The organism is Scandinavium lactucae (assembly GCF_033843265.1).
GTDB lineage: Bacteria > Pseudomonadota > Gammaproteobacteria > Enterobacterales > Enterobacteriaceae > Scandinavium > Scandinavium lactucae.
In genome coordinates, this window is sequence record NZ_JAWXRD010000040.1 from 912,849 (window position 1) to 970,519 (window position 57,671).

51 protein-coding genes and 1 pseudogene (3 of these 52 running past the window's edge) are annotated in these 57,671 nt (G+C 53.7%); 18 read left to right on the plus strand and 34 right to left on the minus strand.

Annotated features, from left to right (window positions below):
* A protein-coding gene (lysC, locus tag SIK69_RS22125) for an Rz1-like lysis system protein LysC (protein ID WP_319787236.1) crosses the window boundary here: on the minus strand, nt 1–37 show its beginning. It extends 221 nt beyond the left edge of the window; only the first 37 of its 258 coding nucleotides appear in the window; the start codon lies at nt 35–37; the stop codon falls past the left edge of the window.
* Nucleotides 1–338, minus strand: partial view of an Rz-like lysis system protein LysB gene (gene lysB, locus SIK69_RS22130; protein ID WP_319787131.1) — the 5' portion only. It extends 76 nt beyond the left edge of the window; only the first 338 of its 414 coding nucleotides appear in the window; its start codon is at nt 336–338; the stop codon falls past the left edge of the window. The genes lysC and lysB overlap by 113 nt, the downstream gene beginning before the upstream one ends.
* The gene (locus tag SIK69_RS22135; protein ID WP_319787132.1) at nt 335–844 is read right to left on the minus strand and encodes a lysozyme; all 510 of its coding nucleotides are present in this window, start codon (nt 842–844) and stop codon (nt 335–337) included. Before SIK69_RS22135 ends, lysB begins: the two co-directional genes overlap by 4 nt.
* Nucleotides 828–1,049, minus strand: a complete 222-nt coding sequence (locus SIK69_RS22140) for a hypothetical protein (RefSeq protein WP_032634204.1) — start codon at nt 1,047–1,049, stop codon at nt 828–830. Before SIK69_RS22140 ends, SIK69_RS22135 begins: the two co-directional genes overlap by 17 nt.
* The gene (locus SIK69_RS22145; RefSeq protein WP_159757871.1) at nt 1,040–1,243 is read right to left on the minus strand and encodes a tail protein X; all 204 of its coding nucleotides are present in this window, start codon (nt 1,241–1,243) and stop codon (nt 1,040–1,042) included. The genes SIK69_RS22140 and SIK69_RS22145 overlap by 10 nt, the downstream gene beginning before the upstream one ends.
* On the minus strand, nt 1,243–1,743 hold the full coding sequence (locus SIK69_RS22150; RefSeq protein WP_159757868.1) for a head completion/stabilization protein: 501 nt from the start codon (nt 1,741–1,743) through the stop codon (nt 1,243–1,245). The genes SIK69_RS22145 and SIK69_RS22150 overlap by 1 nt, the downstream gene beginning before the upstream one ends.
* A 96-nt stretch (nt 1,744–1,839) precedes the next feature.
* Nucleotides 1,840–2,601 (minus strand): phage terminase small subunit, encoded by a 762-nt coding sequence (locus SIK69_RS22155; RefSeq protein ID WP_159757865.1) that lies wholly within the window; start codon nt 2,599–2,601, stop codon nt 1,840–1,842.
* Nucleotides 2,602–2,604: 3 nt separating this feature from the next.
* The gene (locus SIK69_RS22160) at nt 2,605–3,786 is read right to left on the minus strand and encodes a phage major capsid protein, P2 family (protein WP_159757862.1); all 1,182 of its coding nucleotides are present in this window, start codon (nt 3,784–3,786) and stop codon (nt 2,605–2,607) included.
* A 29-nt stretch (nt 3,787–3,815) separates the two neighbouring features.
* Nucleotides 3,816–4,682 (minus strand): GPO family capsid scaffolding protein, encoded by an 867-nt coding sequence (locus SIK69_RS22165; RefSeq protein WP_319787133.1) that lies wholly within the window; start codon nt 4,680–4,682, stop codon nt 3,816–3,818.
* A gap of 166 nt (nt 4,683–4,848) precedes the next feature.
* Between SIK69_RS22165 and SIK69_RS22170 the strand changes: the two genes are divergently transcribed.
* From SIK69_RS22170 to wcaA, 4 genes and pseudogenes are all read left to right on the plus strand, one after another.
* Complete coding sequence (locus SIK69_RS22170; RefSeq protein ID WP_319787134.1) at nt 4,849–6,618, plus strand: terminase ATPase subunit family protein; 1,770 nt, start codon at nt 4,849–4,851, stop codon at nt 6,616–6,618.
* Entirely contained in the window at nt 6,618–7,658 is a 1,041-nt protein-coding gene (locus tag SIK69_RS22175) for a phage portal protein (RefSeq protein ID WP_319787135.1), read from the plus strand. Before SIK69_RS22170 ends, SIK69_RS22175 begins: the two co-directional genes overlap by 1 nt.
* Before the next feature lie 622 nt (nt 7,659–8,280).
* Nucleotides 8,281–8,505 (plus strand): annotated as a pseudogene (locus SIK69_RS22180) (pentapeptide repeat-containing protein); the annotation flags it as partial.
* 45 nt (nt 8,506–8,550) lie between these two features.
* Entirely contained in the window at nt 8,551–9,405 is an 855-nt protein-coding gene (gene wcaA / locus SIK69_RS22185) for a colanic acid biosynthesis glycosyltransferase WcaA (RefSeq protein WP_258966383.1), read from the plus strand.
* Nucleotides 9,406–10,031: 626 nt separating this feature from the next.
* On the opposite strand, the gene SIK69_RS22190 is transcribed toward wcaA, so the two are convergent.
* The 10 genes from SIK69_RS22190 to SIK69_RS22235 form a co-directional block, all read right to left on the minus strand.
* Nucleotides 10,032–11,843 carry an ATP-binding protein gene (locus tag SIK69_RS22190; RefSeq protein WP_319787136.1) on the minus strand — a complete coding sequence of 604 codons (1,812 nt, stop codon included), beginning with the start codon at nt 11,841–11,843 and terminating at the stop codon, nt 10,032–10,034.
* Nucleotides 11,830–13,077, minus strand: a complete 1,248-nt coding sequence (locus SIK69_RS22195; RefSeq protein ID WP_319787137.1) for an SIR2 family anti-phage-associated protein — start codon at nt 13,075–13,077, stop codon at nt 11,830–11,832. The genes SIK69_RS22190 and SIK69_RS22195 overlap by 14 nt, the downstream gene beginning before the upstream one ends.
* 71 nt (nt 13,078–13,148) lie before the next feature.
* Nucleotides 13,149–15,452, minus strand: coding sequence for a replication endonuclease (locus SIK69_RS22200; protein WP_319787138.1), 2,304 nt, complete (start codon nt 15,450–15,452; stop codon nt 13,149–13,151).
* Nucleotides 15,442–15,717 carry a DUF5405 family protein gene (locus tag SIK69_RS22205; protein ID WP_258966330.1) on the minus strand — a complete coding sequence of 92 codons (276 nt, stop codon included), beginning with the start codon at nt 15,715–15,717 and terminating at the stop codon, nt 15,442–15,444. Before SIK69_RS22205 ends, SIK69_RS22200 begins: the two co-directional genes overlap by 11 nt.
* Nucleotides 15,714–15,938, minus strand: a complete 225-nt coding sequence (locus tag SIK69_RS22210) for a TraR/DksA C4-type zinc finger protein (RefSeq protein WP_258966329.1) — start codon at nt 15,936–15,938, stop codon at nt 15,714–15,716. Before SIK69_RS22210 ends, SIK69_RS22205 begins: the two co-directional genes overlap by 4 nt.
* Before the next feature lie 13 nt (nt 15,939–15,951).
* On the minus strand, nt 15,952–16,239 hold the full coding sequence (locus SIK69_RS22215; protein ID WP_258966328.1) for a DUF5405 family protein: 288 nt from the start codon (nt 16,237–16,239) through the stop codon (nt 15,952–15,954).
* Entirely contained in the window at nt 16,239–16,460 is a 222-nt protein-coding gene (locus SIK69_RS22220) for a DUF2732 family protein (protein ID WP_258964597.1), read from the minus strand. The genes SIK69_RS22215 and SIK69_RS22220 overlap by 1 nt, the downstream gene beginning before the upstream one ends.
* 66 nt (nt 16,461–16,526) lie before the next feature.
* Nucleotides 16,527–17,027, minus strand: coding sequence for a phage replication protein B (repB, locus tag SIK69_RS22225; protein WP_319787139.1), 501 nt, complete (start codon nt 17,025–17,027; stop codon nt 16,527–16,529).
* The gene (locus SIK69_RS22230; RefSeq protein WP_258966326.1) at nt 17,018–17,197 is read right to left on the minus strand and encodes a hypothetical protein; all 180 of its coding nucleotides are present in this window, start codon (nt 17,195–17,197) and stop codon (nt 17,018–17,020) included. Before SIK69_RS22230 ends, repB begins: the two co-directional genes overlap by 10 nt.
* A gap of 11 nt (nt 17,198–17,208) precedes the next feature.
* Nucleotides 17,209–17,568 carry a Cox family DNA-binding protein gene (locus SIK69_RS22235; protein WP_258966325.1) on the minus strand — a complete coding sequence of 120 codons (360 nt, stop codon included), beginning with the start codon at nt 17,566–17,568 and terminating at the stop codon, nt 17,209–17,211.
* A gap of 103 nt (nt 17,569–17,671) precedes the next feature.
* On the opposite strand from SIK69_RS22235, the gene SIK69_RS22240 reads away from it, so the two are divergent.
* The 3 genes from SIK69_RS22240 to pflA all read left to right on the plus strand — a co-directional run bounded on the left by SIK69_RS22240 (nt 17,672) and on the right by pflA (nt 19,892).
* Nucleotides 17,672–17,971, plus strand: a complete 300-nt coding sequence (locus SIK69_RS22240; RefSeq protein WP_258966324.1) for a helix-turn-helix domain-containing protein — start codon at nt 17,672–17,674, stop codon at nt 17,969–17,971.
* A 96-nt stretch (nt 17,972–18,067) separates the two neighbouring features.
* Nucleotides 18,068–19,078 carry a phage integrase gene (locus tag SIK69_RS22245; protein ID WP_258966323.1) on the plus strand — a complete coding sequence of 337 codons (1,011 nt, stop codon included), beginning with the start codon at nt 18,068–18,070 and terminating at the stop codon, nt 19,076–19,078.
* Nucleotides 19,079–19,094: 16 nt separating this feature from the next.
* Nucleotides 19,095–19,892, plus strand: a complete 798-nt coding sequence (gene pflA / locus SIK69_RS22250) for a pyruvate formate lyase 1-activating protein (RefSeq protein ID WP_319787140.1) — start codon at nt 19,095–19,097, stop codon at nt 19,890–19,892.
* Between the two features lie 27 nt (nt 19,893–19,919).
* On the opposite strand, the gene SIK69_RS22255 is transcribed toward pflA, so the two are convergent.
* From SIK69_RS22255 to lrp, 10 genes are all read right to left on the minus strand, one after another.
* Nucleotides 19,920–20,792 (minus strand): LysR family transcriptional regulator, encoded by an 873-nt coding sequence (locus SIK69_RS22255; RefSeq protein WP_319787141.1) that lies wholly within the window; start codon nt 20,790–20,792, stop codon nt 19,920–19,922.
* An 84-nt stretch (nt 20,793–20,876) separates the two neighbouring features.
* Nucleotides 20,877–22,025, minus strand: coding sequence for an MFS transporter (locus SIK69_RS22260; protein ID WP_319629822.1), 1,149 nt, complete (start codon nt 22,023–22,025; stop codon nt 20,877–20,879).
* 274 nt (nt 22,026–22,299) lie between these two features.
* Nucleotides 22,300–23,163, minus strand: a complete 864-nt coding sequence (locus tag SIK69_RS22265) for a dimethyl sulfoxide reductase anchor subunit family protein (RefSeq protein WP_319629821.1) — start codon at nt 23,161–23,163, stop codon at nt 22,300–22,302.
* A 1-nt stretch (nt 23,164) separates the two neighbouring features.
* Nucleotides 23,165–23,782 carry a DMSO/selenate family reductase complex B subunit gene (locus SIK69_RS22270; RefSeq protein ID WP_319787142.1) on the minus strand — a complete coding sequence of 206 codons (618 nt, stop codon included), beginning with the start codon at nt 23,780–23,782 and terminating at the stop codon, nt 23,165–23,167.
* A gap of 10 nt (nt 23,783–23,792) precedes the next feature.
* Nucleotides 23,793–26,237: a dimethylsulfoxide reductase subunit A gene (dmsA, locus tag SIK69_RS22275; RefSeq protein ID WP_319629819.1), complete on the minus strand. Its 2,445-nt coding sequence runs from the start codon at nt 26,235–26,237 to the stop codon at nt 23,793–23,795.
* A gap of 209 nt (nt 26,238–26,446) precedes the next feature.
* Nucleotides 26,447–27,739: a serine--tRNA ligase gene (gene serS, locus SIK69_RS22280; RefSeq protein ID WP_319787143.1), complete on the minus strand. Its 1,293-nt coding sequence runs from the start codon at nt 27,737–27,739 to the stop codon at nt 26,447–26,449.
* Between the two features lie 94 nt (nt 27,740–27,833).
* On the minus strand, nt 27,834–29,177 hold the full coding sequence (rarA, locus tag SIK69_RS22285) for a replication-associated recombination protein RarA (protein WP_319629817.1): 1,344 nt from the start codon (nt 29,175–29,177) through the stop codon (nt 27,834–27,836).
* A gap of 9 nt (nt 29,178–29,186) precedes the next feature.
* Nucleotides 29,187–29,798, minus strand: a complete 612-nt coding sequence (lolA, locus tag SIK69_RS22290) for an outer membrane lipoprotein periplasmic chaperone LolA (RefSeq protein ID WP_319629816.1) — start codon at nt 29,796–29,798, stop codon at nt 29,187–29,189.
* 129 nt (nt 29,799–29,927) lie between these two features.
* Nucleotides 29,928–33,767, minus strand: a complete 3,840-nt coding sequence (locus tag SIK69_RS22295; protein ID WP_319787144.1) for a DNA translocase FtsK 4TM domain-containing protein — start codon at nt 33,765–33,767, stop codon at nt 29,928–29,930.
* A gap of 120 nt (nt 33,768–33,887) precedes the next feature.
* On the minus strand, nt 33,888–34,382 hold the full coding sequence (lrp, locus tag SIK69_RS22300; RefSeq protein ID WP_002439523.1) for a leucine-responsive transcriptional regulator Lrp: 495 nt from the start codon (nt 34,380–34,382) through the stop codon (nt 33,888–33,890).
* Nucleotides 34,383–34,932: 550 nt separating this feature from the next.
* Between lrp and trxB the strand changes: the two genes are divergently transcribed.
* The 7 genes from trxB to SIK69_RS22335 all read left to right on the plus strand — a co-directional run bounded on the left by trxB (nt 34,933) and on the right by SIK69_RS22335 (nt 47,021).
* Nucleotides 34,933–35,901, plus strand: coding sequence for a thioredoxin-disulfide reductase (trxB, locus tag SIK69_RS22305; RefSeq protein ID WP_319629814.1), 969 nt, complete (start codon nt 34,933–34,935; stop codon nt 35,899–35,901).
* Between the two features lie 115 nt (nt 35,902–36,016).
* Nucleotides 36,017–37,783 (plus strand): heme ABC transporter permease/ATP-binding protein CydD, encoded by a 1,767-nt coding sequence (cydD, locus tag SIK69_RS22310; RefSeq protein WP_319629813.1) that lies wholly within the window; start codon nt 36,017–36,019, stop codon nt 37,781–37,783.
* Entirely contained in the window at nt 37,784–39,505 is a 1,722-nt protein-coding gene (cydC, locus tag SIK69_RS22315; protein ID WP_319629812.1) for a heme ABC transporter ATP-binding protein/permease CydC, read from the plus strand.
* Nucleotides 39,506–39,543: 38 nt separating this feature from the next.
* Nucleotides 39,544–40,248, plus strand: a complete 705-nt coding sequence (gene aat, locus SIK69_RS22320; protein WP_319629811.1) for a leucyl/phenylalanyl-tRNA--protein transferase — start codon at nt 39,544–39,546, stop codon at nt 40,246–40,248.
* Nucleotides 40,249–40,525: 277 nt separating this feature from the next.
* Complete coding sequence (gene infA, locus SIK69_RS22325; protein ID WP_001040187.1) at nt 40,526–40,744, plus strand: translation initiation factor IF-1; 219 nt, start codon at nt 40,526–40,528, stop codon at nt 40,742–40,744.
* Between the two features lie 269 nt (nt 40,745–41,013).
* Complete coding sequence (locus SIK69_RS22330) at nt 41,014–42,927, plus strand: tyrosine-protein phosphatase (protein ID WP_319787145.1); 1,914 nt, start codon at nt 41,014–41,016, stop codon at nt 42,925–42,927.
* A 263-nt stretch (nt 42,928–43,190) separates the two neighbouring features.
* Nucleotides 43,191–47,021 carry a S6 family peptidase gene (locus tag SIK69_RS22335; protein WP_319787146.1) on the plus strand — a complete coding sequence of 1,277 codons (3,831 nt, stop codon included), beginning with the start codon at nt 43,191–43,193 and terminating at the stop codon, nt 47,019–47,021.
* Between the two features lie 185 nt (nt 47,022–47,206).
* Here SIK69_RS22335 and clpA read toward each other — a convergent pair whose 3' ends face one another.
* Both clpA and clpS read right to left on the minus strand, forming a co-directional pair.
* A complete protein-coding gene (gene clpA / locus SIK69_RS22340) occupies nt 47,207–49,483 on the minus strand; it encodes an ATP-dependent Clp protease ATP-binding subunit ClpA (RefSeq protein WP_319629808.1) in 2,277 nt (758 codons plus the stop codon).
* Nucleotides 49,484–49,513: 30 nt separating this feature from the next.
* Nucleotides 49,514–49,834 carry an ATP-dependent Clp protease adapter ClpS gene (clpS, locus tag SIK69_RS22345; protein WP_319629807.1) on the minus strand — a complete coding sequence of 107 codons (321 nt, stop codon included), beginning with the start codon at nt 49,832–49,834 and terminating at the stop codon, nt 49,514–49,516.
* Between the two features lie 337 nt (nt 49,835–50,171).
* On the opposite strand from clpS, the gene cspD reads away from it, so the two are divergent.
* Nucleotides 50,172–50,399, plus strand: a complete 228-nt coding sequence (gene cspD, locus SIK69_RS22350) for a cold shock-like protein CspD (RefSeq protein ID WP_319629806.1) — start codon at nt 50,172–50,174, stop codon at nt 50,397–50,399.
* A 59-nt stretch (nt 50,400–50,458) separates the two neighbouring features.
* On the opposite strand, the gene macB is transcribed toward cspD, so the two are convergent.
* Both macB and macA read right to left on the minus strand, forming a co-directional pair.
* Nucleotides 50,459–52,402, minus strand: a complete 1,944-nt coding sequence (macB, locus tag SIK69_RS22355) for a macrolide ABC transporter ATP-binding protein/permease MacB (protein ID WP_319629805.1) — start codon at nt 52,400–52,402, stop codon at nt 50,459–50,461.
* Complete coding sequence (gene macA, locus SIK69_RS22360) at nt 52,399–53,514, minus strand: macrolide transporter subunit MacA (RefSeq protein ID WP_319787147.1); 1,116 nt, start codon at nt 53,512–53,514, stop codon at nt 52,399–52,401. Before macA ends, macB begins: the two co-directional genes overlap by 4 nt.
* 150 nt (nt 53,515–53,664) lie before the next feature.
* Here macA and SIK69_RS22365 point away from each other — a divergent pair, with 150 nt between their 5' ends.
* Nucleotides 53,665–54,621, plus strand: coding sequence for a VirK/YbjX family protein (locus SIK69_RS22365; RefSeq protein ID WP_319787148.1), 957 nt, complete (start codon nt 53,665–53,667; stop codon nt 54,619–54,621).
* On the opposite strand, the gene SIK69_RS22370 is transcribed toward SIK69_RS22365, so the two are convergent.
* Nucleotides 54,618–56,276 (minus strand): ATP-dependent endonuclease, encoded by a 1,659-nt coding sequence (locus tag SIK69_RS22370; protein WP_319629802.1) that lies wholly within the window; start codon nt 56,274–56,276, stop codon nt 54,618–54,620. The two genes, SIK69_RS22365 and SIK69_RS22370, sit on opposite strands and share 4 nt — an antisense overlap.
* Nucleotides 56,277–56,674: 398 nt before the next feature.
* Here SIK69_RS22370 and aqpZ point away from each other — a divergent pair, with 398 nt between their 5' ends.
* Both aqpZ and SIK69_RS22380 read left to right on the plus strand, forming a co-directional pair.
* Complete coding sequence (gene aqpZ / locus SIK69_RS22375) at nt 56,675–57,370, plus strand: aquaporin Z (protein WP_319629801.1); 696 nt, start codon at nt 56,675–56,677, stop codon at nt 57,368–57,370.
* A gap of 125 nt (nt 57,371–57,495) precedes the next feature.
* Nucleotides 57,496–57,671, plus strand: the start of a protein-coding gene (locus tag SIK69_RS22380) for a LysO family transporter (RefSeq protein ID WP_319629800.1). Its footprint extends 724 nt past the window's final position; 176 of the gene's 900 nt are visible here — the first part of the coding sequence; it begins with the start codon at nt 57,496–57,498; the stop codon falls past the right edge of the window.

A 57,671-nucleotide genomic window follows, 5' to 3' on the forward strand; every position in this document is an offset into this window, starting at 1 on the left:
CGTCGGTGCAGGCTGCGCACAGCAGCAGGCAGCTCAGCGCTGTACCAGCGGCGTAAATCCTCGTTTTCATTGAGTAGCCTCGTCATGGTTCGCTCCCGACGCGCGGCCCGCGTTCCGGCTGCGGCGAGTTTCTGGCGCAGTTGCACCTGCGCCCGGTCATTGTCCGCACTCAGGCGCTGCGCGGTGAGGAGCTGGTCTTTCAGCATGGTGATAGTGCGTTTCTGGGCGCTGGCGACGTCATTCGCGCGGGTAAACGCGCGGCTGAGCTTGCTGTTTTCATGCTTCAGCCAGACCAGCGCCAGCCCGGCCACAGCCAGTAAAATCATCAGTGTTTTCATTTTGCCCCCTGTATACAGCGCGACCATTCGCGGGCGCGACGGTTTTCAAGTCCGGTATTCCTGACGCCGTTCACGTACACCCAGCGGGTGAGCTGGTTGCACGCCTGCGCCCACTTCTGACGCTTAATTAACGAGACCAGCGTCGAGCGACAGGCCGCACCCGTGCCAACGTTAAAGGCGAAACTGACGAGCGAGTCATAGACCGGCTGCGGCATCTTCCCCGGCACGCACACCGCCAGCCGTCGCTCAGTATTGAGCACGTCGGCGACCAGATTCACCGCGGCGTCGTGTTCGGTGATAATGCGTTTGGGTACCACCCCGGCAGTGTGGCCAATGCCTGATGTCCACACGCCCGCGCTGCACTGGTAGGGGCGCAGACGGCACCCCTCAAGGTCTGCAATCAGGGCGAGACCGTCCGGCGAGGTATTCAGCAGACGAAAATCAGGCACCAGTGCCGCCAGCGCCAGCACGACGGCCACACTGCAACGTTTAACGACTGAGGCCACGGATCACCCCCTTGTCGATTCCGGCCGCAACGAGATAGCGGTAGGTCTGGCGGCGGTACCAGAAATTCACCAGCGCGGTGAAAATGGCACACCCACCGCCGACATACAGCGCGAGTTTTTCCGGGGTCTGCGTGCCGAAATAGGCCAGCGCCACGGAAAACCAGTACGTCAGAAACGTTGTGATTTTTTCCATCGTTAATCCCACAGGTTAAGGGTCTCCGTGACGGCCGCGGTGTCGACGACCGGCAGGCTGATGCACGTGCCGTGCGGCAGAATGGCCCCAAGCTCAGCCAGACCCGGATTAGCGGCGAGCACCGCCTCGACAACGCCCTCAGTGCGGCCGTAATGGCGATGACACAGGGCGTCGAGGGTGTCGCCCTGCTGCGCGATGACATTCATCAGATTTGCCCCACGATGCAGCGGGCTTTGTCCTGAATACGCGCCACTGACCAGCGCATATCCCGCCACAGCTCATCGATGGTGCTGTCGATGCTGTCGGCCTTTTTGTCACCTTTGGCGCTCGCATCCACCCCACGATAGCGCTCATAGAGCGTGGCGGTGGTCATCGCACACACGGCGTTGAAATAGTGGAAAACGCGCACGCTTTCACCGTCGAGCTCATCGGTCGGCACCTCCGCGAGCGTGGCATGACCAGCCCCGAGCTGAAGGTCGCGCCAGTCGCGCAGCTCGGCGTTGGTTTCGGCCATTCCGGCCTTAATCGCCCGGCGCAGACGCACAGGGGAAACCGTCTGCTCGAGGCGCATTTCTTCCCGCACGCGCTTCGGGTCAACGTCCGGGAAAAAGCCGGTGTTTTTTATCACCGGTTCATCGTCCGGCACCGGCGGAATGACCAGCGGCTCGCGCGGTCGTGCCGGGTTACTGACTACAAGCGTCGTCATGACTACCTCTGAAATAGGTGGGCGGTGGACGCTGGCCTCTGCTCAGGTGAAACACCTGCCTCGGCCAGCGTGCCGCCCGGCGCGGGGCGCATTCTGTTAACCGGCGACTTTCCTCGGGCGACCACGCCCCCGTTTCGCCGGTGAATCGGTTGTTTTTTTGGTGGCCTTTTTCGCGGGCTTCGGCGGGGTTTTCTTCACCGGGGCGACAGGTTTCGGCTTCAGCTCCCGGCCGAGGCGCTCGATGTCTTTTTTCACCCCGCAACTGTCATCGAGCTGAATGGCGCGTTGCAGGTGCGTCATCGCCTCATTCAGCAGCCCGGCGTCCCGCTGGATAAGACCGGCGACCTTATGCAGGCGGGCGCGAACCTCGTCAGGCATATCGGCGGAGCGGGTCATCTCGATAACGGTCAGGAGCGGCTGCACGTCCACCGGCTGACTGGCCGCGCGGGCGCGAAGTGCGGCCAGCGCCACTTCTTCGGCCAGCATGTACGGCGCGGTACGCGCATGACCGTCGGGCATCGACAGGCCAAAACGCAGCGCGTAGCGGGCAATCTCAATCGCGCCGGGAATATCTCCGGCATCGAGACGCCACAGCAGCACGGTCATCAGGATGTCATCCTGCGCCCCGGTGCCGGTCTCGAGCACGCCGGTCACCCACGGCAGGTAAAACGGCAGCAGCTCGCGCTTTTTCTCTGCCTTGCGTTCCCGGGAATGGATTTGTGAAAGCGTCCTGCGGTCTGCGGCCAGCTTCACGAGCATTTGCTCGTAAGCCGTGGCATGGCGCAGCGGGTGCTGTTCCCGCTGCGATGCCTGTTCGGCCGAGACCCGCATCGCGTGACGCCGTGCGGGGCTCGCCATCGGTTACGCCTCCCCGCCGTCGGTATGCGCGTCAGCCTTTGGGGCGTCTGCATGTTGAGTGACAACCCCGGCTGTCAGCGCCTGCATGGCTTTCACCATTTCGGTCGCAAACACTTTCGCGCTCGCCGCTTCCGGGGTGGCCTCTTCGTCCTGCTCGAGGATTTCGATGTTTTCAATCAGGCAGCCGGCCGCGTAATCCTCGATAACGAAATCGACTTTTACCTGCTCGTAGTTTTCCACCTGGTCGAGTTTCGGGTTTTCGACGATGTGGCGGCGGTGGCCGTCTTCGTACAGGTAGATGGAAATGTTATCCAGCGTGGTGATAAAGACGCTGTTCGCCGGGAAGAACGGCGCACGCACCGCCTGAAGCTGGCCGATGGTTTTCTGGCTGACAATCAGCTCTGCGGCGAGCTGTTCGCTGTTGGCCTGAAACTTGTTAATCATCGGGAAATATTTGTCGGTCAGGATGCGACGGCCGCAGATGACCACCATTTCCGGGTTTTCGCGGTGGATCTCTTCAATCAGGGATTCGTGCGCATCCATCACCAGCGCGTCGAGGTTGGCGTAATGCCCGCCCTTGCCGACTTTAATCGTGTCGGAAATGACCGTACCGTCATCATCGACGACGTGTGACATCACGCGCTCTGGCGCATCGTTGCGGTACTTTTGCAGCCAGCCGACCGCCACGTCCTGAAGCAACGGGTTTTTCGTGCGGTCGGAGGTGGGGGCGCGGCTCGTGCCGTTAAAGCCGATGGTGATGTAGTCCAGTGCCTGACGCTTGATGATGGCGTTGCGAATACGGATCTGAAAATCTTCAAATCGCGCCCACAGGTCGAGCTTGTTGTACTTCAGGTTGTAATCGAAGTTGACCGGTTTGCAGAAGTAGCGGAATGCGTCCAGCTTCGAGAAGTCCGCCGTTTTACGCTCGGTACCGCCGTCGGTGTCGGTGGTGCTGGCGATAGTGCCGGTGACATCGATGCCGACTTTTTCCTCGGTCAGCTCGCCCACGGTCACCATGTTGATGAGTTGCAGGAACGAGGACGACTGCTGGATTTTGTCGAAGAGTTTCTGCGTGACGGACGGCTCGACGTTGAATTTTTTATCGAGGTCCGGCACCTCCACGCCGTTCAGCTCGGCAAGGCGGCTCAGGTATTTATTGAATTTAAAACGGGTCTCTTTACGCATTGATTTTTATCCTGTTTGAAATGGGTAAATCAGCAGTCGGTCAGCGTCACATCCGCCGCATCACCGCCGGTGCTCAGCAGGCGACGCGGCTGTTTGATGCTTTCGGTTTTGTCCAGGGTGGTTTTGATGGTGCTGAACTGCTGCGCCGTTTCATTCCCCTGCGCGGCGACGTCCTGCTTCAGGATCTCGAGTTCTGTTTGCAGCGCAGCAAAACGGGCTTCAGTCGCGTCGTCGCCGGTCTGTACACGTTCGGCGATGGACGTCACCGCTTCATGCACGTCGGCGAAACGGGCGTCATCGCTCTGTTGCTTGCGGCTGAAAATGGTTTTGACGGTGTCGGTCAGCTTGTTGAGCAGGGTTTCGGGCTGGTCTTCAAACTCCAGCTCGGCGAGGGTCGCCACCGAAAACAGGTCGCCCGGCTGCTCTTTCTTGCCGTTCAGCGGGTTTGCCGTGGCACGGCTGCAAAATTCGAGGTACTCAGTGCCGAGGCTCGCCGGGTCATCGGTGACAGCCAGCCCGGTGAGGTAGCACTTGCCGGAGTTGGCGAAGTTCGGGCGAATTTCCATCGAGGTGTAAACCTTCTGGCCTTTCGCCACCATGTCGATGAGGTTATCGAGCGGGGTGATTCTGCCAAACAACGCCAGTTTGCCTTTCAGCGCTGAGTCATCATCGATGACTTCGGCTTTCACCTCGGCAACGTCGCCATAGCGGCCGTACTGACCGTCGGGGTTGATGCTGCGGATATGTTCGAGATTAATGCGGCAACCGTAGACACGCGGGTCAAAGGTGTCGGCCATTTCCTGAATGTCGGAGGCGCTGATGACGCGACCGTCGCAGGTGTCACCCTCGACGCCGATGCGAAACCATTTCGAGATTTTGGAGGCTTTTTTTGCCATGAGTCAGGTGTCCTGAGGTTGGGTTTTCGGGTCAGGCTTAGTTTCCCGACTCACCCCCGCAGCGGCTATCGATTGCGGATGGCGTACCCCTGACACAACAGGGCTTTAGCGATTCACCGCCCCTGTTTCTTTAGCCTTGCCCTGTATCAACCACGGCGAGGCAAACATGACCATCACCACTGAGACCACACTCCTGAGCGACCCGCGACGACAGGCGGCGCTGCTGTTCTGGCAGGGCTTTTCCGTGCCGCAAATCTCGGAGATGTTGCAGACCAAACGCCCCACGGTGCAGAGCTGGAAACAGCGCGACCAGTGGGAAGCGACCGCGCCCCTGACACGCGTCGAAACCACACTCGAAGCACGACTTATCCAGCTGTATGCAAAGCCCGACCTGACGGCACATGATTTCAAGGTCGCTGATTTTCTGGCGCGACAGATGGAGCGTCTGGCGCGGGTGAACCGCTACGGCCAGACCGGCAACGAGGCGGATTTAAACCCCAACGTCGCCAACCGCAACAAAGGCGAGAAGAAGAAGCCGAAAAAGAACTTTTTCAGCGATGAAGCCATCGAAAAACTGGAGGACATTTTCCTCAACCAGTCATTCGACTATCAGCTCGACTGGTACCGCGCCGGACTGGCGCACCGTATTCGCCATATCCTCAAATCCCGCCAGATTGGCGCGACGTTTTATTTTGCCCGCGAGGCGCTGATGCGGGCGCTGAAGACCGGCAATAACCAGATTTTCCTGTCGGCCAGTAAAACGCAGGCTTACGTGTTCCGCGAGTACATCATCCAGTTTGCGAAGCTGGCCGAGGTTGAGCTCACCGGCGACCCGATTGTCATCGGCAACAACGGCGCGAAGCTGATTTTTCTCGGCACCAACTCCAACACTGCGCAAAGCCATAACGGTGATTTGTACGTCGATGAAATTTTCTGGATCCCCAACTTCCAGCAACTGAAAAAAGTCTCCTCCGGGATGTCATCGCAGGAGCACCTGCGCACCACCTATTTTTCGACACCGTCTTCACTGGCGCACGGGGCTTATCCGTTCTGGTCAGGGGAACAATTCAACCGTGGCCGGTCCAACGCCAGCGAGCGCGTCGACATCGATATCACGCACGCCGCACTGGCGAAGGGCGTCGCCTGCCCGGACGGCCAGTGGCGGCAGATTGTCACCCTTGAGGATGCCCTCGCCAAAGGCTGTACCCTGTTTAATATCGACACCCTGCGCCGCGAAAACAGCGTCGATGACTTCCGTAATCTGTTTATGTGCGAGTTCGTCGACGATAAAGCGTCGGTCTTCCCGTTCGAGGAATTGCAGCGCTGCATGGTCGACAGTCTGGAGAAATGGGAGGACGTCGCGCCGTTCGCCGACCGGCCATTCGGTCACCGCCCTGTATGGGTCGGCTATGACCCGTCATTACGCGGCGACAGTGCCGGGTGCGTGGTTATCGCGCCGCCGGTGGTCGCCGGGGGCAAATTCCGCATCCTTGAGCGTCACCAGTGGAAAGGCATGGACTTCGCGCAGCAGGCCGAATCCATCCGCGAGCTGACGCTGAAATATAACGTCGAGTATATCGGCATCGATGCGACCGGGCTCGGTCAGGGGGTCTTCCAGCTCGTGCGCTCGTTCTACCCGGCCGCGCGTGAAATCCGCTACACCCCGGAAATGAAGACCGCGATGGTGCTGAAAGCCAAAGACACCATCACGCGCGGCTGTCTCGAATATGACGTCGGCGCAACCGACCTCACGCAGTCGTTTATGTCTATCCGAAAAACCATGACCAGCAGCGGGCGCAGCGCCACCTATGAGGCCAGCCGCACCGAGGAAGCGAGTCATGCCGATCTGGCATGGGCAACCATGCACGTCTTAATTAACGAGCCCCTGACCGCCGCCAGCGGTCAGCCGTCATCCTCGATTATGGAGTTTTATTAATGAGCAAACGCAGCAAGAAAAACCCGTACACCGCGAAGCCACGCCAGCACACCGCCGCGCCCGCTCAGAGCATGGAAGCGTTCACCTTCGGCGAGCCGACGGCGGTGCTCGACCGGCGCGATATTCTCGATTACGTGGAATGCGTCGATAACGGCCAGTGGTACGAGCCGCCGGTGAGTTTCTCGGGGCTGGCGAAAAGTATGCGAGCCGCCGTGCACCACAGCTCACCGATTTACGTGAAGCGTAATATTCTGGTGTCGACCTACATTCCGCACCCGAAATTATCCCGGCAGGACTTTAGCCGCTTCGTGCTCGATTTTCTGGTCTTCGGTAACGCCTTTCTCGAAATGCGCCGCAGCCTGAGCGGCAAGGCCGTCAAATTTGAGACCTCACCGGCCAAATACACCCGGCGCGGCGTCGAGGATGATGCTTACTGGTACATTCAGTCATTCGCGCAGGCGCATCAGTTCGCCCCCGGCTCGGTGTTTCACCTGCTGGAGCCGGACATAAATCAGGAACTCTACGGCCTGCCGGAATACCTGAGCGCACTCAATTCCGCCTGGCTGAATGAATCCGCGACGCTGTTCCGCCGCAAGTATTATCAGAACGGGGCGCACGCCGGGTACATCATGTATGTGACCGACGCCGCGCAAAGCAGCACTGACGTCGAAGCGCTGCGCAAGGCGATGCGTGATTCGAAGGGGCTCGGGAATTTTAAGAACCTGTTTTTTTACGCGCCGAACGGCAAAGCTGACGGGATTAAAATCGTGCCGCTGAGCGAAGTTGCCACAAAGGATGATTTTTTTAACATCAAGAAAGTGAGCGCCGCCGATATGCTCGATGCACATCGCATCCCGTTCCAGCTCATGGGAGGCAAGCCCGAGAATGTCGGCTCACTCGGCGACGTTGAGAAGGTCGCGAAGGTCTTTGTGCGTAACGAACTCAGCCCGTTACAGTCGCGCTTCATGGAGCTGAACGAATGGGCAGGTGAAGAGATTATCCGCTTTAAAAAATACTCTCTGGAGCCTGAGGACGAGTAACATTCGCAGCCGCCGGAAGGCGGCTTTAAGTACAAAAGACATCGAAGTGGATTGAACAAGATTACTTAAGTGAGGACTCCCAATCGAATGGCCTGCCAAAAACACGACGAACTACATAATTCTTTGATAAATATAAATAAGAAAGCGATCTTCTGTAGATGCCGACTGGTAAAAGGAGAGTAAAGCATGGCGAATTTGTATTAGCTCAGATTTGAACTGACACAATTATGGCAAAAAGCCATACCTAATCTGACTGTTTGCTCCGTTTCAGGAGCGGACGTTGCGCATAAAAATCTCTTTAGGAAACATAATCAGTATGTCGAAAGATCATTAAAAGTGAATGATTCATTTGCGGTGATACTTACAAAGGGAGTAGTTATCAAGGGCAAACACCGCCTGGATGAGGGTGTGAGAAAGTGTTAATGAACGTCAATTTATCTTTGGGTACATTTCCGAAAATGAATGAGATCGATTGCAGGAAGATAAGGAGAGTGCTTAACTGCACTCCTGAATTTTCATCGGTACTCGCCGTAAGCTGAACATGAACAGCAAAAAAACAATTCAAAAAAAACTTCTGAAATATCAAAAAAATATCTTTTTAAATCCACGCCATCAATCGGATATGTCAGGTGCCGACTTGCGGTTTATGGATCTGCGGAGACTCAACTTGCGCAATATTAATTTAGCCGGTAGCGATCTGTCGTTCAGCGATCTCCGAGAGACCGATTTCTCTTATTCCTCACTGAATGGAGCAAACCTTAGCCACTGTCAAATCGAAGGGGCAATCTTCAGTCATGCAGACTGTACCGGTGCGGACTTTTCTGCGAGTAACATCCGCGCAGCCAGTTTTACCGGGGCAATGACGGAACAGGAAAACTTCGCGGATGACACACTGTCATCGAGGCCGCTCATCTCTGTCTATATGCCCACATGGAACCGAGAAGCTCTGACGATTCGGGCTATTCAGTCAGTCCTTAAACAAGACTATACGCACTGGGAACTGATCATCATCGATGATTTCTCTTCATCATTTCAGCAACTACAGGCGTACATCACCGATCTGAACGACCCGCGTATTACGTATATCCGCAATGAATTTAATTCCGGTGCCTGTGCGGTGCGGAATCAGGCGATACGGCTGGCAAAGGGGTATCTGATAACGGGTCTGGACGATGATGATGAATGGTTGCCAACACGTCTGTCCTCATTTCTTGCCTGTCAGCATAAACTCCAGCAGCATGGATTTTTGTATGCCAATGATTACCTCTGCGACAGTACCGGGTATCACCACCCTGATGAATTGCAGGTTTACCCGAAACCAGCCTATAAAAAGAGCCTGTTTGATAAGCGGAATATTATCGGCAACCAGATGCTGACTTTAACCAACCGGATGCAGCAGGTTCTTTTCGATGAGAGTCTGACTGCCGCCCAGGATTATGATGCCTTTTATCGGCTGGCAGAAACCTATGGCGATCCTTTCAAACTGGAGGTGATCACTCAGGTGCTTTATGTCAATCATGGCGAGGTTCGCATCACCTGCTCAGGACGCAAGTTTGCAGGCTATCTGGATTTTTACCGGAAGCACAAAGGTAAGCTCGACGCGTCGAGTAAAAAATATCAGCTGTTCACCCTCTACTATATCCGTAATAAAAAGATGAGCCCGCAGACACTGATGAAATTGATGACACTGCGCAACCTTAAACGCTACCTGATGATGTATTCCAGCTTCCGCCACAGAAAATTCTAGGTAATGGCTGCTCATAGCTCACTGAGGACTGTTAAATTTAATTGCATGCTGCCTGAGGAAACTCTCAGCTCTGGTTTGAGCTAATACAACCTATTCGTTAAAACCGAGGCTTGAGTCTTCCATGCCTCGTTTACGCGATTCGTCTTCGAAGTGTTCAGTCGTAATCTCATAATTAAACACGTCGGCAGTCCTACGATGAACAACTTTGTTTTAGCATTCAGCTTCATGCCACTGCTTACTCTAAGTGACTAGATTTTCTATCAACGATGATTGAAGATAATCTCATTCTGATATGCCTGCACCGCATCTCCAGCGTTTTTAAGGCTTCCTAAGGGCCACCAAATGCAGACGAGGCTCTTGGTCGTTTGTAGTACCCATTTTCTCGTTCAAACACTCAGGGAAGCGCTGAGATGCGAGATAATAATTATTGGCACTGCGTCGAGCGCGCAATGCTTTCCCCGCCACGCCTGCCCGCTTTAGGGGTCGGTTTTAATGCACTGCACGAGCCCTAAAGAATCGCGTCTTTCATAGGAAGAGATAGAGTAATTTTGCCATATTGATGTATGCAAACTCATGCACCAGATGTTTGCAAGGTTCTTCCTAATCTATTTTTTATTTATCCCAGTTTATTTCCACTCTTCCGAATAAATGGCATCGGACGATTTCGGGCCAGGAACCGCCTGATGAATTGAGATTCTGACTGGAAGGTTAAAAGCTGAACCAAACGCGACAGCGTCCCCTCTTGGCAACCCCGATATTTGTCTTAACATTTGCTCATTTCCACTTTCCATAGCATACCGGAGCGCTTGCAAATCTCTTTCGTTAGTCAAACGTAATGAGAACCAGTTCGAACACATAGCCAAGACAGTCGAAGACAGTTCTGAAGGCCGTTGAGTGCTAACAATTAACGAGCATTTGAACTTTCTTCCCTCTTTCGCTAGCCGTTCATAAGCTTTAATCTGGGAATCCACTTCAGCATAGGGATCACGTAAGTAGTGATGGGCCTCTTCAAGAAGAAGAACTGTTGGATAGGATTTATCTTGCCCTCGAATAAATAATATCTCAGCAAACATTTCTAACAAAGCACTAAGCAACATCGGGGCATGATCTTGTGCTAGATTTTTCATGTTTACTATATGGACATTCCACCCATTACCCTCGCCTTTTTCCTTGCCAAAAAAGTAGTCAACCTCATCCCTCATTGCTTTTCCCCAGTGAATACCCCCATCTGCCAACTCACCCCCACCATCCAAATCAACCACAGATTTAAAACGCATATCCTCAGATAATTGTTGTATGATTTTCACAAGAGGTAATACATTACTAAATCCGAAGGCATCACGCTTGCTTCCACCTTGACGTTCAGCGGCAACACAACCAAACTCCGCAACCAAGTTAGCTAGACTATTAAAAGGCGGCCACACATTTGTCCGAACCAATCGCCTTCTCCTTAATAGCATAAGCCATTCCGCAAGTTTATTTTGATCGGTATCACGGCAGTCATCATACAAATTAAAAATGCCACCTTCATTGTTTTGCAAATAAATATTACCGCGTCTAAAATGCGTTCTATTTATTGCACTTAACGCATTTCTCAATGCTGGTAACTGAGTTTTATCGCTCGGTCTTAAAAGCTTAATCAAGCCAGCAAAACCTAATGCCTGGTAGGGTATTTTTTTGTAGCAGAAATATTCTTCTGAAAAAGGCTCCCCTTGCTTCTGAGGATCTTTAACATGTTCTCCCTCTCCCTTTTCACCTAAAATAGTATGCTTAACATTTGGTAGACCCACAAAAGCTTGCGCATACTCACCATTAATATCAAAAATAACGACTCTCGAATTAGGGTACTTTTCTACGACCTTCCGAGTTAATAACGCATTAAAATTCGATTTCCCATACCCTGTACTACCTAAGACAGCTAAATGACGCGTTAATAATTTATCTACACTAGCTAATATTTTTACGGATTTTGTTCGTGAATCTAAACCAAGCTCGATAGCGTTCTCCAAATCATCCTTATCAATACTATAAATAGTATTTAAAAAATCTGAAGTTAAAGGAACTGCCGAAGACCCCAAAGCAGGTAAGCGCCAATCTTCTGAAATGAAAATATAACCATCGGAATCCCTCCGAACAAAACCGATTGCATAGGCAATAATCTGTCGTAAAGGCATATCTGTTAAATCAGACGTTCCAACGTTGGCCTTATGTGCCTTGTCAGCCTCAACAAATGCCATATCAGTGACCCTTGCAATCACTAATATGTTTCCAGCATCAAATCCAATAAGATCCCCAGGTTGAGTAACTGAGCTCACACCTTCCCTATGGGATGCTAGCCTTCCTTGAAGACCTTCGTGGAGATTCACCCTAATTTTCTCCCCTTCCAATCCTACAACGTAACCAATAGCCGAAAGCTCTGATAGTTTAAAATGGGACATTCCCTTCTCCTTTTGATAGTTTCGTTATTGCATCAACCAGATCATCAACAGTATTATCTCTTGGGAAAAGAACTGGGTACGGTAAGTGTTTTACGAAACTATCAAAATAAGCATCACCACCACCACCAACTACAGTTACCTGATTAAATGTCAAATTCTTCAAAGTGACAATTGCTTTTTCCCCTTCCGATGCCACATTATTTTCCACATTCAACAAGGCATTATGCAATTCGGGATAATATATAACAACATGGAATGAAGGGTTCAACAATGCACCTAGAATAATTCTGTTTATGTGGTAATCACCAAATCCAAATCCATTTATAAAAAGTGCTGTTTGAGGTTTTGACAAGAATTCACCAAATCGCCTAAACATCTCTCCATAGACAAATCCAATGGTATGGCTGTACTTATTTGCACCAGGATAAATCAAATGCTGCCCTCGATAATAATCCTGTTCATTTATAATACTTTGAATATAATTATCATAAGCTTGAGAGGCACTGACTTCATTAACTGTTAAACTATCATCTTGATACCAAGTAAGAGAACCATGTAATTTATAAAGATATGCATGGTAATGACCAAACCTTGCTTCCCCTTTTGCATTGACATTCCTGAAGGCCAAGTCAAAGTTTTGAGGATAAAACTGTCTTGTGTGCAAACCAGAGAATCCATTGAACAACTGAATACCTAAATCTTCAGCGGCCCACTCTAAAGCCAAATCATAATTCGTTGTGAAAAGTGCTGGAGCTGACTGACCTGGCTGCCGATTTGAGATTAATTTTGATATTAATTCTTTATGATATTTAAACTGAATTTTTTTCCCCTGATTTTTCTCTCTGAACTCATCTCCTGTAAGTAATGCTGCTCTAGTTACCCCCTTGTATAATGCACTTAATATTGTTCTGAACTCCTGCTCTTCAGCTGCGCTACCCCTAGTTTTTGCTACAGATAAAAACTTTGTCGCCTCATCAATTAGAAGCTCGACGTTTACCAGATCATTATCTGAATCAGACTGTGAAACTAGTAAATACCGCTCAATAAGCAAAGATAAAAGATCTGGATGGTCTTGCTTAAAGGACTGCCACACTTCCTTCATGGTTTTCCCACCGCAACCAACTGAAGCACCAGCACCTAAGAGCACACCTACATTGTCCAACTGACATAAGGAATAAACATGAGAACGAAAATCATCCTCATCAATTTCTTTACCACCTTGATAAATAAGCATAAACATCCCTTTTAAACCGAATTAGGTCTGAGTTTAGTATCTGCATTAATAATGAATTATGATTGAATTTTTCACGAACTAACAGCCCAGTGATTCAATGAATTATCATCATCACAAAAACCATTTGTGCTTAGGAAGGAATACCTTACACCACCATAAATAACCGTTGAGCCTCGAGATAAAGCATTGAGCTCCCACCGTTGCAGCGTGATGCCCTTCTGAGCTAGCTCGAAGCGAATGCGAGGTATCTGCTCCCGTTCTGCTTTAGTCATCCGCCCCGATGGCGCAATCTGATTCGGTTTCAGCGGTTCACCGCATCTTTGCTGTCGCATTGGTTTCGGTGCATCGTGCTTTAATGCTCCCCTGAGCACCGTCACGACTTCCGGGTCATCCCATCCGATAACGCCACTATCAACCAGATTTAACACCGCTGCGGCATGCTCAGACGGCGTAGGCGTCATAACTGGATCATCACCGACTTTCAGCTTCCCACAGTTATTGACAGGACTCCGAGGCGCGGTAATACCGCTTTTTAAAGTCAAAGGCTCAACGGCCAAAAGCTTTGGAACAATGCGCCAGTATGCCGACCGGGTAACGTGAATGTGATTAGCGCCTATATGCGGGGCATAAATCCCGACGATGCGCTCGATGTCTTCTTCGTAGTCGTTGACCTCATCAGTCACATTGCGGGCCACCCTGACGGTCTGGCTGTCGCGTGGCACATTCGCCCCACCCTGCGCAGCGATGTATAAATCAAACTCTCCTTCATCGGCCGCAGCTCGAGCCGCTTCGACGCGCTCGTCAAATTCCGAAGCGATACTGACGCCACGAGGCAGTTTGCGCAGCTCGCGATAAGCGCCCATTGTAGGCAAGCCAATCGGTTTAAATTGAGGTATGCGCCACGTCGACGCCCACGCCGTTACAGCCGCAGCGGTATCCTGTAGTGGTTTGCCGGTGTCATGATCGAGCTGGCCATCGAGGGCGTAACCGTCGATATTTTTCGCGATGTATTTTGCGATATAACCTGCCGCGCCCCCCTGATTGAGATGCTTTGCCTGAAACCGCTGTTTCGCAGCGCCCCGCTCATCACCATCTTCTTTCAGGGCATAGCGCCGCATGATGTCGGTAATTTCTTTGCGCTGGCCGGGTTTGCAAAACAGCATCATGTGCCAGTGTGGCGTGCCGTCATGATGCGGCTCAACCACGCGCATTCCGTAAACCTGTAAATCGTTATCCTTAAACGCCGTGCGCATCAGGCTCCAGATATGGCACAGATAGCGCTGCGTATCTTTCGGGGTGTACCCCTCATCATTCCAGCCATGATTAAGCTGAACGGTTTTACTTTGCCCTTTGCCGACCTGACGAGTCGGGTGATATTTCGACGGCGCGGTCAGCGTGATAAACATCCCGACATCACCCTCACTGGCCGCATAACGCTCAATACCGGCGATGGTATTCATCAACTCCATACGGCGGATCTCAGGGTTGGAAATACTCCCCATCACCTTAGTGATGAGATCGATACGCTCACCGGTGACTTTATTTTCGAGCTCGCAGGATTTCAGGTATTCGAGGTTAGCCAGACGGCGAGAATGCACATCACGGATGGCGCTTTTGCTGGCATACGGGGAACGGTCTTTATTCACTTCACCGGCGGCGATAAGCAGTGATTCGTGCCAGCGCATGCGCTGCGCCTTAAACTGGTTAACCCACCACTCATCATTGATGAGACGCGCCACGGCGGAAAATGCCTGGCGGATTGTCATCTGACCTTTGCGGTATTTCTTCCAGAAAAGTGGTGTGATATTGAATGCACGCGCCGCGCCAGCCACATGACCATAAAGGTGAGCCTGCGCCTCATCAGTAAATAGCGATTCTTTGCCGTCGTGCGCTTCCGCCCACGCATCGCTTAATTCCTCATACATGATGAAAAGCTGCGCGGCGATGCGGGCCGCGAATTTCTTCAGCTCTTTGTCATTCATTCCCGGCAGTCGGGCGTAGTTCTCGCGCTCGGTCAGGAACAGCAGCGAAGCATCAGCATTCATTTCGTTACGCTGATTGACGCGCTCGATGCGCGGCCATAACCGGCGCAGGAATGTCGACTTGAGGAAATACAGCCCATGCACCGGGCTTTTGTTCCGGCGTATGTAGTCATAGCGCGAGGTAAAGAGCGAGCTCAGGAAATATGGCAGGTAGTCAATCTTTGATAAAACACCTTGCACCTGACGCAGTTCGTCACGTGTAAGAGGTCTCTCGCGCCCGATGGCCTCACGGGGTGCGTTGAACGGGTAAGCACCGACAAATGGTTTGTCGGTGCTTTTGGAAAATGGCGGTGGAGGTGTAGGGGCAATGCGCCCCATTCTTTCAGCGGTCATTAACGCCAAACGCCTCCGCACACGCCTGACCGACTCGCTCAATCTGCGCTGCTAGCTCAGCGAAAGCGCGGGCTTCGCCCGTTAATGCATCATGCAACATCAGAGTCTTAACGAGCTGATCCAACTTAGTGTAATAGCCGACAACATCCAGCCATTCATTACCGGCATTTTTCCCGGTTTTGGCTGTTTTCTTCTCATGCAAAATAAACTGAAACTGATCACTAGTGACGACATAGCGGTCGCCAATTTCGATGCGAATGCTCATGCCTGCCCCCGGTAGTGTCTGGCGTTGGCTTCCAGCAGCGACTGACAATGAACACAACGTAAAGCTGTTGGATGGGCGGCGCGACGTTCAGCCGGAATTGGCCGGTCACAATCAACGCAAACCAAAACAGCAGCGCCACCCGATTTCAGCCGTGCGGCATCGACATGACGGGCCAGTGATTCGGCCTGTAGCTCCTGAACGTGATCCATATAATCTGGCATTGCCCTGACTCCTTTATGCATTCAGCTTGTTGAGCTCAGCCCGACAGGCGGCGCTCAACTCTTCGGTTAATTTGGCAAACTCATCAAAACTGGTTATCTGCTTTAAATAGATGGCGCGTTTAAGAAGCAAATTGACCATGTCCGACAAGAGATTTAATTGGCTCGCGTAAATAGCAATAACAGCTTCGATTTTTTCGCCGGTGCCTTTATCGCGTTTAATATCCTTCAGTGCTAAATCACCGTTATCCATTACAGTGACCTTTAGCCAGTTATTCAGTAATACGGACTTGTGCGTAGCCATTAGCAGCACTCTCCACGCAACAGCCCCGCATTATGAAACTGTGTTGATTCCTGACTGAGTAACTCGACAATCTCAACCTTGTTCAGTTCACGCTCGGCGATGTGGCGAATCAGCCCGTCAAGATGAGATGAGAATTTCGTCGCAGCATCCGCCTGCGCCTCAGCCCTGGCCTGCTGTAACAACAAAGAGAACTTAGCGCACTGCTTTCCTGTTTTAGTCATAACGACTTTCTCCAGATAAAAGGAAGCCCCGCACAATCAAGTGCGTTAAAAATCACGGGTAATTAATTAATGCAGATATTGCTCGGGCTTAACCGATGTCAAAATTGTTGGAGCATGTTCAAACAAGCTGAATAATTCACGCAATGCGCGGAATAGTTTCTCACGCCAATAACATGAATCCTCATCAATTCGCCAGTAAGGTTGATTAAATTCTTTCTCGGTTAAACCGGCATGCATGAATAAACTGCGGCGCTGGCTGACAGTTAAATAACTGATATAGGCAATTTCACTCGCCCCAACCTGACGACGTTTTGAAAATGCTGCACGCAACTCATCAATCGCGCAGGCCAGACGTTCACGGTCTACGTCGCCCATCTCTTCAAAGCGCATGGTCGCGTGACGTTGTTTTAACTGCGCATGAAAACAGACGGTCAGGCGCTCGCGTTCCATCATCTTGTTATAGAAATCGCAGCTTTCCTGCCAGCGCGGCGCAGCAAGATATCGACCAACCAGACCACGCAAACCTTCCGGCTGCTGAGCAACCACACCGAGCGTCATCACAGCCATTTCCAGAACCTCCGAGTTTTCATCAGTGTGATAGCCGTACCGATCACACTCGGCTTGCAGGTGCGGATAATGATGCCTTTACGGCCGCGACCGTGGGTAATGGTGAAATTAATCGGGGTCAGGTTCTGCTGGTTACGCAAAAGCTGAGCAATGCAACGAGGCTCTTTCATTAAACGGCTCCTTATGCTGCAACTCGACCACGGCCAGACTTGCCGTAGCTGATGCGATTTTTCCAGTCATGCCACTCGGTCGGTGCATCCTCGACTAGTTGGGCGGCGTATTTATCCCATTCACGGCGATTAACCCATAGCTCCGCTTTACCACCCGGTTTCAGTGGGTCAGTCATGTAAAACGCAGGCAACTTTCCAGCTTTAGCCATCTCAACCACAGCACGAGGGGTTTTGCCGATATACAGTGCGAAGCCCTCCTTTGAAAGCAGATCTGCAGGCTTCTCAGATAGTTGAATTTGAGTTCTAGAATTTTTTCCTGGTTCAGAAAAGTTATCGCGATTCTCGTAAGAATTTTCAGATTTGACAGACATTTTGCTATCCTCAACTTTATGTCTTTCTAACTAGAGCCACCTAGAGTTAGCTAAAGACACATTCAATGTTCAACAAGACACATAATTGGAGATTAGCAAATATATGTCAAGTCCACAAAATGAAAAACTGAAACTTATCAGAGAGTCTGAGCGCCTGAAAGCAAAGGAAATAGCTGATTTAATTGAAATAAATTACTACACCTATCATGGCTACGAATCCGGCAAGTCTAAGATGCCTCTCGATGCAGGGATGAAACTGCTTAAGCACCCTCGCTTTAGAAAATATCGCGATTGGTTTTTATTTGATGAAGTGGATCCATCATCCGGGCAAATTGCGCCGGCACTCGCACACTTTGGGCCAGAAAACGAAACATCATCCCACTCCGACCAAAAGACTGGCTAACGGTCTACGGGGCTTATCTGTGCAGTAAATGCACAAATGAAGATTGCTACATAAACACGCGTGAAAGAGTACCCAGCCGTATCATCGAGGTGACCTATGTCCGTTAAAAAACTCGATGATGGCCGATATGAAGTGGACGTTAGACCGCAGGGCGCAGACGGAAAACGCATCCGGCGGAAATTCAGTACAAAGGGCGAGGCTCAGACGTTTGAGCGTCATGTGCTTGTTAACTATCACAATAAGGAATGGCTTGAGAAACCGGCAGACCGGCGCAAGCTGACAGAACTGCTGGACCGATGGTGGATCTATCATGGAAAAACCCACGCAAGGGGCGAGATAGAAAAGGGTCGCCTGACGACGATAATCACGAGGTTTGGGGATATGGGCATTCACAGGGCCGACCAACTGACCAAGAAATCAATTATCGATTATCGCGTAACCCTAATGAATGAAGGACTCAAGCCATCCAGCGTAAACAGGCACGTCGCCATACTGAGCGGCATGTTTACCAAACTTATTGATGCTGACGAGTATCACGGCAGCAACCCTCTTCATGAGGTGAAGCGCCTTAAAGAAGCTCAAACAGAAATGGCGTTCCTGTCCACCGATGAGATAGAGATGCTGCTCTCGCGGCTGGAAGGAGACGAATTGAATGTGGCACTGATCTGCCTGGCTACTGGTGGCCGGTGGGGCGAAGTTTCAGGTTTGAAGGCTGAGCACATCATTCAGCAGGTGGTCACCTTCATGAAAACCAAAAACGGGAAACGACGCTCAGTGCCGATTTCTGTCGAGCTGGCGGAGCGCATTAAGACCAAAAACAGCGGTCCATTGTTTAGGGCAAAATACAGCACTGTCCGCAGAGTGTTGAAAGAGATAAAGCCCGATCTGCCTGATGGGCAGGCGGTACACGTAATGAGGCATACATTCGCCACACACTTTATAATGAATGGAGGTAATATAATTACATTGCAGCGCATTCTAGGGCACTCGAACATCCAGCAAACGATGATTTACGCGCACTTTGCCCCGGACTTTTTACAGGATGCAGTGACACTCAATCCACTGTCCAAAATGTCCAGAATGTGTCCACAAACCAGAGTTAACTAGAGCTAATCAGAGCGATATGAGTAATTTAAACACTTGTAATTTAACGGAAAACACTGATGCACCAGGAGCTGTTAAGCCAGTAATTGGTCGCATTCACTCCTTTGAATCCTGTGGCACCGTCGATGGCCCGGGCATCCGTTTTATCACCTTCTTCCAGGGCTGCCTGATGCGCTGCCTGTATTGCCATAACCGCGATACCTGGGACACCCACGGCGGCAAAGAAATCACGGTTGAAGAACTTATGAAAGAAGTGGTGACCTATCGCCACTTTATGAATGCCTCAGGTGGTGGTGTGACGGCGTCCGGCGGCGAAGCTATCCTGCAGGCTGAATTCGTGCGCGACTGGTTCCGTGCCTGCCGTAAAGAAGGCATCCATACCTGCCTCGACACCAACGGTTTTGTCCGTCGTTATGATCCGGTAATTGATGAATTACTGGAAGTGACTGACCTGGTGATGCTCGATCTCAAACAAATGAACGATGACATCCACCAGAATCTGGTCGGCGTGTCGAACCATCGTACGCTGGAGTTCTGCCGTTATCTGGCGAATAAGAATATTAACGTCTGGATCCGTTATGTCGTGGTGCCGGGCTGGTCTGACGACGATGATTCCGCGCATCGTCTCGGCGAATTTACCCGCGACATGGGCAACGTCGAGAAAATTGAACTGCTGCCTTACCACGAACTGGGTAAACATAAATGGGTCGCGATGGGCGAAGAGTACAAGCTGGATGGCGTCCATCCTCCGAAGAAAGAGACCATGGACCGCGTCAAGGGCATCCTTGAGCAGTACGGCCATAAAGTCATGTATTGAGACAGACAGCCTCTTCGGAGGCTGTTTTTACATCCCCTCTTCCATCACCGTGAGCATTTGAGCCAGCATCGGCGCACTCACTACGCCCGGTTTCCACAACGCCACCAGCGGATGCGTCAGCCCACGCGCCCCCATTTCGGTGTCGATCCGACTGACCCCATCCAGCCGCTCGGCGGCAAAATGATCCGGCAAGAATGCCCAGCCATATCCGCTTTGCAACATCCCTTCCAGCAAGGTGATTTCATTGACGTGAATCAGTTGGTCAGCAATACGAATCCGCCCCGCCAGCGACGGCGGCAGGTCACGAAACGGCATCAGCTGGGGCCGAGAAGCCAGGTGCAGTAATGAAACTGGCTGCTTCGGAAAATAGTCTTCACGTGCGTATACCGCAAGGGAAACACTGCCTACCGCCCGCCAGTGCAGATGATCGTTCACCGAGCGATTCACCGCCTGAAAAAGACCAAAATCAACGCTGCCTTCATCCAGCCATTGCTCTGCCTGCACGCGTTCACAGGCAATCATATCCAATTGTATGTGCTGCACCTGAAGCTGTTCGGCCAGCCGAAGCAACAATCCCCGGGGCGTAAACAGGTCATAGCACAGCGTCAACTGCGTTTCGATTCTGTCGGGGATCTGCCTGGCAATTCGGGAAAAGGCTTCGGCCTCGTGCAAAAACAGCCGGGCCTGGCGATAGAGGAGCTGGCCCTGTGACGTCAGGGTCAGCGGCCGCGTGGTGCGGTCAAACAGCGTATAACCGAGATCGACTTCCAGATAATCCAGCAGCTCGCTGACGGTCGTCCTGTCTTTTTTAAGCTTTTTTGCCGCCTGTGTCAGCGTGCCGGTTTCGCACACGCAGGCAAAGGCTTCAATCTGGGCAAGCGTAAAGCGCAGCAGTTCCATCAGGTGTCCTTTTTCGCAATGAAGCGGACACTTTACCGGAGAGTGAGATAAGAAAAAAGCCTGTCGGGCGACAGGCTTTGGCTATCAGGCGTGCGCCACCGGCGTCGGGTGATGCCCGGCTTTTCGCAGTAACATCAACAGATAGATAAACGACACGCTGGCAATCATCACAAACAGCACGTTGTCAGAATAGTTCTGCATCAGCATCGCGGTAAACGTAGGGCCGAGCAGGCTGCCGATGGTATAGCTCAGCAACAGCGCCTGGTTCATCGCCACCAGCTGATGGTGTTCAACTTTTTCGCAGGCCCAGGCCATTGCCACCGGGTAGAGCGTAAAGCCAGCAGCCCCCAGAATAAACAACGTCGGAGCCATTGCCGCCCCGCTCAGCATCGCCAGACAGCCGAGGATGACCACGAACACCTGCACGCGCAGAACCAGCAGACGACCATAGCGATCTGCCAGCCGTCCGACTGGCCATTGTCCGACAATCCCGGCACTGACCATTACCGCCATCCAGAAGCCAATTCCGGCATCGCTCACGCCCTGGTGATTAAGCCACAGCGGCATCAGCCCATACAGAGAACCTAATACGATCCCGGAGATGATGCAGCCGTTAACGCCCAAACGCGCGTGGCGCAGTCTCAGCATTGGCCAGACCTGGGTCGGGGCATGCTCTTCCTGCGGTTGATTAACGATACGGGTAAACAGCAGTGGTAAAATTGCCGCCAGAACCATACCGGTGACCCAAGGCAGTACGCTCATCAGGTCGGTCGGCAATTTGCTGACCATTAGCTGGCCGAGGACGGTGCCGACGTAATACACCATCATATACGCCGCCAGCAAGCGACCACGGTTACGTGACGTTCCGCTGCACATCAGGGCGCTCTCAACGACGACCCAAATCATTGCGCAGCCGACGCCCGCGAGGAATCGCCAGCTCAGCCAGCTCCAGAAGCCCACGGTCAGCCCTAATCCCACGCAGCCCACCGCGAACATCAGCGACGCGAGATAGTAGCTGCGGTTAAAACCAAGACGCTTGATTAAGCGTCCGCAAAGCAGCGTGCCCACCAGATTCCCGGTGAAATAGGACGAGCCGACCATGCCAACCTGCCAGGTAGGCAGATGCTCATGGGCGAGCCAAAGCGGAACGAGCGTGTTCAGCACTGCGATCGCCAGCGTCAACAAAAGTAAGCCACAGAGCAATAACAGCACTGGGCGGGAATACGTGGACATGGATATACAAACCGTGAGGAAGTTCAGAATTCGAGCGCATCATGCCACTGCCATTGGCAAAGTCAATTCCCCGCAGGCCAGAGCTGACGCGGTATTCAGAGGAACAATAGAAGTTTTTTATCCAGCGGAGCGGCAATGGAATTTATTATTAAATTATTCCATTGTTTTTATTAGTTAATTGGAAAAACGGGAACTTATTTTCAGTTGAAAAATTTCATGGAACACGCGCATTTTTTGTTGCGCCGGACCGTTGCAGTCCGGCGCAATAAACGCCTTAGCTGGCGATAGCCATGCCCACGGTCATGTGCAGACCATAGAACACGCCACGGCCAATCAGCTCACCAACCACCACCAGCACAAAGGCCAGACTCAGTAGCGGGATAGCGGGTTGACGCCCTTTCAGCTGCGGCGCAACCCAGCAGACCAGCGCCAGTGCGAGAGCCACCAGACGCCACGCCATCAACGAGCCATAGGCCGGAACCAGCGCTGAAGCCTGCACAATGGAGCTGTGGATCGTGGCCAGCTCGCTGCCCTGCATCACTACCACCATTGCACTGACCAGCAGCGCCACCAGCGATACCACCGGCAACAGACGCATGGCCCAACCGTTGACGCCAGCCACGCGCAGCAACAGATAACCCAGCAGCGGCCCACCGATAAACATCGTCAGGAAGAAGCTCATCGGCGTCCAGACGCTGTACCAGGTGGGTACGGTGTCGATGGTGTTATACACCCGCACCATCATCCAAACGAAGATAACGCCTAGCACCATGGTCAACACCAACCACAGATTACGCAGCGACTGCGGCAGCTTGTTAATAACGGCCAGAAGCCAGCCGATACCGCCGACGGCGAAGAACACAGAACCGCTGGCAATTTCATTACTTAGCGACGACGCGCCAATGCGGTTGAGTGAGTTAAACGCCCGCAGCGGTGAGCCCAGGTGCAGGATAGAAGCGATGAAGCCCAGCCCCATCAATACCCACAGACCAAACATGCTCAGTACCACCAGGCGCTGCTGCTCGCGAGAGAGTTCGCCTTTCATCAACGCCAGAGCCAGAACAATAAAACCACCGGCGACGCACTGCCCGAGGACCGTGAAGATCATCAGCGGCCATTCATGCCATCCACTTCCCATCTTAAACCTCCTTCGGGTTTGCCAGGTAGCCGGTGGTGTCACCCGTCGGACGGCTGTTGGCGTTAGGTTTGATAACAATGCTTGGTTTGGTGAAGTGCGCCGATGGCAACGGCGCAACGGCGGCCAGCTGACCATGCGTTTTACGCAGCTCTTCAATTGGGCCGAAGTCCAGCGCACGCAGTGGACAGGACTCAACGCAGACCGGTTTTTTACCCTCGGCCACACGCCCATGGCAACCGTCGCACTTGGTCATATGGCCTTTGGCTTCGTTGTACTGCGGCGCGCCGTACGGACACGCCATATGGCAGTAACGACAACCGATGCAAACGTCTTCATTCACCACCACAAAACCATCTTCACGCTTATGCATCGCCCCGCTCGGACAGACTTTGGTACAAGCCGGGTCTTCGCAATGGTTGCAGGCGATAGACAGGTAGTAGGCGAACACGTTCTGATGCCAGGCACCGTTATCTTCCTGCCAGTCGCCACCGGCATATTCATAGATGCGACGGAAGCTGACGTCCGGGGTTAAATCTTTGTAGTCTTTACAGGCCAGCTCGCAGGTTTTGCAACCGGTGCAGCGACTGGAATCAATAAAAAATCCATACTGAGTGGTCATCGGTTACTCCTTACGCTTTAACGACCTGAACGAGGTTGGTGTGCGACGGGTTACCCTTCGCCAACGGGGACGGACGCTGGGTGGTCAGCACGTTAATGCAGCCCGCCTGATCCACGCCTTTCGCATCCGGGGCATACCATGCGCCCTCACCCAATGCCACCACGCCCGGCATCATGCGCGGGGTGACCTTCGCTTCAATGTGGACTTCACCGCGCGCGTTGAAAATTTTCACCCGGTCACCGTTGGCGATACCCCGCTTTTTAGCGTCCATTGGGTTTATCCACATTTCCTGGCGGCAGGCCGCTTTCAGGACATCAACGTTGCCGTAAGTCGAGTGGCAGCGCGCCTTGTAGTGGAAACCCGTTAGCTGGAGCGGATAGTCTTTGGTCAGCGGATCGTCGTAGTTTTCAAAACCTGGGGTGTAGATCGGCAGAGGATCGATTACATCGCCTTCCGGCAGTTGCCAGGCGGCGGCAATCTCAGCCAGCTGTGCCGAATAGATTTCGATTTTGCCCGATGGGGTGGTCAGTGGATTAGCCGCCGGGTTCTCACGGAATGCCTTATAGGCGACGTGATGCCCTTCCGGGTCGCGCTGCTTATAGATGCCCTGCTGGCGGAATTCATCAAATGACGGCAGGCCTGGGATCTGTTGGCGTGACTGCTCATACAGATGGCGCATCCACTCTTCCTGAGTACGGCCTTCAGTGAATTTCTGCTCAACACCCATCCGTTTTGCCAGCTGGCTGGTCATTTCATAGATGGTTTTGCATTCAAAGCGAGGCTTAATGACCTGATCGGCAAAGATGACATACGACATGTTGCCGCAAGACGCATCCAGCGCAAAGTCCATCTGTTCAGACGCCGTGCAGTCTGGCAGCAGGATATCGGCATATTTCGCCGAGGAGGTCATATGGCAATCCACCACCACAATCAGCTCACATTTTTTGTCATCCTGCAGGATGTCATGGGTGCGGTTGATGTCGGAGTGCTGGTTAATGATGCAGTTCCCGGCGTAGTTCCAAATCATCTTGATCGGTACATCGAGTTTATCTTTGCCGCGCACGCCATCGCGTGTGGCGGTCATTTCCGGGCCGCGCTCAATGGCATCGGTCCACATAAACATCGAAATGCTGGTTTCAACCGGGTTTTCCAGGGTCGGCATACGTTCAAACGGCAGATCGTAGGAGCCTTCACGGGCACCGGTGTTACCGCCGTTAATGCCGACGTTACCGGTCAGAATCGACAACATGGAAATCGCACGGGTAGCGATTTCACCGTTAGCATGGCGCTGCGGACCCCAACCCTGGCTGATAAAGGCCGGTTTGGCGGTGGCAATTTCGCGCGCCAGCTGGACAATGCGCTCTGCCGGGATCCCGGTGACCGAGGACGCCCACTGCGGCGTTTTCGCGATACCGTCTTTGCCCTGGCCGAGAATGTAGGCTTTATAGTGACCGTTCGCTGGCGCACTGGCAGGCAACGTTTTTTCGTCATAGCCAACGCAATATTTGTCGAGGAACGGTTGATCGACCAGATTTTCGCTGATCATCACCCATGCCAGGCCCGAGACTAACGCCGCATCGGTGCCGGGACGAATAGGGATCCATTCATCTTCGCGGCCCGCACCGGTATCGGTATAACGCGGATCGACGATGATTAGACGGGCGTTTGATTTCTGACGGGCCTGTTCGAGATAGTAGGTCACCCCACCGCCGCTCATGCGGGTTTCGCCCGGGTTATTCCCGAACAGAACCACCAGCTGGCTGTTTTCGATATCTGACGGGCTGTTGCCGTCGGCCCAGCCGCCGTAGGTGTAATTCAGACCTGCAGCAATCTGTGCGGAAGAGTAGTCGCCGTAATGGTTCAGATAACCGCCGCAGCAGTTCATCAGACGTGCGATCAGCGTTTTTCCCGGTGGCCATGAGCGGGTCATGGTGCCACCCAGTGTACCGGTGCCGTAGTTCAGGTAAATTGATTCATTACCGTAATCTTTGATTAAGCGCTGCATGTTAGTGGCGATGGTGTCATACGCCTCTTCCCAGCTAATGCGCTCGAATTTGCCTTCACCGCGTTTACCGACACGTTTCATCGGATACTTCAGACGGTCCGGATTATAGACGCGGCGACGCATGGAGCGCCCGCGCAGACACGCGCGCACCTGGTGCAGACCATCGTAGTTATCATCGCCAGTGTTATCGGTTTCAACGTATTTGATTTCGCCATCAACCACATGCATGCGCAGTGGGCAGCGGCTGCCGCAGTTAACCGTACAGGCGCTCCAGACAACTTTTTCGGTAGCCCCTGCGGGCGCGATGGCGTCTGCTGCGTTAGCGATACGGGTAAAGGGTAAAGTGAATGCGCTACTGGCCATTGCCAGTCCGCCAATAGCCGAGGTTTTCATCAAACCTCGACGGCTGACTTCCGCAGTCAGCAACGCGTCGGGGGCTTTAATTTTCATGGATACTCACTTCATTGCTCATTGAAACGATCAATCCGCTATATACGTTTATATATACCGAAATCAGTCTTTTTTAGAGTTTTATATACTGTTTATAATTCGAAGGGAGTATCCCCGCTTTCGACTGAAGGGTTATTGTTCAGTATCAAGACAGGTATAAAAAAAGCGCCCGGAGGCGCTTTTTCAGGAAGGATTGTGACAGCCTCAGCTTAGCCGATGAACTCAAGACCGTTCATGTACGGACGCAGCACTTCTGGCACGGCAATACGACCGTCAGCCTGCTGGTAGTTTTCCAGCACGGCAACCAACGTACGCCCTACCGCCAGACCCGAACCGTTCAGAGTGTGAACCAGACGGGTTTTCTTGTCAGACTTACTGCGGCAACGAGCCTGCATACGACGCGCCTGGAAATCCCAGCAGTTGGAGATGGAAGAGATTTCGCGATAAGTATCTTGCGCCGGCAACCAGACTTCGAGGTCATAGGTTTTACGTGCGCCAAAGCCGATATCGCCGCTGCACAGCAGCACTTTACGGTATGGCAGGCCAAGCAACTGCAGCACTTTCTCAGCGTGCCCGGTCATCTCTTCCAGGGCGTCCATCGAATCTTCAGGACGAACGATCTGCACCATCTCAACTTTGTCGAACTGGTGCATACGGATCAGACCCCGGGTGTCACGCCCGTAGGAGCCCGCTTCGGAACGGAAGCATGGGGTATGCGCGGTCATTTTGATCGGCAGTTCATCTTCGTCGATGATTTCATCACGCACCAGGTTGGTCAGCGGGACTTCCGCGGTTGGGATCAACGCGTAGTTGCTGCTGTCTGCTTCTTCATCCAGGGGACGGGTATGGAACAGGTCGCCACCAAACTTAGGCAGCTGGCCAGTACCGTACAGCGTGTCCTGGTTCACCAGGTACGGGACATAGTTTTCCATGTAACCGTGCTGTTCGGTATGCAGATCCAGCATGAACTGGCTCAGCGCACGATGCATACGGGCGATTTGGCCCTGCATGACAACGAAACGGGAACCGGTCAGCTTAACCGCCGCCGCAAAATCCAGACCTTTCGCCATTTCACCTAACGTAACGTGATCGCGGACGTCGAAGTCAAATTTACGCGGCTCGCCCCAGCGGCTGACTTCAACGTTATCGCTGTCATCTTTACCGTTAGGTACGCAGTCATCAGGGATGTTTGGCAGGGTCAACGCGATTTCACGAATTTCAGCCTGCAGCTCATCGAGCTCAGCTTTCGCGGCATCCAGCTCTTCACCCAGCTTGTTGACTTCCAGGCGTAATGGCTCGATGTCTTCCCCGCGCGCTTTCGCCTGGCCAATGGATTTCGATCGCGAGTTGCGTTCTGCCTGCAGGTTTTCAGTGTTTACCTGCAGAACTTTACGACGCTCTTCAAGAGCGACCAGCTTATCTACATCCAGCTTAAAGCCCCGGCGTGCCAGTTTTTCTGCGACTGCGTCTGGCTCGGTACGCAGCAGATTGGGATCGAGCATGCTTATCCTGTGCTTATCGAATTAGTAAAATGAGAAAATGACCGCAGCCTGCGGTCATTAGAGATTCAACGATAACCTTACCGCAACGCCCTGTTTAGCGGTAGCGTTTTGTGGGGCTATTTTGATCCTGCTCGGTAAGCCAGGCGAGCTTTTCACCAATCTTACCTTCAAGGCCACGAGATGAAGGGGTGTAATAGCGCGTTTGCGACATTTCTTGCGGGAAATAGACCTCGCCCGCCGCATAGGCATTTGGCTCGTCGTGGGCATAACGATACTCCTGACCGTAGCCCATTTCTTTCATCAGTTTCGTCGGGGCGTTGCGCAGATGTACCGGTACGTCATAATCCGGACGTTCCCGCGCATCGGCCATTGCCGCTTTAAAAGCGGTGTAGACCGCGTTGCTCTTCGGCGCACAGGCCAGATAGACAATCGCCTGCGCAATAGCGCGTTCGCCTTCCGACGGACCAACGCGGGTAAAGCAATCCCATGCCGAAATAGCCACTTGCATCGCGCGTGGATCGGCGTTCCCGACATCTTCAGAGGCGATAGCCAGACAACGACGGGCGACGTACAACGGGTCGCCACCCGCGGTGATAATACGGGCATACCAGTAAAGGGCCGCATCAGGTGAGCTACCACGAACGGACTTATGAAACGCGGAGATCAAATCGTAGAATCGGTCGCCTTTGTTATCAAACCGCGCGCTGCGTTCTCCGGCGATTTCGGTCAGTAATTCAGGCTTTAATACGCGTTTACCGGAGGCATCCAGTTCTGCCATGTCGGCCATCATTTCCAGCGTATTCAGCGCGCGACGGGCATCCCCGTTAACCAGTTCCGCAATGGCGCGCCGGGTATCGTCGGGTAACACAATATCCTGCCCGCCGTAACCGCGCGTGCTGTCGGTCATCGCCTGGGTTAACACCTGCTCGATATCCTCGACGGTCAACGATTTCAGCAGATAAACGCGGGCTCGCGATAATAATGCCGAGTTGAGTTCAAACGAGGGGTTTTCAGTGGTCGCGCCGATGAAAAAGATGGTGCCGTCTTCAATATGCGGCAGGAAAGCATCCTGCTGGCTCTTGTTGAAGCGATGGACTTCATCGACAAACAAAATGGTGCGTCGTCCGGCATTGCGGTTCTGCCGGGCACGTTCGATAGCTTCGCGGATCTCTTTCACACCGGACGTCACCGCAGAAATGCGTTCCACATCGGCGTTGGCGTAGCGGGCAATGACTTCCGCCAGCGTCGTTTTCCCGGTGCCCGGCGGCCCCCACAAAATCATCGAATGCAGATGCCCTGCTTCGATAGCCCGTGGCAGCGGTTTGCCGTTAGCCAGCAGATGCTGCTGGCCAATGTACTGCGCTAAATTTTCTGGCCGCATACGGGCGGCCAGAGGTTGAAACGCATTATCGGAAAAATCGAGCGACAGATTGCTCACGCGCGCCTCTTATTTACGCTGATCGTCCACCGTTACTCCTTTAGGCGGAGTAAAGGTAAATTTCGCTGCATCCACCGCGCCGTTCTGCTGGGACTTCAGCTGATAGCTGCTGCGCTGATCGTCCTGCTCAATGGCGCTGAATTGATGAATAGTGCCGTCACGGCCGACATTGATGGTGAACTCTTTCAGGTTACCGTTATTGCCTTTCGGCGTCAGCACGAAGTCATCACCGCTCTGCTTGATATTGTACTGCTGCCAGTCGCTGGACTGGTTGCGGGCAATCAGCATAAACGGCGTGTTGCTGGTGGCGTCTTTCAGCCAGGTGGCGGTCGCCTGTTCAACAAACGGGTTGTAGAACCACAGCGTTTTACCGTCAGACACCAGAATACTTTCATCCGGCTGGGTCATGTGCCAGTTAAAGAGGTTCGGACGCTTTACGGATAAATTACCCTGCCCGTCCTGCACCGCGTTGCCGCTGCCATCGGTCACTTTTTGAGTGAAGCTGGCGTTAAAGCTGCTGACTTTGTCCAGGCGGCTTTTCAGATCGCTGGCCGCATCGGCCCAAGCCTGGCTCACAACAAAACTGGTCAGTAAGGCACAGGTGATGGCAAATTTTTTCATCTTCATTCCTTAAATGCGTCACTCCCGACGCGGGAGTCTCTTTGTCTCCACTGTAGGCTTAGCGCCTACAGTGGGACAGGAGAAAATACTGATTTTTAGGTTGTTTACGCAACTTTTCAAACGCAGCGTTTAGTCAAACGGCGGTGGGGCAAGCACTTCACGGTTGCCGTTATGGCCCGCCTCACTGACGATGCCCTGCGCTTCCATCTGCTCAATGATACGCGCGGCGCGGTTATAGCCAATGCGGAACTGACGTTGAACACCGGAGATCGAGGCCTTACGTTTTTCGGTGACAAAATTCACCGCCTGATCGAACAGTTGATCAAGCTCTTCGCCGTTGTCCAGACCGGCAGACCCGCCTTCGCTTTCGCTATCAGAGGTAATGCCGTCGACGTATTGCGGACGACCGCGGGCCTTCCAGTCCTGAACCACGGCATGCACTTCCTGGTCACGGACAAAAGCCCCGTGAACACGCGTCGGTGCTGCGCTGGAGTTCGGGCCAGAATAGAGCATGTCGCCCATACCCAGCAGTGATTCCGCGCCGCCCTGATCGAGAATGGTTCGGGAGTCAATTTTGCTCGATACGGTAAAGGCGATACGGGTCGGAATGTTGGCTTTAATCAGACCAGTGATGACGTCAACAGACGGACGCTGCGTGGCAAGAACCAGGTGAATACCGGCAGCACGCGCTTTCTGCGCCAGGCGGGCGATCAACTCTTCCACCTTCTTACCGACGGTCATCATCAGGTCTGCAAATTCATCCACCAGCACCACAATGTACGGCAGTTTTTCCAGCGTCGGATGCACTGCATCCATGCTGTCCCCCGGTTTCCAGTACGGATCCGGAATTGGGCGGCCCATTTGTGCCGCCTGCGCAATCTTCTCGTTGTAACCTGCGAGGTTACGCACCCCGAGCGCGGACATCAGCTTATAGCGACGTTCCATTTCATTGACGCTCCAGCGCAGGGCGTTGGCAGCATCCTTCATGTCCGTCACCACTTCAGTCAGCAGGTGCGGGATCCCTTCGTATACCGACAGCTCCAGCATTTTCGGGTCGATCATAATGAAGCGCACGTCTTCCGGCGTCGCTTTATAGAGCATGCTCAGGATCATGGCGTTGACGCCCACCGACTTACCGGAACCAGTAGTACCAGCCACCAGCAGGTGAGGCATTTTCGCCAGGTCGGCAATCACCGGTTCACCGGCAATGTCTTTACCCAACACGATGGTCAGCGGGGACGGGCTTTCACGGAACTTGGCGCAGTCCAGCACTTCACGCAGGTAAACGGTCTGACGTTTTTTGTTCGGCAATTCCAGGCCCACATACGGCTTGCCTGGGATAACTTCAACCACACGCACCGCAACCGTGGACAGGGAACGAGCCAGGTCACGAGACAGGTTCGAAATGCGCGCGGCCTTAACGCCGGGAGCCAGATTCAGCTCAAAACGGGTGATCACCGGGCCTGGGGAATAGTTCACCACGTCCGCTTTAATGCGGAAATCAGCCAGACGCGTTTCTACCAGGCGGGCAGTCTGCTCAAGGGCAAAGGTATCAACCGGCTCAACTTCGCTCGGCGGCTGGGTCAACAGATCCAACGATGGCAGCGGCGTAGTCGGTTTTTGCAGCGGACGGTCGTCTCCGTTACGCATCAGCAGCGGGTGAATGAGACTTTCCTGCGGCTGTGGCGCGGGCGGTTGTTGCAGGTGTGGTTGTTGATAAGCCTGTGGCTGATACGTCTGCTGAGGCTGAGCAACCTGCTGTGGTTGCTGATAGGCCTGCTGCTGCGGTGCCACCGGTTGCGGCTGCTGGTAAACCTGCTGCGGCTGTTCCGGCATCGCGCTTGGGGTAAACAACGGCGCTCTTGGTGACTCATCAACCAGGGTTTTCATCGGCGAGAATTCATAATCCGCCGGTGAGAAAGGACTCGCCCCTTGCGGCTGTTCGCTGGAATAACGCTGCTGCTGCGTCGCCGCAAACTGGCGAGCCAGCTCGGCTTCCGCCGCATTATCTTCGTCTTCCTGCGACGGTTCCTCATACTGTTCGCCGTAGCGCTGCTGCTGCGTAGCGGCAAACTGCCGAGCCAACGCGTCCTGATGCATCTCATCGGCTTCTTCATCGCCCATCAGCTCATCGGTGTAATGCTGATTAAGCCCCTCTTCACGCTCGCGCTCTTCTGCCATGCGCTGAGAAGGCAACTTAATGCCAAACGAAGCCGACGCCAGCTCACGACGGGTTGGAACGCGCACCCGATTCGGACGCGGCAGCTGCGGGCCGATGCCCTCTTTGATCTGGGGACGCGGGGCCTCCGCCGGGCTGAACATCTGTGCTGCAGACGCCGCAGCGGTTGCCGCGCTGGCCGCCGCTGTTGCCTGATGAACGCTGGCGGCCACAGGTGCAACGGCTGCCATCGGATCAATCACCGGGGCAGAGGGTATAGGCATGGTAGGCATTGGCGTGGTCGGTATCACGGTTGCCGGTTCAGGCGTTGGCTGATACCACGCGGCAAGCTGCTCACGCTCACGCGCCCGCTTCTCTTCCACTTCTTCGAAGTAATAAAGTGGTGGACGCTGCGGTTTAATTTCTTCTTCCGGAACCACGTCCGGCATCGGCGGCGGCGTCTGTTCCACAGGCGGGACATACGCAGGTTGAGCGTGATACTCAGGTTCTGGCTGCCAGTGCTGCTCCGGCGGCGCATATTGCGGCTGTTCCGGTTCCGGCCACAGTTCTTCAATGGAAGGGGGTTGACGGAAGGCTTCCGGTTGAACGTATTCAGGTTGAGACACTGGAGCTTGCGGCGGCCAATTGTCCGGCGACGGCGCAATGACGGGCTCAGGGGTATGCGGGGTCGGGACAGGCTGCCATTCAACGCTTTGCGGTGCCATTTCGGCACCCGATACCGCCCCCGAGCCTGCGCCAGTAGCAACATCCGTCACGACGGGCGCGACCATCGCCGGCGCGGCAGTTTCAGCCCAGGTCTGGAGTGATGCAGTTGCGGCGGCTGCGGCAGCAACCGGGGCCGCAATAGAATGGCCGTTCATCAGCGGGTCGTTATCATCCCACGCCGGTGAATGAACCGCAGTATTGCCAGAGAACAACACATCATCCGCATCGGCGGCCTGACCGCGAGCGCTATAATGCACATCACTTTCGGGTTCATCCATTCGACGACCCGAGAACAGCGCCGCATCGGTTTTGCGTCCCATCGGGTTGCTGAACTTATCAGCAATACGCTGCCGACGAGCCAGTGCGCCGCGAAGAATGCGGGCGCGACGCCCTTCTTTACGCGGTTCGGTGACATACTCATCTTCGTCGTCTTCAAACTCTTCTTCATCAATCCAGGTGTCGTCGCGACGCGTTCGATTGCTGGCGAAGGTCAGAATATTGAGGATCCAATTGCCAATTTTCTCCGCGATACTCACCCAGGACCAACCGGTGAACAGCGTCAGGCCAGCGGCCCAGATGCACAACAGCGCCAGGGTGCCACCGCTGCTGTGCAGCATCGGCTGTAACGCCGTGCTCAGCAGGCTACCGATCACCCCGCCGGAAGCGAAGTACCAGATATCATCCGCGTTGATTGCGGCAAGTCCGCACATAGTGAGGATCATCGCCAGCACGCCAATCAGGCGCAGCGCAACGGCAAAATAATCGACGTATTCGTCACTGGCCTGATGCCGGTAAGCAAACCAGCATGCGCCGATAATCATCACCGGCAGGGTATAAGCCATGATGCCGAAAATGAAGAACAGCGTATCCGCGAGCCAGGCCCCTGGCATTCCGCCAAGATTATGGATCGGTTCATGCCAGGCGGTTTGTGACCAACTGGGATCGGAAGGATTGAAACTAAGCAATGCTGCCATCAGCCAGATGGCAAAAAGAGAACAGAGGATCAGGAACGCTTCCAGGAGTCGGCGCCCGCTGCTTAATCTGTTAATGGTAACTTCTTTTTCTTCAGTGTATTCCTGGCTCAAGAAAGGCTCTCCAGGTCCTTGATGCTAAAACGGACAACAGCGCCGGGTCTCCCCGGCACTGTTGCTGTATGGATTACCAGGAGTGTAATCAACTTACGCTGATTTTGCACCTGTTCCGTGTTAGCGCGTCTTAATTACCAGACGATTACTCTGCTTAACCTCTTCCATAACCACGTAGGTACGGGTGTCATTCACGCCTGGCAGGCGCAGCAGGGTTTCACCTAACAACTTACGGTACGCTGACATGTCCGGTACGCGGGTTTTCAACAGGTAGTCGAAATCACCGGAAACCAAGTGACACTCTTGAATTTCTTCAAGTTTTTGCACAGCGGAGTTAAATTGCTCAAACACATCCGGGGCACCACGATTCAGAGTTATCTCAACAAAGACCAGCAGCGATGCATCCAGATAATGCGGGTTCAGCAGCGCGGTGTATCCCTGAATAAACCCTTGTCTTTCCAGCCGACGAACACGCTCAAGGCAAGGCGTCGGAGAAAGTCCCACTCGTTTAGAAAGCTCAACGTTGGAAATTCGCCCATCCTTTTGCAATTCGTTCAAAATGTTGCGATCGATGCGGTCGAGATCTTTGCCTGGGCGCTTCTTGCTATCTACCATTATTATTGTCTCTCTGTATTCCTTCCCTACTCCTGTCTTGACCCTGTGCACTTCACTGTTCAGAGCCTGTGCCCGTCGCCTGCGCTACAAATCTGTCACCAGATGTAATGCATAACCCAAGGGTACGTGTTGAGAAGCCGTTGCCTGATGGCAGTCATCGTTATCTCGTATGGCGTCTGTCCACGCCATGCGTCGATAATGCTGACCCGGTTAAAAATGGCATTTGCGTGCATGAAAATTCACCACACGACAAACACTGCTTTTTTCTCCCATCAATGTTTTCGCAAAAGCACAGGGGATTGTCAAAGCAAAACATCGATTTTTAGTACAACATGCCAGTTATTCATTATCACCCCGGGTTGATCATCATGTTATCTCCTTATAATCCCCCGGTTCGCAGTAGAATGAGTTATCACAGTCGTTGATAAAAACACCAATTCATTGACGCAATCTATTACACGTATCGTTAACAAAATTTCTGCACTCTTTTATTACCTCCGCAAATTCCCTACAATCCCGCCCATTGTCTGCCAACATTTATGGGGATCTCATGGGCACGGCCAAACACAGTAAACTGCTTATTCTTGGTTCTGGACCAGCGGGCTATACCGCTGCGGTCTATGCTGCACGCGCTAACCTGCAACCGGTACTGATTACCGGCATGGAAAAAGGCGGTCAGTTGACCACCACCACGGAAGTGGAAAACTGGCCAGGTGACCCGAGCGATCTGACCGGTCCGCTGCTAATGGAACGTATGCATGAGCACGCGGTGAAATTTGAAACCGAAATCCTGTTCGACCACATTAACAAGGTCGATTTACAGAACCGTCCGTTCCGCCTGACCGGCGACAGCGGCGAATACACCTGTGATGCGCTGATTATCGCCACCGGTGCTTCCGCCCGTTATCTGGGCCTGCCTTCAGAAGAGGCGTTCAAAGGCCGCGGTGTGTCTGCCTGTGCCACCTGCGACGGTTTCTTCTACCGCAACCAGAAAGTCGCGGTGATCGGCGGCGGCAACACGGCGGTTGAAGAAGCGCTTTATCTGGCCAACATCGCCTCTGAAGTACACTTGATTCATCGTCGTGACACCTTCCGTGCGGAAAAAATCCTGATCAAGCGTCTGATGGATAAAGTCGAAAGCGGTAACATCGTGCTGCACACCCATCGCACCCTGGAAGAAGTGACCGGCGACCAGATGGGCGTCAGCGGTTTACGTCTGCGCGATACTCAGAACAGCGACAACGTGGAATCACTGGAAGTGGCGGGTCTGTTCGTGGCTATCGGCCACAGTCCAAACACCGCCATTTTCGATGGCCAACTGGAACTGGAAAACGGCTACATCAAAGTGCAGTCCGGCATCCACGGCAACGCGACCCAAACCAGCATCCCTGGCGTGTTCGCGGCTGGTGACGTTATGGACCACATTTACCGTCAGGCAATCACCTCAGCGGGCACCGGCTGCATGGCCGCACTGGACGCCGAGCGTTATCTTGACGGTCTGGCCGATCAGGCAAAATAATCTTTACAAGTCAGTAACAAAGGTAAAGAAGGCGACGATAAGTCGCCTTTATTTTTTCCTCGTTGTAACATTGCCGTGCCTAATGATTCCTAATAAGACACCTGCTAAGCACGCCATGAATAAAACCCGTCAACAAGAGCTTACCCGCTGGTTAAAACAGCAAAGCGTTATATCCCGTCGCTGGCTGATGCTTTCCCGTCTGCTCGGGGCGGTCAGCGGAGTGCTGATTATCGCCCAGGCGTATATTCTGGCCCGAATTCTCCACCATATGATCATGGAGAACATTCCCCGGGAAGCGCTGCTGATGCCATTTGTGGTGCTGGTGTTGGTGTTTATTTTGCGTGCCTGGGTGGTGTGGCTGCGAGAGCGTGTCGGTTTTCATGCCGGGCAACATATTCGCTACGAAATTCGCAAAATCGTGCTCGACCGATTGCAACAGGCCGGGCCTGCCTGGATCCAGGGCAAGCCTGCCGGAAGTTGGGCGACGCTCATCCTTGAACAAATCGACGATATGCACGACTACTATGCCCGCTATCTGCCACAGATGGCATTGGCCGCATCGGTTCCGTTGCTTATCGTGCTGGCTATCTTCCCGTCTAACTGGACCGCGGCGTTAATTCTGCTGTGCACCGCCCCGCTGATCCCGATGTTTATGGCACTGGTCGGCATGGGGGCTGCCGACGCGAACCGTCGTAACTTTCTTGCCCTGGCACGTCTGAGCGGTCACTTCCTCGACCGGCTGCGGGGCATGGATACCTTGCGTATTTTTGGTCGAGGTGCCGCGGAAACGGACAATATTCGTCGGGCCTCCGAGAATTTTCGCCAGCGTACGATGGAAGTTCTGCGACTTGCGTTTCTCTCTTCCGGCGTTCTGGAATTTTTCACCTCACTGTCAATTGCAGTCGTCGCGGTGTACTTCGGCTTTTCCTACCTTGGGCAGCTGAATTTCGGCAGCTACGGCACCGGCGTGACGCTGTTCTCGGGTTTTCTGGCGCTGATCCTGGCCCCGGAATTTTTCCAGCCGCTACGCGATCTCGGCACGTTTTATCACGCTAAGGCGCAGGCCGTGGGTGCCGCCGACAGCCTGAAGACTTTTCTTGAAGCACCTCTGGCTCAGCCGCAGCGTGGCAGTATCAAGCCGGATGACAGCCTGTCAGTCAGTCTGGAGGCGCAAGACCTGATCATTACGTCGCCAGAAGGTAAGGTCCTCGCCGGACCGATGAGCTTTAGTCTTGCCGCCGGGGAGCGCGTAGTGCTGGTCGGTCAGAGTGGCTCGGGGAAGAGCTCGCTGCTCAATACCCTGGCCGGTTTTCTACCTTATGAGGGTTCGTTGAAGGTGAACGGCATCGAGCTCAGTGACCTCGATCCCGACACATGGCGGTGCCTGTTAAGCTGGGTGGGGCAAAACCCGCAGCTCCCGGCGCATACGCTGCGTGACAATGTGCTACTGGCCAATCCACAGGCCAGCGAGGCACAGCTTCATCACGCCCTGGAGCGCGCATGGGTCAACGAGTTTGTCAGCCAGCTTCCACAAGGCATTAACACCCCGGTTGGCGATCAGGCCAGTCGGTTGTCGGTCGGTCAGGCCCAGCGCGTGGCCGTGGCGCGTGCCCTGCTCTCTCCTTGCCGCTTATTGTTACTGGATGAACCTGCCGCCAGCCTCGATGCACACAGTGAACAGCGCGTGATGCAGGCGCTGACCGAGGCTTCCGCGAATCAGACCACCTTAATGGTCACTCATCAGTTGGAAAATCTCACTCAGTGGGATGCGGTATGGGTGATGCATCAGGGTCAGATCGTTGAACAGGGTCAGTTTGCTGAACTTGCCACGGCACAGGGGCATTTTGCCCGCCTGCTCGCTCACCGTCAGGAGGAGATTTAAATGCGCGTGTTAGCCCCCTACCTGGCGCTGTATAAGCGTCACAAATGGCTGTTGTCCCTTGGCGTTATCCTGGCGATTGTCACCCTGCTGGCGAGTATCGGCCTGATTACCCTGTCGGGCTGGTTCCTGTCGGCGTCTGCCGCCGTCGGTTTTGCTGGCGCTTACACCTTTAACTACATGCTGCCCGCCGCGGGTGTGCGGGGTGCCGCCATCGTCCGTACCGCCGGGCGCTATTTCGAACGTCTGGTCAGCCACGACGCGACGTTCCGCGTGCTCCAGCATCTGCGGGTGTTTACCTTCAGCAAGCTAATGCCGCTCTCCCCGGCCGGGTTGGCTCGTTTTCGTCAGGGCGATTTGCTCAACCGCGTCGTCGCCGATGTCGATACCCTCGATCATTTATATTTACGCGTGATTTCGCCGTTGGTCAGCGCCCTGGTGGTGATCGCCGTAGTCACCTTTGGTCTGAGTTTCCTCGACATTACGCTGGCGTTGACGCTTGGCGGAATTATGCTGCTGACGCTGGTCGCCTTGCCGCCGCTGTTTTATCGCGCCGGGAAGCCGACCGGTGAAAGCCTGACCCAGCTTCGCGGCGAATATCGCCAGCAGCTGACCTCGTGGCTGCACGGCCAGGCCGAGCTGAGCATATTCGGGGCCAGCACGCGCTATCGTGAGCAAATGGAGCAGACCGAACTCAGCTGGCATGAGGCCCAGCGTCGCCAGTCGGAGCTGAGCGCACTGTCCCAGGCGCTGATGCTACTGATGGGTTCAGCTGCCGTTATCGTGATGCTGTGGATGGCTGCCGGTGGCGTGGGCGATAACAGCCAGCCAGGCCCGCTGATTGCACTGTTTGTCTTCTGTGCACTTGCCGCCTTTGAGGCGCTGGCCCCTGTCACTGCTGCATTCCAGCATCTTGGGCAGGTAATGGCCTCCGCCGCGCGTATTACCGAACTGACCGAGCAGAAGCCTGAGGTGGACTTCCCACAGACCGCCGCTGAAGTACCAGGACAGATGAGTTTGACCCTCAACAACGTCAGCTTCAGCTACCCGCAGCAGACACAGCCTGCCCTGGCGAATATCCATTTACAGGTCAACGCCGGAGAACATATTGCTATTCTTGGCCGGACCGGCTGCGGCAAATCGACACTGCTCCAGCTACTGACCCGCGCGTGGGATCCGCAGCAGGGCGAACTGCTGTTAAATCAGCAGCCGATTGCCGCCCTCGATGAAATAACGCTGCGCCGCAGCATGAGCGTGGTTCCGCAGCGCGTTCACCTGTTCAGCGCCACGCTGCGCGACAATCTGCTGCTGGCAGCCCCGGGCGCAACGGATGACGAGCTGACAACCGTTCTCACACGCACCGGGCTGGATAAACTCCTCGACGACAGCGGGCTCAACAGCTGGCTCGGCGAAGGTGGTCGGCAACTCTCTGGCGGTGAGCTACGTCGTCTGGCAATTGCCCGCGCCCTGCTCCACGATGCGCCGCTGATGTTACTCGACGAACCGACCGAAGGCCTGGATGCCACCACCGAAAGCCAAATCCTTGATTTATTGGCAGATGTGATGCGCGATAAAACCGTGCTAATGGTCACCCATCGCCTGCGCGGCCTGGCCCGTTTTGAGAAAATAATTGTGATGGACAACGGACACATTATTGAGCAAGGTAATCACGCAGAATTGCTGGCGCAACAGGGTCGTTATTACCAGTTCCGACAGCGTATCTAAACTACTATTGATCATTATCAGGCGTGGAGTTGTGAAGTATGCGGCTGGTCCAGTTGTCACGTCATTCCATAACCTTTCCATCGCCGGAAGGTGCCCTGCGCGAGCCTAACGGTCTGCTCGCGCTCGGGGGCGATCTCAGCCCAGCGCGCCTGCTGATGGCCTATCAACGCGGTATCTTTCCCTGGTTCTCTCCCGGTGACCCTATTTTATGGTGGTCACCGGACCCGCGCGCCGTGCTATGGCCCGCTGATTTTCACCTCAGCCGCAGCATGAAACGTTTTCATAAATCGTCACCCTATCGCATTACGCTCAACCATGCCTTCGGCCAGGTGATAGAAGGCTGCGCCGACGACCGTGAAGAAGGCACCTGGATAACGGAGAGTATCGTGCAGGCATATCACCGTTTACACGAACTGGGCCATGCGCATTCGGTCGAAGTGTGGCTCGGGAGCGAACTGGTGGGTGGCATGTACGGCGTGGCGCAAGGTGCGCTGTTCTGTGGCGAGTCGATGTTCAGCCGGGCAGTCAATGCCTCGAAAAGCGCATTGCTGGTTTTCACCCAGGCTTTCGCCAGCCAGGGTGGCAAACTGATGGATTGCCAGGTGCTGAACAACCACACTGCATCGCTGGGTGCCATCGAAATTCCCCGCCGTGAATACCTGGATTACCTTGCTGAGCTGCGAGCGCAGCCGCTGCCCGGGCATTTCTGGGTGCCGCGCACGCTCTTTTCACCTCAAGTGTAAATGTTTTCGGCACATTTTTTGTCAGGGTGATATAATTGCGCCTGAAGTCGTTTCTGCCTGCTGCCCCGCCATCGTTTCAGGAATATCCCTCAATACGTTTGCGCTCGTCATACGGTACTCATGTGTGACAGACGGGTAATGCGCAAAAACGATCTCTTTTTTACCCTGCACAACGGCATTAGGCCGAAAGGTGACGGGTAAATCTTTACTTAATTGCTGAATTTCGGCATTATCTTGCCGGTTCAAAACAATGGTAGTGATACCCCCCGAGGACTAGATGGCCAAAGAAGACAATATTGAAATGCAGGGTACCGTTCTCGAAACGTTACCTAACACTATGTTCCGCGTAGAACTGGAAAACGGTCACGTGGTAACTGCGCATATCTCCGGTAAAATGCGTAAAAACTACATCCGCATTCTGACGGGCGACAAAGTGACTGTTGAGCTGACCCCGTACGACCTGAGCAAAGGCCGCATTGTCTTCCGTAGTCGCTGATTGACCTCATGCCGCAAGGCTAGCAGTATGCTGAAAGGCCGGGATAGTTCCTGGCCTTTTTCATTTCCGCTCGTACGTACTCGTCCCCTCAGACTTAAGTGAACCTTAATATGAGAACAAGCCCCGCTGTAAAGTTAACAAGCGAAACCATAACTCATTGTTCTTATTTAATTTATTTCACGTTCACATTAATAAAACAGAAATAAAAATTTAACAATCACTTCTTATACTTCGCGCCATATTCATCATTGATGGCAAGGAGTATCGTTTTGAAATCTTCTGTTCAACCTCTGGCTCTGCTTATTAGCCTGGTTTGCTGCGTCGCACAGGCGGATGACCTGTCACTCTCAACCCCGCGTCTGGCAGGCATTGATAACTTCCGTGATGTCGCCGGGTTAACCAGCGCTTATCGTACTGACCATGATGGCGTTATGCGCGCGGGGGTCTTTTACCGTTCCAATGCCCTGACGCCTCAAGGTGACGACCTGGCGGTACTGAACACGCTCAAGGTGACTACGGTTATCGATTTACGTTCACCGACTGAGGTGGCATCCCAACAGGATTCGCTCCCGGCTAACAGTCGATATGTGAATGTCGATTTGATTGGCAGCAACGGGGCTTTCGTTATTGATCTCAGCAAAATGACGGTAGGCGATGTCGATACCATGATGGAAAGCGGCGAACGGAGCTTCGTCACGAGCGACTATACCCGTCAAGGGTTGGGTGAGGTCTTCCGTGAACTTGCCAGCGCCGATGAGGCTACCCTGTTCCACTGCACGGCGGGAAAAGACAGGACAGGCTGGGTCAGCGCCGTCTTACAGACCATTGCCGGGGTAAGCCAGGATGACATCATGGCCAATTATCTGGCGACTAACGCCTACACTGCCCCACGGATCAATGCCACCCTTTCCACGCTGCCCGCCTCGATGCGTGATACCTACGGAGCCCTGATGGGCGTTCGCGCCAACTGGTTGCAGGCGGGCCTGGATCAAGTTGTTGCCAGCTATGGTTCGATGGATAACTACCTGAAACAAGGTCTCGGTCTCGATCAAGCCACGCTTTATGTGCTGCGTGGAAAAATGGTGCGCTATCTGAGTTTACCGGGACAAACCGCCTTCAGCGGAAATGCGGCCGAAGGGGCTGGGTTGTTGAATGCGTTGCAGGATTCGGCGCTGTCTGGTCGCTACACCGCCTATAACTATTATCTGCAGAATGCTATCGATACCGGGTCACTCGCCGGGGTCGAAAAGCAGGTTGGCGGCCAGGTTCATGCTGATGCGGCAAGCTATTTGCTGCGTCAGCCGTCTCGTTTATATGATGCTCTCGCCCCGGTCATTTCCGGACAAGGGATGCAAAATGAGCAGTCACGGGTGTGGTTACAGGGCCTATCCAGCTATCTCGGTACTGACAGCAGCGCCCAGGCTAGCGCCAGCAGCGAACACACCAATGGCGCGATGGTCGGCGTCACCTACCGTGTGAACGATCGCGGCGCAATCAATGGCGGCTTAGCCTACAGTCATGGTGCCGTCTCCTCCGCTGGGGGTGAGGTGAAGACCAACACCACTGCGCTCAGCCTTGGCGGGCGGTATGCGCTGGAGACCCTCGATAGCGGTCCCTGGTTGGGCTTACAGGGCAGTGCGGGATATATCGACTACCAGAGTGAGCGCCATCTGAACGGCGTCTTAGGGACCGCCAGCGGCGATTCTAATGGGCAGTACTTCAGCGGACGGGCTTCCGTTGGCTGGCTGACCAACGCTGCCACCCTTTCTTTAACGCCAGCACTCGGGGTACAGGTCAGTCACCTCAATATCGACGGTTTTCAAGAAAGCGGCAGCGAGTTGGCGCTAGATATGGCGGGCGTCAACGAAACGCAGACCAGCCTGACCGCCGATCTCGGCATCAATATTCAACCCCAAACCGCAGGTAACTGGACGCTGATGCCAGGTATAACGCTGGGATATGAACGGGTGTTGAATGACGACACCACCGCCAGCCACGGCACGTTGTATGGCTTCGGTGTGGATCAAACGTCTGCATTTGGCAGTAACAATCTGTATAAGGCTGGGTTACAACTGAGCGCGAGTTACCGCAACGTCACGGTCGGCACACGCGTGAACTATCTGACCGCAGATACGCACAGCGATGGCGTTTCTGGCCAGCTGGATGTGGCTATCGCTTTTTAATAGCAACTGAAAATGAGGTCTGTGCAAAAGCATGGACCCTGTTCATAACAAACGTGAATTAAGCATCTCTAATAATACATTTAAGTTAAATGTATTACCTCATTAGAAGGCTGTTTTATTTACGTTTAACACCGCCATTACCCCCCCTATTTCACGCGTTTCCATTTATAGCCATGTCATTGTCCATTGTTGCACACCGCCCCCCCTGTTAGCATTATTAACTATTTTCCAAAATTAAATATTCAATATGCAAGGAAGAATAAATGAAATGGAAGCCAAGGCTACTGAGTAGCTTAATTGCATTGGCACTATTTGATGCCGACGCAGGAATTATGCGAGAAGATGTTTCGGTGCAGGACTATCGTGACTTTGCTGAGAACCTTGGCAAGTATGGGGTCGGTGAAGAAAACATCGAAGTTTTTAAGATGGATGGCACGTCGGCTGGCATTCTTAATTTCCCAATGCCAGATTTTGGCGCAATTAATAGCCTGGGCTTTGCTACACTAATTTCACCCTCTTATGTTGCCAGCGTTGCTCATAATACCGGATATAGCACTGTTGATTTCGGTAATCACGCTAAATACAGAACCACCTATAAATTAATTAGCCGTAATGTTCATCCCGCTTATGAGCAATGGAACAAAGACTTTCATGTCCCTCGCCTGAATAAAGTGGTTACTGAAGCAGCCCCAATGCCAATGGTTGATACTCAGGAGGTACGTAATAACCGAGAACGTTACGTTTATTTCGCGAGAGCCGGATCGGGAACGCAGTATCAGGTTGATCCGATAACTAAAAAACCCGTTTATATTACTGGCGCATACGAATGGAAAAGCGGTGGCACTATGGTCAATCCCACCTTTGAACCATCGCGTTTACGGTGGACAAACTACGGGCCGCCTGATGCACGTGCTCAGCCATTCAGTTCAGCGATACAAGCCGGCGACAGCGGAAGCCCTCTCTATGTTTACGATAACGTTGAAAAAGAGTGGAAAATCTATGGTGTTTCTCCATGGGGAGGCACAGGAAAGACAGGATACGAATACACCAGTTATACGCTGGATATGCAGCTCAATTTCCTCAAGGGCATTATCTCTGATAATACCGATCCGGATGTGACCGATGTTGCCGCCGATGGGGATATTCACTGGTCGGCAGCCAATATTACACAGGGCGAAAATAGCTGGCAGTGGCACGGCGTTGATACCGAATTGCCTTCTCAGGCCACGGCTGATGAACTTAATACCTCCAAAGACCTACGCTTTGCCGGTGACGGTGGTCTGATCGTGCTCGACAACGCGGTCAATCACGGTGCGGCAAAACTACAGTTTTCCAACGATTATCGCGTCGTATCTGCCGAGGGAGCCGACAGCACCTGGGTTGGCGGTGGTATTGAAGTGGATACGGGTAAAACCGTCGACTGGGAAGTCAATGGCTTAGCCGGAGACACGCTGCATAAAATCGGTCAAGGTACGCTGTACGTCAATGCAGTGGGCAATAATGGCGGGGCGCTGAACGTCGGTGACGGGACGGTGGTTTTAGCCCAGCAGGCCAATGAGGCTGGTGAGCAACACGCCTTTTCCAAAATCACTATTGTCAGCGGCCGCCCGACCGTGCAGATAGGCGGTGAAAACCAGATTGATAGTAGTGATATTTACTTTGGTTATCGCGGCGGCAACCTGGATTTGAATGGCTATGATATGGCTTTCAGCGCCATTAATCACAGTGATTCTGGTGCGGCGATTATTAACAGCAATCCAGACCAGCTCAGCACGCTGACATTAAATAACACTGGCAACCAGACATTTGTTGGTCATCTCGGTAGTCAGGAAACAGCCGCCAATTTAAACGTTGACTACACCCCTGATTCTACTGCGGGCGTCTGGGAACTGGCCGGTGGGGCCGATCTGAATCAGCTTTCCGTACAAAACGGCATTCTTAGACTGTCTGGACGCCCAACGCCTCATGCCGGGAATACCGTTTTCACTGATGACTGGATTGATGAAACCTACAACATCAACCAGCTTGATGTCGCAAGCTTTGCCACCTTACGACTGAAAGAGCATGCCACCCTGAATGCCAATGTGAAGCTCGATAAGCAAGCAAACTTGATGCTGAACAGCAAGTCACATTTAAGCGGTCAGGTTGAGCTCACCGCCGGGAGTATAATTTCCGTTGATCAGGCCGAAAGTAAAACCAGCAGCACTGACGGCACGAATGATGTGGTCATTGATGCGGTCATGTCCGGTAACGGAACATTGAAAAAAATGGCTCCGGGTGCGTTGTATATCAATAGTGATAATACCTTCACCGGCTCTACGCATATTTACAGCGGAGCGCTGATCCTCAACGGATCGCTTATCTCGCCCCTCATTATGGAACAAAACACCGTGTTGGCGGGTAACAGCACCCTCAAGAATCTCATCCTCAAGGATGATGTGCAGTTGCTGCCTTACTGGCCAACGGAAGGCGAGAACGACGTCTTTGCGCCAGCAACACAAACCGTTAACGGCTCGCTGTCCGCTGGCAACAATAACCTGCTTAGCTTACGGACACATTTCGAGCCGGACTCTGCACAAACAGACAGGTTGCTTATCAATGGCGATGTCGTTTCCAGTAATCCAATCAGTGTGCAGGTCATGCCGTCAGGCGTCGGGTACTTCACGGATGCGGATAATGACGGAGCGGCGGATAATCAGGAAGGGATTTCACTGATTCAGGTAGCGGGTCAGGCCACAAAAGACAGCTTTAAGCTGGCCGGAGAATATGTTGCACGTGGCGCGTATGCCTACAGCCTGTATGCTTTCGCACCGGGTCGCAGCGCTGAAGAGCAGCGTGCAGTGACAGGCGATGGCGACCAGTTCTGGGATTATCGTCTGCAAAATAATATGCTGACCGAAGGGGATAACACCGTACCGATTGACAATACGCCAGTGCCTGACCCAACACCCGATGATGACGATGACACGCCGGTTCCCGACCCAACACCCGATGGTGGCGATGACACGCCGGTTCCCGATCCAGCCCCGGATGACGGCGATGATACACCGGTTCCCGATCCAGCCCCGGATGACGGCGATGACATTCCTGTACCGCCGATGCCAACGCCGGATGATGATGATAGTGGGAAAAATGCACGACCGGCAGTCACGCCGCAGGTGCCTTCCTACTTGTCTTTACCTTCTGCCTTGCTGAGTTTTAACAGTCGGGTAAGTGAAACGTTCCGTAACCTGGCGTTAGCGCAAGATGACAATAAGCTGAGCATCTTCTTCCAGTATCTCAACGGGGAAGACAACTATCATTCCACCCTCGGCTTTATGAATTATGGTTATGACTATAAACAAAAAGAGGAAGGCTGGTTGTTTGGCGGAAAGGTTATGCATCTGGAGGATGATACTCACTCTCTGGCGCTGAATCTTGGTCTCTCAAGTGCCAATCTGGAGGTCACACCCGATGCTGCAGATGGCAATAGCAAAACGGAATATACGGCCTGGGGCTTATCCTCCCTGTTGTCTTATAAAAATAAGAGCGGGTTAATCGTAGATCTTGCGTCAGACGTTGCCATCTATGACGGCAATGTTTCTACCGACCTGCGTGGCAGTGAAGTTGCAGATATCAATGCTACCTCTTACAGCGGCTCAGTTGATATCGGGTATCAATTCAACCTCGGTAATCATCAACTGACACCAACCGCCGGTATGGGTATCCAGTACCTTAAAGTAGATGATTTTACTGACATTGATAACACTTCAGTACATTACGATGATATGACCCGCCCGACAGCGCGACTGGGCATGCGTTACCGCTATGACTGGAATACAGCAAATGCCGGGAAATGGGCTATAACGGCTAACACATTATTAATCAAAGATTTTAGTGATGATATGACACTCAAAATTGGAGACAGCTACAGCAACGTCAGCAACAGTTTCCGTAGCGGTGTAGCGGGAAGCTCGGCGATGATCGATTTGGGAATCATCAATAACCCGACCCCAAATGTGTCCCTGAACACCGGCGTTCAGTATCAGCACCGACTTGAAGATGAAGGCGTGGATTACTTGCAGGCCGTTGCAGGGGTAAAAATTAGCTTCTAAAACCTCAATATTTCAGAGGCCGGTAAACCGGCCTCTGAAACCGTCGTGACATCTTATCTTGCCTGATGGCGCTGGCGCTTATCAGGCCTACAAAATCTTAAGACATAAAAAAACCGGGCTTTCGCCCGGTTCGGTTTCATAACCTGATCGTAGGCCCGGCACGCAAGCGCTGCCGGGTTCGAGGCTTAATGTGCCGCTTCCGCTTTGCGCTTCTGCGCCGCCTGGAAGTCATAGGTCAGCGCATTGGCTTCGGCATCGAGCGCGACGGTCACCTGACCGCCGTCGACCAGTGAACCAAACAGCAGTTCGTTGGCGAGCGGTTTTTTCAGGTTGTCCTGAATGACGCGCACCATTGGACGCGCCCCCATCGCACGGTCGTAGCCTTTCTCTGCCAGCCAGTTGCGGGCTTCCTGACTGACCTCCAGCGACACACCTTTCTGATCCAACTGCACCTGCAGTTCGACGATGAACTTATCGACAACCTGATGAATAACCTCGGTCGACAAGTGATCGAACCATATGATGTTGTCCAGACGGTTACGGAATTCCGGCGTGAAGATTTTTTTAATCTCTTCCATCGCATCGGTGCTGTTATCCTGGTGGATCAGGCCGATGGATTTACGCTCAGTTTCACGCACCCCGGCGTTGGTAGTCATCACCAGCACCACGTTACGGAAGTCTGCCTTGCGGCCGTTGTTATCGGTCAGCGTGCCGTTGTCCATCACCTGCAACAGCAGGTTGAAGACGTCCGGGTGCGCTTTCTCGATTTCATCCAGCAGCAGTACCGCGTGCGGATGTTTAATTACCGCATCGGTCAGCAGACCGCCCTGATCAAAGCCCACGTAGCCCGGAGGCGCACCAATCAGACGACTGACGGTGTGGCGCTCCATGTACTCAGACATATCGAAACGCAACAGCTCAATACCGAGCGCTTTCGACAGTTGCACCGTGACTTCGGTTTTCCCGACCCCGGTTGGCCCGGCGAACAGGAAGGAACCGACCGGCTTATGATCCTGACCCAGACCAGCCCGGCTCATCTTGATGGCTTCGGTTAAAGCCTCGATGGCTTTATCCTGACCAAAGACCAGCATTTTCAGGCGGTCGCCGAGATTTTTCAGGGTGTCCCTGTCGCTCTGCGAGACGCTTTTCTCCGGGATACGCGCAATGCGCGCCACCACGGTTTCAATGTCCGCAACGTTGATTGTTTTCTTGCGTTTGCTGATGGGCATCAGACGTGCCCGCGCGCCCGCTTCATCAATCACGTCTATCGCTTTATCCGGCAGATGACGGTCATTTATGTATTTCACCGCTAGCTCCACCGCCGCACGTACCGCTTTAGCGGTGTAACGCACGTCGTGGTGCGCTTCGTACTTCGGCTTCAGCCCGTTGATAATCTGCACGGTCTCTTCCACCGACGGCTCAGTAATATCAATTTTCTGGAAGCGACGCGCGAGGGCGCGGTCTTTTTCGAAAATATTGCTGAATTCCTGATAGGTCGTGGAACCGATCACCCGAATTTTGCCGCTGGACAGCAGCGGTTTAATCAGGTTTGCCGCATCCACCTGGCCGCCCGACGCCGCACCCGCCCCAATAATGGTGTGGATCTCGTCGATAAACAGGATGCTGTTGGTATCCTGCTCCAGCTGTTTGAGCAGCGCTTTGAAGCGTTTTTCAAAATCACCGCGATATTTGGTGCCCGCTAACAGCGAACCAATATCCAGCGAGTAAAGGGTGCAATCAGCGATTACTTCCGGCACGTCACCCTGCACGATACGCCAGGCGAGACCTTCCGCAATCGCGGTTTTACCGACGCCGGACTCACCGACCAGCAACGGGTTATTTTTACGACGACGGCACAGGACCTGAATGGCGCGTTCCAGCTCTTTATCGCGACCGATCAGCGGATCGATGCCGCCTACGCGAGCAAGCTGATTCAGATTGGTGGTGAAGTTTTCCATACGATCCTCCCCGCCTGCTTGCTCTTCAGTGTTCGGTTGGCTTCCGGAATCGGAAGACTGGCTCGGCTCGTCTTTACGCGTGCCGTGGGAGATGAAGTTCACCACATCGAGACGGCTGACTTCGTGCTTACGCAGCAGATAGGCTGCCTGGGATTCCTGCTCGCTGAAAATGGCCACCAGCACATTGGCCCCGGTGACTTCACTGCGACCAGACGATTGAACGTGGAATACGGCACGCTGTAATACGCGCTGGAAGCTGAGCGTCGGCTGAGTGTCGCGCTCTTCTTCGCTGGCAGGCAGAACCGGCGTGGTCTGTTCGATGAAGGCTTCGAGTTCCTGACGCAGCGCCACCAGATCCACGGAGCAGGCTTCCAGCGCTTCGCGGGCAGATGGGTTGCTGAGCAGAGCCAGCAACAGATGCTCGACGGTCATAAACTCATGACGGTGCTCGCGCGCTCTGGCGAAAGCCATGTTTAAACTGAGTTCCAGTTCTTGATTGAGCATAGGCACCTCCCCCAATTTGAATGCCTGAAATCAGGCCTGTTCCAGCGTACACAACAACGGATGCTCGTTCTCCTTGGCGTACAGGTTCACCATCGCAACTTTGGTTTCGGCGACTTCCGCGGTAAACACCCCGCAAATCGCTTTCCCCTGATAGTGAACGGCGAGCATCAGTTGCGTTGCACGTTCTACATCATAAGAAAAGAATTTCTGTAACACGTCAATAACAAACTCCATCGGCGTGTAATCATCATTGAGCAAAATCACTTTATACATCGACGGCGGCTGAAGCGCGTCGCGCACTTTGTCTTCTGCAAGCTGGTCAAAATCCAGCCAATCTCGCGTCTTACCCATTGTCAGTGTTCATCTTCGGTTGCCGCTCCGGCGGAAAACATCCCGTCGGCTTCCCAGAGCGAGTTCTAATGAATCTACAGTAAAGCGTAGATAACTATCCTCTATTACTGCCATTCGCCATTCCTGCTATTCGCGACTTTCGTCACATTCCTTGCAATAGCGTTAACTGCTTCAAATTTTGGCGCATTTTTCACCGAACTTCGCTAACTGTCGCTTGACGCGTTGCCTGATTTATCTAAATTGTACAAGCGAGAGTTGGCGAGGTTTTGAACAGCCCGCCGATTTCACCACCGGTTCTTTCCATCTGATTATAAAGATTCTCGAAGGATGTCGATGTATGGAAATGGGTACTGTTAAGTGGTTCAACAATGCTAAAGGGTTCGGCTTCATCTGCCCTGAAGGCGGCGGCGAAGATATCTTCGCGCATTACTCCACCATCCAGATGGATGGCTACAGAACGTTAAAAGCCGGACAGCCCGTTCGGTTTGATGTCCATCAGGGACCCAAAGGCAACCACGCTAGCGTGATTGTTCCTGTCGAGGCTGAAGCCGCCGCAGTTGCGTAACGCTTACGCTTTATTGTGTACCAAAATGCCAGTCCTGACGACTGGCATTTTTCTGTCTTTTATTCACGCGCCAACGCATCGACCGGGTCAAGCCGGGCCGCATTCCGCGCCGGTAACCAGCCGAACAGCACCCCGGTCAGCGTTGAACAGATGAACGCCATCACCAGCGCCAACGGGGAAAAACCAATCCCCCAGTCCGGCAAGAACAGTTGTAAGGTGAAGGCGATAATTAGCGAAAGGCTGACACCCAACGCCCCGCCCACCAGGCACACCAGCACCGCTTCAATCAAAAACTGTTGCAGCACATCGCTGGCACGCGCCCCTACTGCCATCCGAATACCGATTTCCCGGGTCCGTTCGGTGACCGACACCAGCATGATATTCATCACCCCAATGCCCCCGACCACCAGCGAGATAATCGCCACCAGCGTTAAGAACAACTGTAGTGTATGTGTGGTCCGCTCGGCGGTTTTCAAGATGCTGTCCATATTCCAGGTGAAGAAATCCTTCTTCCCGTGACGCAAACTCAGTAGTCGGGTCAGCTGTTGATCCGCAAGGGCGCTGTCATAGCCTTCGTTGACCCGCACCGTGATTGAGTTCAGCCACGACTGACCCATTACCCGCCCGGCCATGGTGGTATACGGCAGCCAGACGCGCAGAATTTTGCTGCTGCCAAACATCGATTGTTTCTCATCCGCCACGCCAATCACCGTCGCGGGCGTGTTGCCCACCAGCAAAATTTCACCGACCACGTTGGCTTTGTTAGGGAACAGCTGACGACGGGTATTGCTGTCGAGCACCACCACCTGCGCCCGGCCGTTAAGCTGCACTTCATTGAAAGTATTCCCTTCGCTAAAGGTCATGCCGTAGACGTTAAAGTACTGCGCGCCTACGCCTTCAACGCTTGCCGACACATCGGTATTACCCACTCGCAAACGCAGGCTTTTTGAGATGGCGGGCGTCGCTGAACGCACCCACGGCTGTTTTTGGATAGCCAGCAAATCGTCATATTTCAGTGCCTGCTGATACTGTGGGTCGTCATCGCCAAAATCTTTACCGGGATAGACGTCGATAGTGTTGGTGCCAATCGCACGGATATCCGCCAGCACCATCTGTTTGGCGGCATCACCGACCACCACGATCGACACCACCGAGGTAATGCCGATGATGATCCCGAGCATGGTTAACAGGGTGCGCATTTTATTGGCGGCCATTGCCAGCCACGCCATGGTTAGTGCTTCCCGAAAACCGCTGACAAACTGCCGCCAGCCGGTGATTTCCACCGCCGCCGCGATCTTCGCTTCCCCCGCCACGGCCATTTTCGGCGGGGGATTACTGATAATTTCGCCATCGCGAATTTCGATAATCCGCTCGGCCTGCGCCGCCACCGCCGGATCGTGGGTCACAATAATTACCGTATGACCCTGCGATTTCAGCTGATGCAGGATAGCCATCACTTCCTCACCGGAATGGGTATCCAGCGCCCCGGTCGGTTCATCGGCCAGAATGACCTGTCCGCCGTTCATTAGCGCCCGGGCGATACTCACCCGTTGCTGCTGGCCGCCGGAAAGTTGCGACGGCTGATACTCCACGCGATCGCCCAAGCCGAGACGCTGCAACAATTGCTGCGCACGTTCCAGACGACGCTTGCGCTCGGTGCCCGCATACACCGCTGGCACTTCCACGTTTTGCGCGGCGGTCAAATGCGACAGCAGATGGTAGCGCTGGAAGATAAAGCCAAAGTGCTCCCGACGCAGACGGGCCAGCGCATCACCGTTCAGTGTCGCCACATCGGTTCCCGCCACGCGGTAGGTGCCGCTGGTCGGTTTATCAAGACAGCCGAGAATGTTCATCAGCGTCGATTTCCCGGAGCCGGATGCCCCGACGATCGCCACCATTTCCCCGGCATTGATGCTGAGCGTAATACCCTTCAGCACCTCCACGCTCTGCTCCCCGGACGGATAGCTTCGCCGAATATCGCTCAGCTCAAGCAGCGCCGTCATTTCGCCGCTCCGGGTTTGCCCTCGCCGGTAATCACTTCATCGCCCTCTGCAAGCCCTTTCACCACTTCAACGTCGGTGTCGTTGCGCGTACCGATGGTCACTTCGCGCTCTTTCACCTCACCGTTACGCAGCAGGCGCACGTTGTAACGATTATCGCCAACCGCATCGCCGAGGGACGAGAGTGGGATGGTCAGCACGTTGTTGACTCCGGAAAGTTGAATATGCACCTGAGCCGTCATTTCCAGGCGCAGCACGCCTCGCGGGTTAGGCACTTCAAAACGGGCATAGTAAAAAATGGCATCGTTGACCTTCTCCGGGGTCGGCAGAATGTCTTTCAGGGTGCCTTCGTAGCGGGTGAGCGGATCGCCCAACACGGTGAACCAGGCTTTCTGCCCCGGTTTAAGATGAATAACGTCGGCCTCAGACACCTGCGCTTTCACCAGCATGGTGCTGAGGTCGGCCAGGGTCAGAATGTTTGGTGCCTGCTGCGCGGCAATCACCGTCTGGCCTTGCAGAGTGGTAATTTGCGTCACTTCCCCGGCCATCGGGGCCAGAATGCGGGTGTAATCGAGATTGGTTTTGGCGGTGTCGAGCGTCGCCTGATTGCGCTTGATCTGCGCATCAATGGTGCCAATCTGCGCGTCTTTTACCGCCACGTCGGTGGCGGTGGTATCGAGATCCTGCCGCGAAATCAGCTGGGTTTTTGCCAGTTGCAGATTACGGGCATAGGTCACCTGCGCGAGCTTACGCTCCGCCAGTGCCTGTAAGCGCTGAGCGCGCAGCTCCATCAGCGTGGCTTCCACTTCTTTAATCTGGTTTTGCGCCTGTTCAGGATCGATAACCCCTAACAACTGGTCTTTTTTCACCTTATCGCCAATCGCCACTGACAGCGTTTTCAACTGGCCGCTGACCTGCGCCCCGACGTCAACCTTACGCAGAGCATCGAGTTTCCCGGTCGCCAGCACGCTCTGTTGCAGATCGCTTTTACGGACAATCAGCGTCTGATAACTCGGTAACGGCGCGTTCAGCGTCCGCCATAACCAGACCCCGCCCAGCAGCACCAACACCGCCAGAATCAGGTAACCTTTTTTGCGTTTTCCCTTTAGCTTCATAAAAATCCCGAATGTTTGTCTTCTGTCGTTGATTGTATCTAAACATTTCCTCAACGAAACCCTATCTTTCAGTGAAGCGTCTGACTCGTTGTGTCGACGTTGAAGAAGCCGTTGATAAAGTCGGCTTTTCAATCCGGCAAGGCTCTCCAAATGTCACTCAACGCAGAACTTTCTTATTCAGAACAACCGACCCCAAAAACCGGCTGGCAACTGTTTCGCCTGTTGAGTAGCGGCCAATTGATGCCGGGGCTGGCGTGGAAAAATCCGTCCTATCGCCGCAAATTTATTCTGCGTTCACTGGCGACCCCGTTCACGACTGCCACCCTACTCTCACGCCTGGCAGCGCTGCCGCAACTGCGTGAGATGTTACAGGTGCAACCGGGTTTACCGTGCCGCCTGCATCGCCCATGGCTGTCAATGAACATGCCGCGTCAGAATGCTGCGCAGGCGCTGATGTCGCACTATGAAATCATGGCCGAGCACCTGCCAATGCCGGTGATGAATGCCTGGCTGAGTCGCCGGGGCGTAACGCTCGCGACCCTGACTGGACGTGATGAGCAGGTCTTTAGCATCCGCCTGCTGTGCGATGCGTTTCTCGATAAAGAAGGCGAAGCGACGCTGGTATTCAGCGATGCGGAAAACACCGTGCTGGCCGAGCTTACTTTTACCTTATGTGAGTTCAACGGCAAGCAAACGATGTACATCGGCGGAATGCAGGGGGCGAAATCGCACGTCCCGCATGAGCTGATTCAGGGTGCGACCAAATCCTGTAACGGCCTGTTCCCAAAACGTCTGCTGGTGGAAACCGCAATGGTGCTGGGCCAATTGATGAAGGCAGAAGTCATTCGCGCGGTCAGTAATGAAACCCATATCTATCGTAGCGTTCGCTATCGTCGTAAAAAACAGGACAAGCTGCATGCGGATTACAACAGCTTCTGGGAATCACTGGGCGGCAGCCTCGACACCAACGGTGATTATCTGCTGCCGCTGACCATGCCGCGTAAGCCAATGGAAGAGATTGCCAGCAAAAAACGGTCGGAATACCGTCGACGTTATGAGCTGCTCGACGGCCTACAGGCGCAAACCGTCACGGTATGCCAGCGCTAATCTGCCCGCCCGCGTGCCAACCATAGCACGCGGGAAAACATCTTACGCAACAGCACAGGAACGGCTTCCACCCCGCGTCGCCCCGCCTCCATCGCCACCTCAATGGCCAGATCCGGTTTTGACGAACGGTGAATCGCCTTGATGATTACCCGTCGCATATTCATCGGGAGCCCTTCCGGAATTTGCGCCACCCGGTGATAAACGTCATCGAAGCCCTGGCGATACATAAAATGCTCCATATCGAGCGCCGGGAGCGTGGTCAAATGCTGACGCTCCAGCTCCCGGTCGTTATTCAGCAGGCCGCGCACCGTGGCAGCGTACTTTTTCCCGGCCTCGTCGCCATCCACCAGCACATGCCATTCAATGCCCATCCGCCGGGCGAACTTGATCAGCGGTTTAAGGCCTGACTGCGCGAACTCGATGACTTTAATCCCTTCGGCATCGAAGTGATGACCGCACTGACGCGCCAGCTCGTTGATCACCCAGGTTTCAGTCTCGCCCTCTACCAGCAGCCAGCAGCGGGCAAACAGCGATGAGGCCCGATTAAAGCGAATATGAAACGCGATGCGCCGCCCGTCTTCCGCGCTCAGGCCGTCCGGCCCCAGACGCCAGGTGGCAACCCGGGAGGAGTCGCGCACCAGACGGCAGACATGCTCCACCGGGGTCATCGACAGCAGTTCGCCGGAATTGGTAGTGGTGATGCGCTGGAGCGGCAGCAGGTTGAGCAGATTCCAGGCCACCGACAGCATAATCGGATGCAGCCGGGTCTCCGGATCTTCCACCAACAGCAGCGGGCGTGCGTCTTTATCGAGCCGCACCGTGCCTTTGGCCTGTAACAGCGTGGAGAAAAGCCCGAGCAGGATCACCCGATGGCTGCGCCCGCCGGGTTTGTCGATCATCCGGTTGATGATATCGAGGTAACGCCAGCTGCGCTGCTCGTCATGCGAGCGACGCCGCATCAGGCGATGGCGCGATTGCACGGTGCCTTGTTCGGAAAAATAGTGTTCCAGCAGTTGCACCATCGCCGATAAACCCTGGCGAATCTGACCATCGGATAAATTTTGCGGGCTGGTGACCAACTCGCGGGAGAGAAAATCGAGCTGACGGGCGGTGATTTCGACGTCCGGCACGTTCGGCACCGTGCCGTTACGGATCCGGCGCATAAAGCGGGCATCACGCAGGCGAAGCACCGGCATCAGGCGCACCAGATGCTGCGCCTGAGTATCAATATCCTTGAGCGGCAGCGGACGGCCATTGCCATCAATAAAGCTGCGCAGGGTCATCACGCTGCCGTCTTCCGCCAGTTCGCCTTCCAGCCGGTAATGAATGCGCTGATACTCGTCCGGCCCCGGCACCCAACACGCGTCCAGCGGGCGATAGCGGCGCACGCGATGGCGGCCAGGCTCTAGCTCGCGAAAGGTGAGGATGATATGCAGATGGTGTTCGCGACCCAGCACGTCCCCCGGCGGGAACCAGAAGTCTTCGCGCACAAAATGGTAGAGCTCAGATTCAGGCGACAACAACAGGGTCAGTGCATCCAGCAGGCTGGATTTACCCCATGCGTTTTCACCGATTAAGACATTGTTCTGTTCCAGCATCAACGATAAGCGGTTGATGCCGCGAAAGCCCACGATTTCCACTCTTTCGAGAAGCATACGCCCTCCACCTGAAAAGTTCCCTTTCGTTAACAGGAGTATAGCGGCAGGCGACGGGTGGTGATACCTGAAACAAAGTCAGGTGATGACAAAAAACGCCCGTGATATTTACCAACAGAAACTACTAGCGAAATAATTAATAACCACTCGCGATAAATTTATTCTTACATCAGAATTAACTGGCAAAAAATAATCTATACTCATTTTACCTCAACTACGTGCAAGGAATGACCAGACATTAACTTAAATCAATAGTAGTGGCTTTATTTCACTGGTGAAGGGATGGCGTTAGTTCTTAAAATAACGGTTCTTAATTATGTCGTCTTCCCTTTGTGGCGATAAATAATGTCCGGTGCAGAATTTCCTGACACCGTCACTGTTATTTCTTTGAGGTGGTTATGTTCAGAAAACTGGCTGCAGAATGCTTTGGTACATTCTGGCTTGTATTTGGTGGTTGCGGTAGCGCAGTGCTGGCGGCAGGTTTCCCGGAATTAGGTATTGGTTTCGCGGGCGTGGCACTGGCATTCGGTTTAACCGTGCTGACCATGGCTTATGCTGTCGGCCATATTTCCGGTGGTCATTTTAACCCAGCAGTGACCTTGGGTCTGTGGGCTGGCGGTCGTTTCCCGGCTAAAGACATTATTGGTTATATTGTGGCTCAGCTCATCGGCGGCATTATTGCTGCGGCAATTCTGTATCTGATTGCCAGCGGTAAAACCGGCTTTGACGCGGCGGCAAGTGGTTTCGCCTCTAACGGCTTCGGCGAGCACTCCCCGGGCGGCTATTCGATGCTGTCTGCTATCGTGATTGAAATCGTGCTGACCTGTGGCTTCCTGCTGGTTATCCTCGGCGCAACCGATAAACACGCTCCGGCGGGCTTCGCCCCTATTGCCATCGGCCTGGCGCTGACCCTGATCCACCTGATCAGCATCCCGGTAACCAACACCTCTGTGAACCCGGCACGTAGCACCGCGGTGGCTATTTTCCAGGGCGGTTGGGCGCTGCAACAGCTGTGGCTGTTCTGGGCGATGCCAATCATCGGCGGCATCCTCGGCGGCGTGCTGTACCGCACTCTGCTGGAAAAACGCGATTAATCATTAGTGATTTTTCTAAAGGCCTGGCACTGCCGGGCCTTTTCTTTTTTCTCCCCGCTTTACTCCCCTCCGCGGTTTCGGTAGTGTCAGGTGCGCTTTTGACACTATTAAGGACCTGACCGTTCATGTTTTCGGGACTGCTGATTATTCTTGTGCCGCTGATTGCCGGCTATCTGATTCCACTGCGTCACCGTTCTGCCCTGCAGTTGATTAACCGCCTGCTGAGCTGGATTGTTTACGTTATTCTGTTTTTCATGGGCATCAGCCTGGCCTTTCTGGATAATCTCTCCAGTAATCTTCT

What these genes read in the sequence shown, in the direction of transcription:
- SIK69_RS22230 (WP_258966326.1), bottom strand. Translation starts at nt 17,197, where the DNA reads ATGAAAGAGCCTCGTTGCATTGCTCAGCTTTTGCGTAACCAGCAGAAC.
- SIK69_RS22175 (WP_319787135.1), top strand. Translation starts at nt 6,618, where the DNA reads ATGAGCAAACGCAGCAAGAAAAACCCGTACACCGCGAAGCCACGCCAG.
- SIK69_RS22240 (WP_258966324.1), top strand. Translation starts at nt 17,672, where the DNA reads ATGTCAAGTCCACAAAATGAAAAACTGAAACTTATCAGAGAGTCTGAG.
- serS (WP_319787143.1), bottom strand. Translation starts at nt 27,739, where the DNA reads ATGCTCGATCCCAATCTGCTGCGTACCGAGCCAGACGCAGTCGCAGAA.
- cspD (WP_319629806.1), top strand. Translation starts at nt 50,172, where the DNA reads ATGGAAATGGGTACTGTTAAGTGGTTCAACAATGCTAAAGGGTTCGGC.
- trxB (WP_319629814.1), top strand. Translation starts at nt 34,933, where the DNA reads ATGGGCACGGCCAAACACAGTAAACTGCTTATTCTTGGTTCTGGACCA.
- SIK69_RS22245 (WP_258966323.1), top strand. Translation starts at nt 18,068, where the DNA reads ATGTCCGTTAAAAAACTCGATGATGGCCGATATGAAGTGGACGTTAGA.
- SIK69_RS22210 (WP_258966329.1), bottom strand. Translation starts at nt 15,938, where the DNA reads ATGCCAGATTATATGGATCACGTTCAGGAGCTACAGGCCGAATCACTG.
- cydD (WP_319629813.1), top strand. Translation starts at nt 36,017, where the DNA reads ATGAATAAAACCCGTCAACAAGAGCTTACCCGCTGGTTAAAACAGCAA.
- clpA (WP_319629808.1), bottom strand. Translation starts at nt 49,483, where the DNA reads ATGCTCAATCAAGAACTGGAACTCAGTTTAAACATGGCTTTCGCCAGA.
- lrp (WP_002439523.1), bottom strand. Translation starts at nt 34,382, where the DNA reads ATGGTAGATAGCAAGAAGCGCCCAGGCAAAGATCTCGACCGCATCGAT.
- aqpZ (WP_319629801.1), top strand. Translation starts at nt 56,675, where the DNA reads ATGTTCAGAAAACTGGCTGCAGAATGCTTTGGTACATTCTGGCTTGTA.
- SIK69_RS22220 (WP_258964597.1), bottom strand. Translation starts at nt 16,460, where the DNA reads ATGACTAAAACAGGAAAGCAGTGCGCTAAGTTCTCTTTGTTGTTACAG.
- aat (WP_319629811.1), top strand. Translation starts at nt 39,544, where the DNA reads ATGCGGCTGGTCCAGTTGTCACGTCATTCCATAACCTTTCCATCGCCG.
- SIK69_RS22235 (WP_258966325.1), bottom strand. Translation starts at nt 17,568, where the DNA reads ATGTCTGTCAAATCTGAAAATTCTTACGAGAATCGCGATAACTTTTCT.
- SIK69_RS22260 (WP_319629822.1), bottom strand. Translation starts at nt 22,025, where the DNA reads ATGTCCACGTATTCCCGCCCAGTGCTGTTATTGCTCTGTGGCTTACTT.
- SIK69_RS22365 (WP_319787148.1), top strand. Translation starts at nt 53,665, where the DNA reads ATGTCACTCAACGCAGAACTTTCTTATTCAGAACAACCGACCCCAAAA.
- clpS (WP_319629807.1), bottom strand. Translation starts at nt 49,834, where the DNA reads ATGGGTAAGACGCGAGATTGGCTGGATTTTGACCAGCTTGCAGAAGAC.
- SIK69_RS22370 (WP_319629802.1), bottom strand. Translation starts at nt 56,276, where the DNA reads ATGCTTCTCGAAAGAGTGGAAATCGTGGGCTTTCGCGGCATCAACCGC.
- SIK69_RS22170 (WP_319787134.1), top strand. Translation starts at nt 4,849, where the DNA reads ATGACCATCACCACTGAGACCACACTCCTGAGCGACCCGCGACGACAG.
- SIK69_RS22160 (WP_159757862.1), bottom strand. Translation starts at nt 3,786, where the DNA reads ATGCGTAAAGAGACCCGTTTTAAATTCAATAAATACCTGAGCCGCCTT.
- SIK69_RS22205 (WP_258966330.1), bottom strand. Translation starts at nt 15,717, where the DNA reads ATGAGCATTCGCATCGAAATTGGCGACCGCTATGTCGTCACTAGTGAT.
- dmsA (WP_319629819.1), bottom strand. Translation starts at nt 26,237, where the DNA reads ATGAAAATTAAAGCCCCCGACGCGTTGCTGACTGCGGAAGTCAGCCGT.
- SIK69_RS22265 (WP_319629821.1), bottom strand. Translation starts at nt 23,163, where the DNA reads ATGGGAAGTGGATGGCATGAATGGCCGCTGATGATCTTCACGGTCCTC.
- pflA (WP_319787140.1), top strand. Translation starts at nt 19,095, where the DNA reads ATGAGTAATTTAAACACTTGTAATTTAACGGAAAACACTGATGCACCA.
- SIK69_RS22195 (WP_319787137.1), bottom strand. Translation starts at nt 13,077, where the DNA reads ATGCTTATTTATCAAGGTGGTAAAGAAATTGATGAGGATGATTTTCGT.
- lolA (WP_319629816.1), bottom strand. Translation starts at nt 29,798, where the DNA reads ATGAAAAAATTTGCCATCACCTGTGCCTTACTGACCAGTTTTGTTGTG.
- SIK69_RS22150 (WP_159757868.1), bottom strand. Translation starts at nt 1,743, where the DNA reads ATGACGACGCTTGTAGTCAGTAACCCGGCACGACCGCGCGAGCCGCTG.
- SIK69_RS22335 (WP_319787146.1), top strand. Translation starts at nt 43,191, where the DNA reads ATGAAATGGAAGCCAAGGCTACTGAGTAGCTTAATTGCATTGGCACTA.
- repB (WP_319787139.1), bottom strand. Translation starts at nt 17,027, where the DNA reads ATGGCTGTGATGACGCTCGGTGTGGTTGCTCAGCAGCCGGAAGGTTTG.
- SIK69_RS22145 (WP_159757871.1), bottom strand. Translation starts at nt 1,243, where the DNA reads ATGAATGTCATCGCGCAGCAGGGCGACACCCTCGACGCCCTGTGTCAT.
- SIK69_RS22215 (WP_258966328.1), bottom strand. Translation starts at nt 16,239, where the DNA reads ATGGCTACGCACAAGTCCGTATTACTGAATAACTGGCTAAAGGTCACT.
- macB (WP_319629805.1), bottom strand. Translation starts at nt 52,402, where the DNA reads ATGACGGCGCTGCTTGAGCTGAGCGATATTCGGCGAAGCTATCCGTCC.
- SIK69_RS22155 (WP_159757865.1), bottom strand. Translation starts at nt 2,601, where the DNA reads ATGGCGAGCCCCGCACGGCGTCACGCGATGCGGGTCTCGGCCGAACAG.
- SIK69_RS22255 (WP_319787141.1), bottom strand. Translation starts at nt 20,792, where the DNA reads ATGGAACTGCTGCGCTTTACGCTTGCCCAGATTGAAGCCTTTGCCTGC.
- infA (WP_001040187.1), top strand. Translation starts at nt 40,526, where the DNA reads ATGGCCAAAGAAGACAATATTGAAATGCAGGGTACCGTTCTCGAAACG.
- SIK69_RS22165 (WP_319787133.1), bottom strand. Translation starts at nt 4,682, where the DNA reads ATGGCAAAAAAAGCCTCCAAAATCTCGAAATGGTTTCGCATCGGCGTC.
- macA (WP_319787147.1), bottom strand. Translation starts at nt 53,514, where the DNA reads ATGAAGCTAAAGGGAAAACGCAAAAAAGGTTACCTGATTCTGGCGGTG.
- cydC (WP_319629812.1), top strand. Translation starts at nt 37,784, where the DNA reads ATGCGCGTGTTAGCCCCCTACCTGGCGCTGTATAAGCGTCACAAATGG.
- SIK69_RS22190 (WP_319787136.1), bottom strand. Translation starts at nt 11,843, where the DNA reads ATGTCCCATTTTAAACTATCAGAGCTTTCGGCTATTGGTTACGTTGTA.
- SIK69_RS22200 (WP_319787138.1), bottom strand. Translation starts at nt 15,452, where the DNA reads ATGACCGCTGAAAGAATGGGGCGCATTGCCCCTACACCTCCACCGCCA.
- SIK69_RS22270 (WP_319787142.1), bottom strand. Translation starts at nt 23,782, where the DNA reads ATGACCACTCAGTATGGATTTTTTATTGATTCCAGTCGCTGCACCGGT.